Annotated in this window: 58 protein-coding genes and 5 tRNA genes (2 of these 63 cut by a window edge); 47 read left to right on the forward strand and 16 right to left on the reverse strand. The window is 40.9% G+C overall.

The window, feature by feature from the left end; translation table 11 throughout:
• The 3 genes from ABWV45_RS10345 to ABWV45_RS10355 form a co-directional block, all read right to left on the reverse strand.
• Positions 1–12 carry the 5' end (the start) of an SGNH/GDSL hydrolase family protein gene (locus ABWV45_RS10345; RefSeq protein WP_353351343.1) on the reverse strand. Its footprint begins 723 nt before the window's first position, so only the first 12 of its 735 coding nucleotides appear in the window; it begins with the start codon at positions 10–12; its stop codon lies beyond the left edge, outside the window.
• 138 nt (positions 13–150) lie between these two features.
• Positions 151–588 carry an HU family DNA-binding protein gene (locus tag ABWV45_RS10350; RefSeq protein WP_353351345.1) on the reverse strand — a complete coding sequence of 146 codons (438 nt, stop codon included), beginning with the start codon at positions 586–588 and terminating at the stop codon, positions 151–153.
• 95 nt (positions 589–683) lie between these two features.
• Entirely contained in the window at positions 684–1,790 is a 1,107-nt protein-coding gene (locus tag ABWV45_RS10355) for an HD domain-containing phosphohydrolase (protein ID WP_353351347.1), read from the reverse strand.
• A gap of 307 nt (positions 1,791–2,097) precedes the next feature.
• Between ABWV45_RS10355 and aspS the strand changes: the two genes are divergently transcribed.
• Positions 2,098–3,867, forward strand: a complete 1,770-nt coding sequence (gene aspS / locus ABWV45_RS10360) for an aspartate--tRNA ligase (RefSeq protein ID WP_353351349.1) — start codon at positions 2,098–2,100, stop codon at positions 3,865–3,867.
• 184 nt (positions 3,868–4,051) lie between these two features.
• Here aspS and ABWV45_RS10365 read toward each other — a convergent pair whose 3' ends face one another.
• Positions 4,052–4,585: a hypothetical protein gene (locus ABWV45_RS10365; protein WP_353351351.1), complete on the reverse strand. Its 534-nt coding sequence runs from the start codon at positions 4,583–4,585 to the stop codon at positions 4,052–4,054.
• Between the two features lie 125 nt (positions 4,586–4,710).
• Here ABWV45_RS10365 and ruvC point away from each other — a divergent pair, with 125 nt between their 5' ends.
• The 13 genes from ruvC to nadA all read left to right on the forward strand — a co-directional run bounded on the left by ruvC (position 4,711) and on the right by nadA (position 13,480).
• Complete coding sequence (ruvC, locus tag ABWV45_RS10370; RefSeq protein WP_353351353.1) at positions 4,711–5,238, forward strand: crossover junction endodeoxyribonuclease RuvC; 528 nt, start codon at positions 4,711–4,713, stop codon at positions 5,236–5,238.
• A gap of 83 nt (positions 5,239–5,321) precedes the next feature.
• Positions 5,322–5,933: a Holliday junction branch migration protein RuvA gene (gene ruvA / locus ABWV45_RS10375; protein ID WP_353351355.1), complete on the forward strand. Its 612-nt coding sequence runs from the start codon at positions 5,322–5,324 to the stop codon at positions 5,931–5,933.
• A 15-nt stretch (positions 5,934–5,948) separates the two neighbouring features.
• Positions 5,949–6,974 (forward strand): Holliday junction branch migration DNA helicase RuvB, encoded by a 1,026-nt coding sequence (gene ruvB, locus ABWV45_RS10380; protein WP_353351357.1) that lies wholly within the window; start codon positions 5,949–5,951, stop codon positions 6,972–6,974.
• Positions 6,967–7,374: a tol-pal system-associated acyl-CoA thioesterase gene (ybgC, locus tag ABWV45_RS10385; RefSeq protein WP_353351359.1), complete on the forward strand. Its 408-nt coding sequence runs from the start codon at positions 6,967–6,969 to the stop codon at positions 7,372–7,374. The genes ruvB and ybgC overlap by 8 nt, the downstream gene beginning before the upstream one ends.
• Before the next feature lie 11 nt (positions 7,375–7,385).
• Positions 7,386–8,117 (forward strand): protein TolQ, encoded by a 732-nt coding sequence (gene tolQ, locus ABWV45_RS10390; protein WP_353351360.1) that lies wholly within the window; start codon positions 7,386–7,388, stop codon positions 8,115–8,117.
• A gap of 2 nt (positions 8,118–8,119) precedes the next feature.
• The gene (gene tolR / locus ABWV45_RS10395) at positions 8,120–8,548 is read left to right on the forward strand and encodes a protein TolR (RefSeq protein ID WP_353351362.1); all 429 of its coding nucleotides are present in this window, start codon (positions 8,120–8,122) and stop codon (positions 8,546–8,548) included.
• The gene (gene tolA / locus ABWV45_RS10400) at positions 8,548–9,285 is read left to right on the forward strand and encodes a cell envelope integrity protein TolA (protein WP_353351364.1); all 738 of its coding nucleotides are present in this window, start codon (positions 8,548–8,550) and stop codon (positions 9,283–9,285) included. The genes tolR and tolA overlap by 1 nt, the downstream gene beginning before the upstream one ends.
• Entirely contained in the window at positions 9,282–10,571 is a 1,290-nt protein-coding gene (gene tolB / locus ABWV45_RS10405; RefSeq protein WP_353351366.1) for a Tol-Pal system beta propeller repeat protein TolB, read from the forward strand. The genes tolA and tolB overlap by 4 nt, the downstream gene beginning before the upstream one ends.
• A gap of 24 nt (positions 10,572–10,595) precedes the next feature.
• A complete protein-coding gene (pal, locus tag ABWV45_RS10410) occupies positions 10,596–11,138 on the forward strand; it encodes a peptidoglycan-associated lipoprotein Pal (protein ID WP_353351368.1) in 543 nt (180 codons plus the stop codon).
• Positions 11,138–11,872, forward strand: coding sequence for a tol-pal system protein YbgF (ybgF, locus tag ABWV45_RS10415; protein ID WP_353351370.1), 735 nt, complete (start codon positions 11,138–11,140; stop codon positions 11,870–11,872). Before pal ends, ybgF begins: the two co-directional genes overlap by 1 nt.
• 159 nt (positions 11,873–12,031) lie before the next feature.
• Positions 12,032–12,107: transfer RNA gene (locus ABWV45_RS10420), tRNA-Lys, on the forward strand.
• A 75-nt stretch (positions 12,108–12,182) separates the two neighbouring features.
• Positions 12,183–12,258 (forward strand) — tRNA-Lys (locus tag ABWV45_RS10425).
• A gap of 223 nt (positions 12,259–12,481) precedes the next feature.
• Positions 12,482–13,480, forward strand: a complete 999-nt coding sequence (gene nadA / locus ABWV45_RS10430; RefSeq protein ID WP_502914677.1) for a quinolinate synthase NadA — start codon at positions 12,482–12,484, stop codon at positions 13,478–13,480.
• A 20-nt stretch (positions 13,481–13,500) separates the two neighbouring features.
• Here the strand turns inward: nadA and ABWV45_RS10435 are convergent, their stop codons facing one another.
• Positions 13,501–14,928, reverse strand: coding sequence for a M48 family metalloprotease (locus tag ABWV45_RS10435; RefSeq protein ID WP_353351374.1), 1,428 nt, complete (start codon positions 14,926–14,928; stop codon positions 13,501–13,503).
• An 81-nt stretch (positions 14,929–15,009) separates the two neighbouring features.
• On the opposite strand from ABWV45_RS10435, the gene ABWV45_RS10440 reads away from it, so the two are divergent.
• From ABWV45_RS10440 to bamJ, 8 genes are all read left to right on the forward strand, one after another.
• The gene (locus tag ABWV45_RS10440) at positions 15,010–15,249 is read left to right on the forward strand and encodes a sulfurtransferase TusA family protein (protein WP_353351376.1); all 240 of its coding nucleotides are present in this window, start codon (positions 15,010–15,012) and stop codon (positions 15,247–15,249) included.
• 13 nt (positions 15,250–15,262) lie between these two features.
• Entirely contained in the window at positions 15,263–16,339 is a 1,077-nt protein-coding gene (locus ABWV45_RS10445; protein WP_353351378.1) for an AI-2E family transporter, read from the forward strand.
• 106 nt (positions 16,340–16,445) lie between these two features.
• The gene (gene dapA, locus ABWV45_RS10450; protein WP_353351380.1) at positions 16,446–17,321 is read left to right on the forward strand and encodes a 4-hydroxy-tetrahydrodipicolinate synthase; all 876 of its coding nucleotides are present in this window, start codon (positions 16,446–16,448) and stop codon (positions 17,319–17,321) included.
• Positions 17,322–17,346: 25 nt separating this feature from the next.
• Positions 17,347–17,991: an NlpB/DapX family lipoprotein gene (gene bamC, locus ABWV45_RS10455; RefSeq protein ID WP_353351382.1), complete on the forward strand. Its 645-nt coding sequence runs from the start codon at positions 17,347–17,349 to the stop codon at positions 17,989–17,991.
• A complete protein-coding gene (locus ABWV45_RS10460; protein WP_353351384.1) occupies positions 17,991–18,773 on the forward strand; it encodes an MBL fold metallo-hydrolase in 783 nt (260 codons plus the stop codon). Before bamC ends, ABWV45_RS10460 begins: the two co-directional genes overlap by 1 nt.
• A gap of 149 nt (positions 18,774–18,922) precedes the next feature.
• A complete protein-coding gene (locus ABWV45_RS10465) occupies positions 18,923–19,705 on the forward strand; it encodes a TIGR04219 family outer membrane beta-barrel protein (RefSeq protein WP_353351386.1) in 783 nt (260 codons plus the stop codon).
• 101 nt (positions 19,706–19,806) lie between these two features.
• Positions 19,807–20,013: a hypothetical protein gene (locus ABWV45_RS10470; RefSeq protein ID WP_353351388.1), complete on the forward strand. Its 207-nt coding sequence runs from the start codon at positions 19,807–19,809 to the stop codon at positions 20,011–20,013.
• 19 nt (positions 20,014–20,032) lie between these two features.
• Complete coding sequence (gene bamJ, locus ABWV45_RS10475; protein WP_353351390.1) at positions 20,033–20,713, forward strand: BamJ family beta-barrel-assembly machinery protein; 681 nt, start codon at positions 20,033–20,035, stop codon at positions 20,711–20,713.
• Positions 20,714–20,867: 154 nt separating this feature from the next.
• Here the strand turns inward: bamJ and ABWV45_RS10480 are convergent.
• The 4 genes from ABWV45_RS10480 to ABWV45_RS10495 all read right to left on the reverse strand — a co-directional run bounded on the left by ABWV45_RS10480 (position 20,868) and on the right by ABWV45_RS10495 (position 22,509).
• Positions 20,868–20,944 (reverse strand) — tRNA-Pro (locus tag ABWV45_RS10480).
• Between the two features lie 64 nt (positions 20,945–21,008).
• Positions 21,009–21,085, reverse strand: a tRNA-Pro gene (locus tag ABWV45_RS10485).
• Positions 21,086–21,089: 4 nt separating this feature from the next.
• Positions 21,090–21,165, reverse strand: a tRNA-Asn gene (locus ABWV45_RS10490).
• Between the two features lie 132 nt (positions 21,166–21,297).
• Positions 21,298–22,509 (reverse strand): cyclic di-GMP phosphodiesterase, encoded by a 1,212-nt coding sequence (locus ABWV45_RS10495; RefSeq protein WP_353351392.1) that lies wholly within the window; start codon positions 22,507–22,509, stop codon positions 21,298–21,300.
• 105 nt (positions 22,510–22,614) lie between these two features.
• Between ABWV45_RS10495 and ABWV45_RS10500 the strand changes: the two genes are divergently transcribed.
• The 6 genes from ABWV45_RS10500 to ABWV45_RS10525 all read left to right on the forward strand — a co-directional run bounded on the left by ABWV45_RS10500 (position 22,615) and on the right by ABWV45_RS10525 (position 29,166).
• Positions 22,615–23,448 carry a prephenate dehydratase domain-containing protein gene (locus tag ABWV45_RS10500; RefSeq protein ID WP_353351394.1) on the forward strand — a complete coding sequence of 278 codons (834 nt, stop codon included), beginning with the start codon at positions 22,615–22,617 and terminating at the stop codon, positions 23,446–23,448.
• Positions 23,449–23,469: 21 nt separating this feature from the next.
• Positions 23,470–24,789, forward strand: coding sequence for a deoxyguanosinetriphosphate triphosphohydrolase (locus ABWV45_RS10505; protein WP_353351396.1), 1,320 nt, complete (start codon positions 23,470–23,472; stop codon positions 24,787–24,789).
• Between the two features lie 95 nt (positions 24,790–24,884).
• Positions 24,885–25,676, forward strand: coding sequence for a signal peptidase I (gene lepB, locus ABWV45_RS10510; protein WP_353351398.1), 792 nt, complete (start codon positions 24,885–24,887; stop codon positions 25,674–25,676).
• A gap of 273 nt (positions 25,677–25,949) precedes the next feature.
• Complete coding sequence (locus ABWV45_RS10515) at positions 25,950–26,291, forward strand: glutathione S-transferase N-terminal domain-containing protein (protein WP_353351400.1); 342 nt, start codon at positions 25,950–25,952, stop codon at positions 26,289–26,291.
• A gap of 84 nt (positions 26,292–26,375) precedes the next feature.
• Positions 26,376–27,272, forward strand: a complete 897-nt coding sequence (locus tag ABWV45_RS10520) for an ABC transporter substrate binding protein (RefSeq protein WP_353351402.1) — start codon at positions 26,376–26,378, stop codon at positions 27,270–27,272.
• Positions 27,262–29,166 (forward strand): response regulator, encoded by a 1,905-nt coding sequence (locus ABWV45_RS10525; RefSeq protein ID WP_353351404.1) that lies wholly within the window; start codon positions 27,262–27,264, stop codon positions 29,164–29,166. Before ABWV45_RS10520 ends, ABWV45_RS10525 begins: the two co-directional genes overlap by 11 nt.
• On the opposite strand, the gene ABWV45_RS10530 is transcribed toward ABWV45_RS10525, so the two are convergent.
• The 5 genes from ABWV45_RS10530 to ABWV45_RS10550 all read right to left on the reverse strand — a co-directional run bounded on the left by ABWV45_RS10530 (position 29,156) and on the right by ABWV45_RS10550 (position 33,680).
• Positions 29,156–29,842: a nitroreductase gene (locus ABWV45_RS10530; RefSeq protein WP_353351406.1), complete on the reverse strand. Its 687-nt coding sequence runs from the start codon at positions 29,840–29,842 to the stop codon at positions 29,156–29,158. The genes ABWV45_RS10525 and ABWV45_RS10530 overlap by 11 nt on opposite strands.
• Positions 29,843–29,916: 74 nt before the next feature.
• Complete coding sequence (locus ABWV45_RS10535; protein ID WP_353351408.1) at positions 29,917–30,375, reverse strand: hypothetical protein; 459 nt, start codon at positions 30,373–30,375, stop codon at positions 29,917–29,919.
• Entirely contained in the window at positions 30,362–31,570 is a 1,209-nt protein-coding gene (locus ABWV45_RS10540; protein WP_353351410.1) for a transglycosylase SLT domain-containing protein, read from the reverse strand. The genes ABWV45_RS10535 and ABWV45_RS10540 overlap by 14 nt, the downstream gene beginning before the upstream one ends.
• 146 nt (positions 31,571–31,716) lie before the next feature.
• Positions 31,717–32,964: an ABC transporter substrate-binding protein gene (locus ABWV45_RS10545; protein WP_353351412.1), complete on the reverse strand. Its 1,248-nt coding sequence runs from the start codon at positions 32,962–32,964 to the stop codon at positions 31,717–31,719.
• A 122-nt stretch (positions 32,965–33,086) separates the two neighbouring features.
• Positions 33,087–33,680, reverse strand: coding sequence for a DUF416 family protein (locus tag ABWV45_RS10550; protein WP_353351414.1), 594 nt, complete (start codon positions 33,678–33,680; stop codon positions 33,087–33,089).
• A gap of 256 nt (positions 33,681–33,936) precedes the next feature.
• Here ABWV45_RS10550 and ABWV45_RS10555 point away from each other — a divergent pair, with 256 nt between their 5' ends.
• From ABWV45_RS10555 to ABWV45_RS10570, 4 genes are all read left to right on the forward strand, one after another.
• A complete protein-coding gene (locus ABWV45_RS10555) occupies positions 33,937–34,608 on the forward strand; it encodes a YEATS-associated helix-containing protein (protein ID WP_353351416.1) in 672 nt (223 codons plus the stop codon).
• A 49-nt stretch (positions 34,609–34,657) separates the two neighbouring features.
• Positions 34,658–37,333 carry a VWA domain-containing protein gene (locus ABWV45_RS10560; protein ID WP_353351418.1) on the forward strand — a complete coding sequence of 892 codons (2,676 nt, stop codon included), beginning with the start codon at positions 34,658–34,660 and terminating at the stop codon, positions 37,331–37,333.
• A 447-nt stretch (positions 37,334–37,780) separates the two neighbouring features.
• Complete coding sequence (locus ABWV45_RS10565) at positions 37,781–38,617, forward strand: AAA family ATPase (protein WP_353351420.1); 837 nt, start codon at positions 37,781–37,783, stop codon at positions 38,615–38,617.
• Between the two features lie 5 nt (positions 38,618–38,622).
• Positions 38,623–39,807 carry a vWA domain-containing protein gene (locus ABWV45_RS10570; RefSeq protein ID WP_353351422.1) on the forward strand — a complete coding sequence of 395 codons (1,185 nt, stop codon included), beginning with the start codon at positions 38,623–38,625 and terminating at the stop codon, positions 39,805–39,807.
• A gap of 375 nt (positions 39,808–40,182) precedes the next feature.
• Here the strand turns inward: ABWV45_RS10570 and ABWV45_RS10575 are convergent, their stop codons facing one another.
• On the reverse strand, positions 40,183–41,082 hold the full coding sequence (locus tag ABWV45_RS10575; protein WP_353351424.1) for an alpha/beta hydrolase: 900 nt from the start codon (positions 41,080–41,082) through the stop codon (positions 40,183–40,185).
• Positions 41,083–41,349: 267 nt separating this feature from the next.
• On the opposite strand from ABWV45_RS10575, the gene ABWV45_RS10580 reads away from it, so the two are divergent.
• The 9 genes from ABWV45_RS10580 (at position 41,350) to ABWV45_RS10620 (ending at position 52,985) form a co-directional block, all read left to right on the forward strand.
• Positions 41,350–43,032, forward strand: a complete 1,683-nt coding sequence (locus tag ABWV45_RS10580) for an AMP-binding protein (RefSeq protein ID WP_353351426.1) — start codon at positions 41,350–41,352, stop codon at positions 43,030–43,032.
• Between the two features lie 36 nt (positions 43,033–43,068).
• The gene (hrpA, locus tag ABWV45_RS10585) at positions 43,069–47,010 is read left to right on the forward strand and encodes an ATP-dependent RNA helicase HrpA (protein WP_353351428.1); all 3,942 of its coding nucleotides are present in this window, start codon (positions 43,069–43,071) and stop codon (positions 47,008–47,010) included.
• 183 nt (positions 47,011–47,193) lie between these two features.
• The gene (locus ABWV45_RS10590) at positions 47,194–48,315 is read left to right on the forward strand and encodes a beta-ketoacyl-ACP synthase III (protein WP_353351430.1); all 1,122 of its coding nucleotides are present in this window, start codon (positions 47,194–47,196) and stop codon (positions 48,313–48,315) included.
• A 146-nt stretch (positions 48,316–48,461) separates the two neighbouring features.
• Positions 48,462–48,782, forward strand: a complete 321-nt coding sequence (locus ABWV45_RS10595; RefSeq protein WP_353351432.1) for an HvfA family oxazolone/thioamide-modified RiPP metallophore — start codon at positions 48,462–48,464, stop codon at positions 48,780–48,782.
• A 17-nt stretch (positions 48,783–48,799) separates the two neighbouring features.
• Positions 48,800–49,612 (forward strand): HvfB family MNIO-type RiPP peptide maturase, encoded by an 813-nt coding sequence (locus ABWV45_RS10600; RefSeq protein ID WP_353351434.1) that lies wholly within the window; start codon positions 48,800–48,802, stop codon positions 49,610–49,612.
• Entirely contained in the window at positions 49,605–50,339 is a 735-nt protein-coding gene (locus ABWV45_RS10605) for an HvfC family RiPP maturation protein (RefSeq protein ID WP_353351436.1), read from the forward strand. Before ABWV45_RS10600 ends, ABWV45_RS10605 begins: the two co-directional genes overlap by 8 nt.
• A gap of 2 nt (positions 50,340–50,341) precedes the next feature.
• Positions 50,342–50,944, forward strand: a complete 603-nt coding sequence (locus tag ABWV45_RS10610) for an HvfX family Cu-binding RiPP maturation protein (RefSeq protein WP_353351438.1) — start codon at positions 50,342–50,344, stop codon at positions 50,942–50,944.
• Positions 50,945–51,238: 294 nt separating this feature from the next.
• Positions 51,239–52,129, forward strand: coding sequence for a porin (locus tag ABWV45_RS10615; protein WP_353351440.1), 891 nt, complete (start codon positions 51,239–51,241; stop codon positions 52,127–52,129).
• 130 nt (positions 52,130–52,259) lie between these two features.
• On the forward strand, positions 52,260–52,985 hold the full coding sequence (locus ABWV45_RS10620) for an MlaA family lipoprotein (RefSeq protein ID WP_353351441.1): 726 nt from the start codon (positions 52,260–52,262) through the stop codon (positions 52,983–52,985).
• A gap of 51 nt (positions 52,986–53,036) precedes the next feature.
• Here the strand turns inward: ABWV45_RS10620 and ABWV45_RS10625 are convergent, their stop codons facing one another.
• Entirely contained in the window at positions 53,037–53,333 is a 297-nt protein-coding gene (locus tag ABWV45_RS10625) for a PilZ domain-containing protein (RefSeq protein WP_353351443.1), read from the reverse strand.
• Positions 53,334–53,560: 227 nt separating this feature from the next.
• On the opposite strand from ABWV45_RS10625, the gene ABWV45_RS10630 reads away from it, so the two are divergent.
• The 6 genes in view from ABWV45_RS10630 to ABWV45_RS10655 are tightly spaced (at most 8 nt apart) and all read left to right on the forward strand, a layout consistent with a single transcriptional unit that may run on beyond the window.
• A complete protein-coding gene (locus ABWV45_RS10630; protein WP_353351445.1) occupies positions 53,561–54,742 on the forward strand; it encodes a response regulator in 1,182 nt (393 codons plus the stop codon).
• A gap of 2 nt (positions 54,743–54,744) precedes the next feature.
• Positions 54,745–55,227, forward strand: a complete 483-nt coding sequence (locus ABWV45_RS10635) for an STAS domain-containing protein (RefSeq protein ID WP_353351447.1) — start codon at positions 54,745–54,747, stop codon at positions 55,225–55,227.
• A gap of 8 nt (positions 55,228–55,235) precedes the next feature.
• Complete coding sequence (locus ABWV45_RS10640; RefSeq protein ID WP_353351449.1) at positions 55,236–56,273, forward strand: NAD(P)H-dependent glycerol-3-phosphate dehydrogenase; 1,038 nt, start codon at positions 55,236–55,238, stop codon at positions 56,271–56,273.
• A gap of 4 nt (positions 56,274–56,277) precedes the next feature.
• Positions 56,278–56,649: a DUF4389 domain-containing protein gene (locus ABWV45_RS10645; RefSeq protein ID WP_353351451.1), complete on the forward strand. Its 372-nt coding sequence runs from the start codon at positions 56,278–56,280 to the stop codon at positions 56,647–56,649.
• Positions 56,642–57,106: a phosphohistidine phosphatase SixA gene (sixA, locus tag ABWV45_RS10650; RefSeq protein ID WP_353351453.1), complete on the forward strand. Its 465-nt coding sequence runs from the start codon at positions 56,642–56,644 to the stop codon at positions 57,104–57,106. Before ABWV45_RS10645 ends, sixA begins: the two co-directional genes overlap by 8 nt.
• Positions 57,070–57,437, forward strand: the 5' portion of a protein-coding gene (locus ABWV45_RS10655) for a TraB/GumN family protein (RefSeq protein WP_353351455.1). 517 nt of this gene lie beyond the right edge of the window; 368 of the gene's 885 nt are visible here — the first part of the coding sequence; the start codon lies at positions 57,070–57,072; its stop codon lies beyond the right edge, outside the window. The genes sixA and ABWV45_RS10655 overlap by 37 nt, the downstream gene beginning before the upstream one ends.

The following is a 57,437-nucleotide window of genomic DNA, read 5'->3' on the forward strand; positions in this document are numbered from 1 at the left end:
CGATAATTTCATTGCGATACTTGTTTGGCTATTAAAAGCACTTATTTTTTATTAACTCTAGGTACATGATTGTGCATTAGATTAATAACCTTTAGGCATAAAAAAGCGGGTTAAGTGAAACACTTAACCCGCTTTTTAAAGATAGACGGATTACTCGGCCATTTCTTTTAGTTTTTTCAATGGACGAATTTTAACTGCGATTGAAGCAGGTTTCGCTTTGAAAGTAGTTTCTTCACCAGTAAATGGGTTGGTACCTTTACGGGCTTTCTTAGCTGGTTTTTTAACAGCTTGAATTTTTAGTAGACCAGGAAGAACGAACTCACCAACCGCACGTTTTTTAATGTGGCGCTCAATGATGTCTCCAAGACTGTCTAGTACAGACTGAACGTCTTTTTTGCTTAAATCAGCTGATTCAGCAATTTCGTTTAAAATCTGAGTTTTGTTATAACGTTCTGAAATGGCGGTAAGCTTTTTAGCTGGTGCTTTTTTAACTGGTGCTTTTTTAGTAGCTACCGTTTTTTTAGCGGTTGCTTTTTTTGCGGTTGCTTTTTTTGCGGTTGCTTTTTTTGCGGTTTTTTTAGCTGCCATCGCTATGCCCTTATTGTTTTTGTATTGTGCTTGGCAATATACAAATAAGTAGGAGAGTGTAGCAAGTAAAAAAGTCAAAAAAAGCTAAAAAAGGCCTATTTTTTAGCTTTTTTTATGTGAAGTCGTTTAACGGCTTGGTTAAAGTGCTCGACCCAGTTAGGGCAATATAAGGTTCCAACATGCTGATTTATTTCCATTATGGCGCGTACCATGGGTCTTTGTTGGCTGGGTTGATAGGTTCGTGTTTGGGTAATGGCTTCAAAAGTGTCCACAATGGCCAGTAATTTTGCGCCTTCACATATGTCAAATTCTTTTAAGCCTTCGGGGTAGCCACTGCCGTCTAATCGCTCATGGTGGTGTAATATTATCTCAGACGCTTCATGCCAAACCTCAAAACTACTAATGAGTCGATGCACTAGTTTTACGTGGCTTTTGATCCATTTCCAATCATTGTGACTAAGGGCGCTGGCTTTGTCAGCCATGCCTTTTGGGAAAAAAGCCATGGCTAGATCATGCAAATACAGTGCGGCTTGAAGTTGATGTGTATTGATAGGATTACCTGCCAGTTGATTCATATTCATAGCCAGCAAGAACATACGTTCGGTTCGTCCTGGGCCATATGGGCTGCGTTGATCAACCAAAAGGCTAAGCTGCAAGAAGAATGATACTTCTTCGTTGATTTCGTCTTCGGTAAAATAAAGTTTGTGTTGTGCTTCTTCAAGTTCTTCTAACGGAATGGTTTCTGGGGCGAGCTTTTCCAATATGAGAATTATTTGCTGATCGTATTCATTGCCTTTTAAAGAGGCAAGGGTACTAATGAGATGTGCCGTATCATCATAATTGGTGCTATCAAATTCATTTCCACCATTAATAAAGCTGTCTAACTCATTAAATGTGAGATCTAGACTTAATAGCAATACGTCACCCAGAGCGGGTGTTAATCGATTTTGGCTTTTTCTTAAGGTATCTAAAACATCTTCAATGGCTTGGAGTAAGCATAGGTATTGGCTAATACCCATAATGCCAAGGTCCCCTTTTACTGTGTGGACATCTCTAAATAGAAGGTTAATGGTATTGATGTCATCAGGCTTGCTTTCAAGGCTTAGAAGGTGATCGTTGCAACCTTGACGCTTTTCGACGAGCTCATCCTTGAGGTCGTTAATCAAATCAGGGTCAAAATTGTCGATATGAACGTTTGCCATGGAACCTCCTTACATAAATAAAGCATAGCAGGGTCACACAAGATGTCGGAATTTCGTGCAAAATGGGTATAATGCTCGCCTTTTGATAAATCAGGCTATATTAGGGCTCCTATTGCCTTATTATGAGAATGATCGGCTTTAGGTAAAGTAAGGCCACATTCACAGTGATAATCGGTGCATTATCACTGCATGAGAGCACTAAAATAGTTGGCCAAGTGCCACATTTAGATAGAAATTTTCAGCCAGAAGCTCGGCTTTTGCTGACACATAAATCGATACATTTAATTGCTATATTTGGGAATTCACTATGCGCAGCCATTACTGTGGTGAAATTACAGAAAAACTGGTTCAAGAAACCGTAACTTTTTGCGGCTGGGTTCACCGCCGTCGTGACCACGGTGGCGTTATCTTTTTAGATGTACGTGATCGTGAAGGTCTGGTTCAGGTGGTATTTGATCCAGATACGGTTGAAGCCTTCAATACAGCTGACAGCGTTCGTAGCGAATACGTTATTCAAGTTACAGGTTTGGTTCGTCCGCGTCCTGCTGGTAGTGAAAACGACAATATGACCACAGGTAAGATCGAGATCCTAGGTAAAGAGATCAACATCTTAAACAAGGCCAATACGCCTCCGTTCCCATTGGATGATTACAGCCCAGTGGGTGAAGATGTTCGTTTAAAATACCGTTACATGGACTTACGCCGTGACGAAATGCAGCACAACCTGCGCTTCCGTCATAAAGTGACCATGCAAATTCGTAACATCCTAGACCAGCAAGGCTTCTTGGATATCGAAACCCCTATTCTAACTCGTGCAACCCCTGAGGGTGCTCGTGATTACTTGGTACCTAGCCGTACTCACCAAGGTTCTTTCTTTGCATTGCCTCAATCACCACAGCTATTTAAACAGCTATTAATGGTGTCGGGTTTTGATCGTTATTACCAAATAGCGAAATGCTTCCGTGATGAAGATTTACGTGCTGACCGTCAGCCTGAGTTCACTCAAATTGATATGGAGGCTTCTTTCATCAATGAAGACGATATCATGGGTGCGGCTGAAAGCATGGCAAAAGCCATTTTTAAAGAGCAACTAGACATTGATCTAGGCGACTTCCCGCACATGCCTTACAGCGAAGCCATGAGCCGTTATGGTTCGGATAAGCCTGATCTGCGTATTCCTATGGAATTAGTCGATGTAGCTGAGTTCCTACAAGATATCGAATTTAAAGTGTTCGCAGGCCCAGCTAAAGACCCTAAAGGTCGCGTTGCGGCCCTTAAAGTGCCGGGCGGTGCAGAGCTTTCCCGTAAGCAGATTGATGAATACACTAAGTATGTAAGTATTTATGGTGCAAAAGGTCTGGCTTGGATCAAAGTCAACGAAATTGAAAAAGGCGTTGAAGGTTTACAATCGCCAATTATCAAATTCATTGGCGATGACAACACCATGAAGATCATGGAAAAAATCGAAGCTAAAAACGGCGACATTGTATTCTTCGGTGCAGATAAAGAAACCATCGTAAACGAAGCACTTGGTGCTTTACGTGTGAAACTAGGCCTTGACCTAAACATGCTAACCAAAGAGTGGGCACCTTTATGGGTGGTTGATTTCCCAATGTTTGAAGAAACCTCAGACGGCGGTCTAACCGCTATTCACCACCCATTCACAGCGCCGTCTTGCTCGCCAGAAGAACTAAAAGCTGACCCAGCTAATGCACTTTCTCGTGCTTATGACATGGTACTAAACGGTTGTGAACTGGGTGGCGGTTCAATCCGTATTCACGATCAAGAAATGCAAAAAGTGGTTTTTGAAATTCTAAAAATCTCTGAAGAAGAGCAACAAGAGAAGTTTGGCTTCTTGTTAGATGCTCTTCAATTTGGTGCGCCACCACATGGTGGTTTGGCATTCGGTTTAGACCGCCTAATCATGCTGATGACAGGCGCTGACAGTATTCGTGAAGTGATTGCTTTCCCGAAAACACAATCGGCTGCGTGTGTGATGACAGCAGCACCGGGTGAGGTGCCAGCTAAAAATCTGCGTGAAGTGGGGATTCAGGTTCGCGCTAAAGAAACCAAATAGTTTGAGGGAAAGCCCTGAGCGAAAACACTGACGGCGTTATCTTAACCTTTCAGATCAGTTACATAGGCCAGCTATGCGCCTTCTCTGAAAGAATAAGCTGCCTTGCCAGAATTTCCTTTAGAGCTTTTTGGAAGATTATTTGTTTATGAAAGAAGCCCACGGGCTTCTTTTTTTGTTTGGGTGCTTATATTTTTGCAGTGTTAAAAGTGCTGGCTGGCGGTTGCGCTAAAAACACATCCTGTTTGATTTCATCAACCAAAGCGGCATTAAGCGTTACTTCTTCATAAAGCCAGAAAATCTCATTGTTTTTTTCAACTCGATAGCGCCATTGATATTGCGCTTGAATCCAGCCATTTTTAAAACCACCTATTTTACTGATGTTTCCTTCTTCATCTTCATAGGCTAACTGAATGGAGTTTTGCTGGTTTGAAATAATAAACCGGTCTAATTTGGCGCTGCCATCTTCTAATAGGCTTTGTTTGATAGGGCGGCCAGCTTGATTACCAATTATGTGTTCTGCGGATGTTGGTTCTAATGGTTCAGTTGTGAAATCCAAAGTGTGTTGATCGAATACACAAGGTAATTCGAAAAGCCTGAATTCAGGCTTTGATTGGATTGGGTAAACATTCGTTGCATTGGCAATGGCTGTCTGAAACGCGTCATGGCGCTGACTTTTATCCCATTGCTTTAAAGTCAGCTGAAAAATCAATGTAGGCATGCGGTGATCATTGGCTTGTGTTAGATTTTTCTATTAGAGCACATCTGATCTATCTGATATATTCACCACTGTATATTTTTACACGTATACCTGTGTACTCACTTTGGTTTTTAAAAGAGTTATTCATGTCCATCATTTTAGGCATCGACCCAGGTTCTCGCTTGACCGGGTTTGGTGTGATAGAAGCCCAAGGTAGCAAGCTTCGGTACATCACATCTGGCTGTATCCGTATAGATACGTCGCAAGACTTGGCATATCGCTTAAAACAAATTTACACCTGTGTATCGCAAATTATTAATGAACAACACCCTGATGAATTTGCCATCGAGCAGGTGTTTATGGGGAAAAATGTGGATTCAGCGTTGAAGCTTGGTCAAGCCCGAGGCACAGCGATTGTGGCCGCCAGTATGCAAGATATTCCTGTATCTGAATATGCGGCTCGCGCTATTAAGCAGGCTGTGACGGGCACAGGTGCTGCGAATAAAGAACAAGTGCAACACATGGTTCAATTATTGCTCAGATTACCCGGCAAACCTCAGGCAGATGCGGCGGATGCCTTAGCCATTGCGATTACCCATGCTTACGCGAGCCAAAATTTAGTGGCACAAGCGGGGGCAAACCGACAAAAACGAGGGCGTTTAAAAGAGTTTTAACCCTTAGCCACTAGCCATTCTATGAAGGATTGGGTAACCTCTACTGATTATAAATACAGTACTCTAAGAATAAGCAGCTTTATATGATTGGTCGTATTAGTGGCATCCTCATTGAAAAACAATCTCCTGAATTACTGATTGATGTAAATGGCATTGGCTATGAAGTTTTAGCCCCAATGACCACCATTTATAAGCTGCCAGCCCTTGGTCAATCCGTTACCTTGCACACACAATTTGTGGTGCGTGAAGATGCACAATTATTGTACGGCTTTTCAGATAAACAGCAGCGAGCGTTGTTTCGAGCACTGATTAAAGTCTCTGGCGTGGGGCCCAAATTGGCGCTGGCCATATTATCAGGTATTGAAGCGATTAATTTTGTACGCTCAATCCATGATGGCGACACCGCCACTTTGGTGCGCATACCGGGTATTGGTAAAAAAACCGCTGAGCGTTTAGTGGTGGAAATGAAAGATCGCTTAAAAGAATGGCAAGTGGATTCAGACTTACCGTTGATGGCAGCGGCGAATCCGCAGCCTGCTGGCCAAGAAGTGTGGGTTCAAGAAGCAGAAGGAGCCTTGATTGCTCTGGGATATAAACCCACAGAAGCGGCTAAAGCTATATCGGCTATTAAAGACCCCGTCAGCAGTGCAGAAGATTTGATCCGTTTTGCCCTTAAAGGCATGTTGAAGCAGTAACCACGAGAACACAATATGATAGAAAGTGATCGCTTTATCAGTGCCGAAAACGAGCAACTTGTGCCACAGGAAGTACATCAAGACCGTGCTATACGCCCAAAGACCTTAGCTGATTATGAAGGCCAGCCTGTGGTGCGCGAGCAAATGGAAATCTTCATTGGAGCAGCGAAAGCACGAAAAGAAGCGTTGGATCATACTTTAATTTTTGGCCCACCCGGCTTGGGTAAAACCACATTGGCCAATATTATGGCCAATGAGTTAGGGGTAAATATTAAATCCACCTCTGGCCCTGTGTTAGAAAAAGCTGGCGATTTAGCGGCCATGCTCACCAATTTGGAAGAAGGGGATGTGCTCTTTATTGATGAAATTCATCGCTTGAGTGCATCTGTAGAAGAAGTGTTGTACCCCGCCATGGAAGATTATCAATTGGATATCATGGTAGGGGAAGGACCAGCTGCACGATCTATCAAAATTGATTTACCCCCGTTCACACTAATTGGTGCCACTACCCGTGCGGGTTTATTAACTTCGCCATTGCGTGATCGTTTCGGTATCGTTCAGCGCTTAGAATTTTATAATGTGCATGATTTGACAGGCATAGTGACACGCAGTGCATCTATGCTTGAGGTTGAAATTAAAGGAGGCGGGGCGAAAGAAGTAGCCATGCGCTCACGAGGGACCCCTCGAATTGCTAATCGGCTATTACGTCGCGTACGAGATTTTGCTGAAGTGAAAGGGGATGGCACCATTTCACAGCAAATGGCAGATTTAGCGTTGAATATGCTAAATGTAGACACCCATGGATTAGATCACATGGATAGACGTTTACTGTTGGCCATGATTGAAAAATTTGGTGGCGGTCCAGTAGGTGTGGATTCACTTGCCGCTGCAATCAGTGAAGAACGGGATACCATAGAAGATGTATTAGAGCCGTATTTAATCCAACAAGGTTTTATGATGCGCACACCAAGGGGTCGAGTTGTGACCGACCATGCTTATACGCATTTCGGTTTAACCCCAAAAGGAGAGGGTAGTGAGTAATCAATTTCAATGGCCTGTTCGTGTATATTATGAAGATACTGACGCAGGGGGAATTGTTTATCATGCGCGCTACCTGTATTTTCTCGAGCGTGCCAGAACCGAATGGTTAAGGGAGGCGGGGTTTAATCAATCCCTCTTGAAGCAACAAAATACTATTTTTGTTGTCCGAGACATGCAAATTAAGTGGCAACAGCCAGCCACATTGGATGAGTTACTAACCGTTATCACTACAGTGACGCAAGTTAAAAAAGCATCAATGGTAATGGCGCAAACCATTACTTGTGGTCACGAACAAAAAATGCAGGCAAGCGTAACTGTGGCGTGTGTGCATGGCGACACCAAAAAACCAATGGCCATGCCAGATGAGATTATAAAAGTCATCACAGACCGTGATGAGTAAGGAGCAACAACGTGAATGAGTCTATGACCTTATGGTCGTTAATTTCCAATGCTAGTTTTGTCGTGCAATTAGTCATGCTGGTGTTGCTGGCGGCTGTATTTGCCTCTTGGATGATTATTATCCAGCGCCAAAGGGTATTAAGTGCGGCTAAAAAAAGTGTGATTGAATTTGAAGATCGCTTTTGGTCAGGCATGGATTTGAGCCAGCTTTATAAAGAAATTAATCAAGAACCTCCTGCATTTGGTGTAGACAATATTTTTATCGCGGGTTTTCGTGAATTCAGTCGCTTACGCCAGCAAAGCAATGCAGATCCAGAAGCCGTAATGGAAGGGACACAACGTGCAATGCGTGTAGCAACAACTCGTGAATCAGAGTTACTCGAATTACATCTGCCGTTTTTAGCGACAGTTGGTTCAACTAGCCCATACGTTGGTCTATTTGGAACCGTTTGGGGTATCATGAATAGCTTTCGTGGTTTAGCTAATGTGCACCAAGCTACCTTAGCAACGGTTGCTCCAGGTATTGCTGAAGCATTGATTGCAACGGCTATTGGTTTATTTGCAGCCATTCCTGCGGTGATTTTTTATAACCGCTTTACCACCAAGGTGGATCAAGTTATCAGTAGTTATGAAACATTTGGTGAAGAATTCATCAGTATTTTGCATCGCCAAGTTTATAAGAAGAACAAAGTGGTCCCTGAGACCCCGGTTCCACCAGCGACTCAAGAAACAGTGAAAAAGTAATTATGGCTAAGCAAAAGCGTCGCCCAATCGCCGAAATGAATGTGGTGCCCTACATTGACGTCATGCTGGTCTTACTGGTTATCTTTATGATTACTGCGCCAGTCTTAACTCAAGGGGTAAAAGTAGACCTGCCTAAAGTGGCGAGTGAGCCGATTAAATCGAAAAAAAATGAAGAGCCTTTGATTGTTACCATCAAAGCCAATGGCCAATACATCATCGAGCGCGGCAAAGATGAAGATCAAGCGGTTAATCTAGAATTTGTGCATCAGTACGTGTCTAAAATCTTAGAGCAACAAACAGATACTGAAGTATTGGTACGGGGCGATCAAACCGTAGCCTATGGTAAAGTGATTGATTTAATGAGCACCTTGCAAGCGGCAGGGGCAAAAGGTGTTGGTCTAGTGACAGAAGCGCCGGAGCCTGGTAAGTAATGGCGTTGAATTTTTCTGACCCAACCAGCTTCAAAATTCCGGCGTTAGGTTCTGGCTTCATTATATTAGTGCTAATGGTATTACTAACCAATCAATGGATAGGTAAAGAGGATAGAGTGGTGAAAGCACCGCAGCATATCGCTGCGCGCATTGTGCAGGTTAATAAGCCAAAACCAAAAGTAGCGCCTGTTAGAAAAACGGTTACTAAATCACCACCTAAAAAGGTAAAACCAAAGCCGAAACCAAAACCCAAGCCAAAGCCAAAGCCAAAGCCGATACCTAAAAAAGTACACAAGCCCGCAACAGTTAAAGAACCAGCTAAACCAGTAGTACCTTTGCCGGGGCTAGATTTTATGGATGCCTTAGAGCAAGAAGAGGCTCAAACTGCTAAAGAGCAGGCTAAAAAACAAGAGCAAGCTGCGAAACAAGCGGAATATGAGCAGGAACAACAGGCTAGCTATATCAGTCAAATACAAGCGTTAATAGAGGCGTCTTGGCGATTACCTCCAAGTACTAAGCACAGTGACGAAGTCGTCTTGCGCATCTATCTGGTGCCTACAGGGGAAGTGACCGAAGTGGTTCTCCTTGAAAGTAGTGGTAATGATGCACTAGATCGCAGCGCAGAGCAGGCAGTATGGCGAGTCGGTGTATTACCTGTGCCAGAAGATCTGGTTTTGTTTGAGAAAAGTTTTCGCCAATTCATTTTCACCCTTAAACCGGAAAATGCCCGTTTATGATGATACGTATTATTTTTTTATTGAGCTTGTTTATTAGTGCGACCGTTAGGGCAGAACTCACCATTGAGATTACTCAAGGGATTGCCTCCTCTATTCCTATTGCCGTGGTGCCTTTTAAGGTGAATAGTTCACAAGCTATGCCTGATGGTATTGACGATATTATCCGATCGGATTTGGAGCGCTCAGGACACTTTGCTGTAATAGAGCCAAAAGATATGCTCAGCCACCCAGCGACAGAAGCTGATTTATATTTTCGTGATTGGCGTTTATTGAAACAAGATTACGTAGTAATAGGAACGATTAATCAATTAGCAGGTGGTCAGTTTCAAGTTAGATATCAATTATTTGATGTTTTTAATGAACGAGAGCTATTAACGCAAACATTAAAGGGCACAATGGCTCAAGTTCGAGATGTTTCGCACCGAATTGGTGATGCTATTTATGAACAGCTAACGGGGATTCGTGGTGCATTTGCTACGAAAATCGCTTACGTTACCACCAACTCTAATCGTACTCGGTTTAATTTATCCATTGCCGACAGTGACGGTGCGCGAGAACAAGTGATACTTACTTCAAAGTATTCAATCTTTTCACCCGCTTGGGCGCCAGATGGTAAGCGCATTGCATACGTTATGCTGGAGGATTCAGGTAGCCGTGTATATGTACAGGATATTGCATCAGGGAAAAAAGAGTTAATCAGTTCAAATAAAGGCTTAAATAGTGCGCCAGCGTTCTCACCGGATGGAAATAAGCTAGCGCTAACGTTATCCAAAGACGGCAATCCTGAAATTTATGTGGTGGATTTAAAAACCAGAAACTTAGAACGTATCACAACTCATTATGGGATTGATACGGAACCAAATTGGATGCCAGATGGTAAGCACATTATTTTTACCAGTGGACGAAGTGGTAAACCACAAATTTACCGTAAGAATTTGGAAACAGGTTATCTAGAGCGTTTAACCTATGAGGGTCATTATAATGCTCGAGCACGTCTTGCGCAGGATGGTCGTTTTCTTGTATTAGTACATCAATCAGAAAAAGGCGGTGACTTTCACATAGCTTCTTTGGATTTAACACGAGGATTACTTCAAATATTGAGTTCTGACACATATCTAGATGAGTCTCCTAGTGTTTCTCCAAATGGAGTTATGGTAATGTATGCGGCAAAGCATAAAAACAGAAGTATATTGGCTGCTGTATCAGTCGATGGCGATGTGAAGTTCTTAGTACCATCTAAAAGTGGTGAGGTAAGAGAACCCGCATGGGGCCCGTATCAGAATTAACATACATAAAATAAGGTAATAAAAATGCAATACATGGGATGGAATAAACTATTCACTGTGTCTCTTCTTTCTTTGGCAATTGCTGGTTGTGCAAGCAGCGGCGGTACTAATGATGAGTCTGCAACCACTACAAACACAGCGATAGAAGAGAGCCAAACTCAAGGTGTTCCTGCTTCTCCTGAAGTGGATGTGGTAACTGAAGAGCAAGCGGCTATGGCTGCGAACCCACTACTGGATCAAACTGTTGTGTATTTTGGTTTTGATCGTGCTGAAATTCGTCCAGAGTTTAAAGATATTCTTAATGCTCATGCTGAATACTTAGTATCTAATCCTCAAGCGCGTATCGTGCTTGAAGGACATTGTGATGAGCGTGGCACGGTTGAGTATAACTTAGCGTTAGGTGAGCGTCGTGCTGACACTGTTAAGCGCTACTTAGTGGTTCAAGGTGTAAATCCTATTCAATTAGAAAGCGTCAGCTTTGGTGAAGAGCGTCCTGCTATGATGGGCTCTGATGAATCATCTTGGGCGAAAAATCGTCGTACAGAAATTAACTATCAAGCTCGCTAATGTTTAAAAGAGCATGCATTAAATGGACACCCATTGCCGTAATGGCATTGGGTGTTAATTTTACCAGTGCTGAGACTTGGTCATCACTTGATGCAACCAAAACTCAATCGGTATCGTCTACTTCAAATGCATCTAACGGTAGAGGGTTGTCTCCTGCTGCCAGTCAAATGCTATTCTCTGACATTGAGATGCTAAAGCAAGAGATTCAAACATTACGTTCCACCATTGAAGAGCAAGGTTATGAGTTGAATAAACTCAAAACAGAGCAAAAAGAGCGTTATTTAGATTTAGATCGTCGAATGTCCCAGTTGGTTAAGCAAGGGGGCCAAAACCCAACTAGCGAGCCTCCTCGCTCAGGTGATGGCCAAGTTGCTTATGATGAGGCGTTTGGTTTGATGAAGTCTCGTAAGCTGCCTGAGGCAGCTGTGGCCTTCAAAAAATTCTTACAGAGTTATCCAAACAGCTCTCTTGTAGTTAACGGATATTACTGGCTTGGACAAATTTACTATAACCAAGGTGATTTGGATGAAGCCCGAAAAGCGTTCACAATAGTTGTGAATCAGTATCCTGAGCATCAAAAAAGCGCAGATTCTGCTTATAAGTTGGGTGTAGTATTGCATCGTTTGGGTGACACGGCCCAATCTAAGACGTTTTTACAGCAGGTAGTTAAGCAGTATCCTGACTCTGCATCAGCTCGCTTTGCATCAAAATATTTGAAAGACAATTTTAAATAGACTCATTAGCTTGGTTTATAAGCAAGCTAATATCTTCTGAATTTCTATAAATCTCATCATATTCCCTATTTTTTGCTAAATATATGAAAATAATGTGAAAAAGCTTTCCTAAGGGGTTGTTTTATCTCGGGAAAATAGTAATATTTGCGCCCGCTTTGGGGGTCGTTAGCTCAGTTGGTAGAGCAGTTGACTTTTAATCAATTGGTCGCTGGTTCGAATCCAGCACGACCCACCAAAACGAAGAATTTGCATATAAGTTATTGAAATTGTTGACAAAAAATATTTTCAGTATAGTATACGCACCGAGCTTGGGTCGTTAGCTCAGTTGGTAGAGCAGTTGACTTTTAATCAATTGGTCGCTGGTTCGAATCCAGCACGACCCACCATTATTTTAAAAGGCAGAGTGTATTCACTCTGCCTTTTTTATTTGTAGGTTCAAAACATATTGTTCGCTCAGTCAGTTGTGATACAAGATGATGCTTGTGTTAAAATGAACTTAGCTTACCTTTTACAGATGTTACTTCCATTATGACACAACCTATCATTGCTAATGATCAAAGCGTTAACGCTTGGATTCAAGATCATTTAGAGCATGGTGTTCAGCAAGATATGGGTGCTGAACAAATGTCTGCTCACGTACAAAAAATCAAACAATTACTAATAGAAAAAAACGCGGTGCTTGTAGCGCATTATTACACCGATCCTATTATTCAGGCGCTTGCTGATGAAACGGGTGGCTGCGTAGCTGATTCTCTTGAAATGGCTCGTTTTGGTCGTGACCATAGTGCGCAAACACTGGTTGTGGCTGGTGTTAAGTTTATGGGTGAAACGGCAAAAATTTTAAGCCCCGAAAAAACCATTTTAATGCCCACATTAGAAGCCACATGTTCTTTGGATATTGGCTGCCCAGTTGATGAATTCAGTGCTTTTTGTGATCAACACCCAGACCGTAAGGTAGTTGTGTATGCAAATACTTCGGTTGAAGTGAAGGCTCGTGCAGATTGGGTCGTGACTTCTAGTATTGCACTAGAAATCGTTGAAGACTTGATGGCTAATGGGGAGAAAATTATTTGGGGCCCAGATCAGCACTTGGGCAATTACATTCAACGTATGACTGGTGCGGATATGTTGATGTGGAATGGTGCTTGTATCGTTCATGAGGAATTCAAAGCAAAAGGCCTTTTGGACCTTAAAAAGGTTTACCCTGATGCGGCTATTCTAGTTCACCCTGAATCTCCTGAGCCCGTTGTAAAGCTAGCTGACGTAGTGGGCAGTACCTCGCAAATTATTAAAGCGGCGCAGACAATGGACAATGACACGTTTATCGTGGCAACAGATAAGGCTATCTTTTATAAAATGCAGCAAATGGCTCCAGGGAAGACGTTCATTGAAGCACCTACAGGTGGCACTGGGGCAACCTGTAAAAGTTGCGCTCACTGCCCTTGGATGGCGATGAATGGCTTAGATAACTTAGAGTCATGTTTAGAGCAGAACTTAAATGAAGTTCAGGTAGATGAAGGTATTGCGAAAAAAGCGATGATTTCATTAACGCGTATGTTGGATTTTGCTAAGCAAAACGGTGTGCAATCTCAAGGTCGTCGCTTCTAAAGATGCACACAACAAATGACCTAAAATGTTAGGTCATTTGTACTGGCTTCAATTTCTCTAGCTCGCTGTTCGATGCGCGCGGATAGTAAAAAATTCCCCTTAGATAAGTTCAGTGCAGTTTTTAGTTGCTGTAGTGCTTTTTCCTTTTGTCCGGTTAGGTGTAAAAACTCAGCTCGCGCTTGATATAACGCTACATCATTTCCCGCTTTGCCATGGGCCTCTGCCAATTGCTGCCAAATATACGGATCGGTTTTACGAATGAGTACGTGACTTTGCAGAACGTCTGCGGCGTCATGATAGCGAGCTAGGCTCATTAGCATGCTGGTGTAGGTCATAGTCAGGGGGTGATTGTTTGGGTTGAGTTTTAATTGTTCTTTTACATTCTTTAAGGCTTGATCTGTGTGGTTTAATCCAAAAAGAATTTGATCATTTAATGTTTGATAGCTGATTCTGTTTTTGTCTAAATCTAATAATCTTTGGCTGTGGGTGTAAGCTTGTTTGAATTTTTTTAAATCATATAAAATCAGAGCCAAACCATAGCGGGTTATTTGTTCTTGCTCTTCATTAAGTTGCGTATTTAGACGATTCAGGTAGAAAGCTAAATTATGACTTTGTTTGTTGTATTTAATTTGCAAGCGTGTGCGCATTAAATGGTAGTCGATATCCTCTGGTAATGGCTTGGTATCCAAAGCGTCTACTCGACCTGCAGCATCACTGATCCTGTTTTCCGTGACTGGGTGAGTGAGCAAGAATTCCGGAGGGCGTTCGCTGTATTTGTGGGCATCAAACATTTGTTTGAACATATCAGGCATGCCGTGTGGGTCGATCTTGGCCGAAATAAGCGTATGCATACCTAAACGATCGGCCTCCCTTTCCCAGTCTCGACTGTAACTAAGAGACCATTGAGTTGCAGCAGCTTGACTGGTCATTAACCCAGCAAACCCTGCTTCCGTGTTGTTGGTGGCTAAAAGCATGATGCTGCCAAGTAAGGTGGCTAAGGCTATGGGGGTTTGTTTGCGGTTTTCATCGATTTGTCTTGCAAAATGTCTTTGACTCAAATGAGCCAGTTCGTGCGCAAGTACTGCGGCAAATTGCGCTTCGTTTTTGGCATGTAGAAATAAACCTGCATTAATTCCAATAATGCCCCCAGGAACAGCGAATGCATTAAGTTGCTTGTTATCAAGCAGTAATATTTCAAATCGACGATCTTTAACTTGGCTGTGACTGGCAAGTTTGTAAATGAGGTTTTCTGTATATTCGGTTAGCTCTGCATAGTGAAGAGTGGAGGCTTGAGACCTTAAATTTCTTAGCCAAGCTCGTCCTAATGCGTGTTCTTGTTCAATTGAAATTAGGCCTGACGTGGCATCACCTAAACTGGGTAGGTCATTGCTGGCACTGTAACTTAATGTGCTCGTTAGAAAAATAAAACAAGCTAGAATAAATGGCATAGCTATCCTTATAGTTAATGGTCGCCAGTTAATTGCTTTTAGAATAATATTAGCTCGAATTTAATACTTTGGGCTCCTTAAATGGTAACACAGTCTTTCGATGTTCATTTAAACGCGACAGAATATCGATGTCCAATGCCTTTATTGAAAACCAAGCAGGCTTTAAGTTCCATGAACTTAGGTCAGGTTTTGAAGCTCACATGCACAGATTCAGGGTCATGGCGGGATATTCCTAGCTTTGTGGATTTAAGTCCTCATGAGTTGACGCATCGTGAACAACTGAATGATGAATTTATTTTTTTTATAAAAAAAGGAGAATAGGCAGCTTATGTCTATGATGCGCCTAATTAAGAGCTGGGTAGAGCAGTATTTCTCAGATGAAGAAGCACTCTTTTTATTGCTCTTGTTGATTGTTGGGTTTGTGATTGTCCTGACGCTTGGCAGTGTATTGGCTCCAGCCATAGCCAGTGTGATTGTGGCCTATTTACTACAAGGGCCAGTGCTGGCGTTAAAAAATCGTGGGATGGGTCATAATTTGGCCAGCATTTTGGTTTTTATTACCTTTGTCATCGTATGTTTGGCAATTCTGTTAATTATCGTGCCTGCGGTGTGGGCACAAGTGGCACAATTGTTTGCCGAATTGCCCAAGATGATTTCTAAAGGGCATGATTTATTAGTTATTTTACCTGAGCGTTACCCTCAATTATTTAGTGAGGATCAGATTCGTGCAGTTTCTAAAACGATTGGAGAGGAAATTGGCCGTATCGGGCAATTTGTTTTGTCTTTTTCTTTGTCAAATTTACCAAACTTAGTCGGCATTTTGATCTATTTAGTTTTGGTGCCTTTATTGGTTTTTTTCTTTCTGAAAGATGGCAACATGATGGTGAATTGGTGGGTTTCTTTGCTACCTAATAAGCGCGTGTTGGTTGGTAGGGTATGGCGTGAAATGGATGATCAATTTGCTAATTATATTCGTGGTAAAGTGGTTGAGATTATAGCTGTCGGCGTGGTGACTTATGTAGCATTTGCCATTATGGGTATTCGATATGCTGCGTTGTTAGCTATCTTAGTGGGGCTTTCAGTGGTGATTCCTTATATCGGTGCTGCTGTAGTAACCATTCCTGTGGTGTTGATTGCTTATTTTCAATGGGGTATTAGCTCTGATTTTTATTATTTGGTGGCGATTTATTTCATTATTCAGGCGTTAGATGGCAATGTATTGGTGCCTTTATTGTTTTCTGAGGCGGTAAATTTACATCCAGTGGTTATCATATTGGCTGTATTGTTATTTGGGGGGCTTTGGGGGCTTTGGGGCGTTTTCTTTGCGATCCCATTGGCCACAATATTTAAGGCGGTTATTACCGCGTGGCCTAGAGGGGTTCAAGCGGCCCAACAAACGTCAGAAGAGTAATTCTAAGGGCTTTAATTTCACGATAATTGTACTGGCGGGCCTTGCCACAAAGGGGCTTGGCCAGTACCATTGCGCTCTATTTTTATATCGTTCTCGGAGTAGGTACATGATCACCGGAAGCATCGTCGCTTTAGTGACACCAATGGAAACATCAGGGGCTGTGGATTGGGATGCCCTTAATAAATTGGTGGAGATGCACATCGAGAAAGGAACGGCCTCAATTGTGGCGGTGGGCACCTCTGGTGAATCTGCTACATTAGATACCGATGAGCACCTTGACGTTATTGCGCAAATTGTAAAATGGGTCGATGGTCGTATTCCAGTCATCGCAGGCACGGGTGCTAATTCAACCTCTGAAGCGATTCATTTAACCAAAGAAGCTCAGCGCCTAGGTGCAGATGCTGTCTTGTTGGTGACGCCATATTATAATAAGCCCACTCAAGAAGGTTTGTATCTACATCATAAAGCCATAGCAGAAGCGGCGAGTATTCCTCAAATTCTTTATAATGTTCCAGGTCGAACAGCTTGCGATATGTTGCCAGAAACTGTGGAGCGTTTAGCTAAGTTTGAAAATATAGTGGGCATTAAAGAAGCCACTGGTGATATTGACCGTGCAAAAGATGTTATTGCTCGTGTTGGCGACAAAATGGCAGTGTATTCCGGAGATGATGAAACCGCTTATCAGCTTATCTTAGCGGGTGGTAAGGGCAATATTTCAGTGACGGCAAACGTGGCACCAGCACAAATGGCGAAACTATGTGAGCTGGCACTTGCTGGTAAAGCGGATGAAGCCAAAGCCTTTAATGATGAATTAATGACTTTGCATGGTGCCATGTTTTTAGAGTCAAACCCTATTCCTGTGAAGTGGGCACTACATGAGATGGGGCTGATTGGTCCTACTATTCGTTTACCTTTGACTGAGCTGTCGACTCCCTTTAGGGAACCTTTACATAAAGCATTGAGTCAATGGAATCTCGTTTAAATAATTATAAAATTTGGAGTACCTAATGCGTTTAGGTGTATTACTAGTACTAGCGGCTGCAATGAGCGGCTGTAGCTGGCTTGTTTATGATCGTGATAACGATTACCTAAAAAGCGAAATTCAGCCTGTTATTGTTATTCCTGAAGAGGTGGCTGCTGTCAGCTTAACTCAACAGTTACCTATACCGGCTGCTGGAAAGCAGCAAAAACCGTTGCCTGAAGAATTCCAAGTACCTCGCCCTGCGGCGTTGGTGATTGAGGATGAGCCGAAAGAGGACGCAACAAGTCTTGCACAATTGAGTCAGGTTAAACTTGAATCAACGTTACTCAAAGACGGTAACGGAACGCCTATTTTACGTTTAAATGTTGAGTTTGCTCGTGCTTGGTCTGAACTGGGTGAAGCGTTGAAGAAAGCAGATTTCAATATTACCGATTTAAACCGCAGTATTGGCACTTATTACATAGAAATATCACAGCCGGGTAAAACTGAAGAAGTTGGGTTTTGGGCGGGTTTATTTGGAGCCGAGCCAGAAGCCGTTATACAACAGCTTCAAGTTAAGCTTAATCAAGCTCGTTCAGGTGTATATATTGCCATTCACGAAGATGCAAATAATCTAGCATCTGACGAGCAGGCGCAGTCAATTCTGGTTCGTATTCAAGAACAGCTATAGTGCAATTTTGTAGTGTTGGAAGTGGCAGTAAGGGAAACGGCACGTTAATTCAAAAAGGAAAAACCTGTATATTAATTGATAACGGGTTCACCTTAAAAGAATTCGAAAACCGTTTGGCGCAAAAAGGGCTTACACCCTTAAATCTTTCTGCCATTTTAATTACTCACGAACACAGCGACCATATAAAGGGCGTGGGCCCTTTGGCTCGTAAATATCGAATCCCTGTTTATTGTTCTCATGGTACAGCCCAACACGAAGGGTTGGGCTCTATTCCGTCTTTACAAATTTTTGATAGCCATTCGGATTTAACTATAGGTGAATTGAGCGTAACCCCTGTTGTTGTGCCTCATGATGCAAGGGAGCCCACTCAATTTGTGGTCTCTAGCGGCGAATTTAAAGTAGGTATTTTGACGGATCTTGGTAGCTTAACCCCGCATATTGTTGAGACCTATCAAGAGTGTCATGGTTTATTAATAGAGACGAATCATGATGTAGCTATGTTAAGAAAAGGCCCTTACCCACCTAAGTTAAAGGTAAGGGTAGAGGGTAATCTAGGCCACTTAAATAATGAGCAGGCCTATGATTTCTTAATGAGAATTAAGCAGACTCAATTGCAGTATGTCGTGGCAACTCATATCTCTGAGCAAAACAACCAGAAAGACTTAGCTATTCAAAGTATTGTACGGGCGCTTAATTGCGATCCAGAGTTTGTCATTATGGCCTCTCAAGAGGCTGGCTTTGAATGGTGTGAATTAACACATAAGTCACAAGTTGTTGCATAAAAAGCACACAGATAAGCGAAATTGTGCACAAATAACCATCCCTTGAGATGTGTTTTTGCAATAGTTGTGCTTAAATTTGGTCAAATCTGTCGATCGTGGTAGCGTTACCTTGATTGAATAAATATTTCGTTTTCATAAGGAAGATAACAATGAAAAAAATCCTTGCTGCTGCGGTAGTTGCCGCTGCTTTACCTCAAGCTGCTAGCGCTTTGCCACTAGTGGATTTTTATGCAGGTGGATATTACTGGGATCAAACGGTTTCCGGTGATGTAGGTGCTGGTAATAATACCGCTGATTTAGATGATGACTTGAAACTTAGTGGTGGAGGGCAGAATGTTTTGTATCTTGCGTTTGAGCATCCAATCCCTGTAATCCCTAATATCAAATTGAAGACAACTGATATGTCTACAGATGGCAATGGTACGCTAAATAGTAGCTTGAATATAGGCGGCGTCACTATCGCGGGTACACCAGCAGTAACTAGTGAATTAGATTTTAGCCATACAGATTACACGTTGTATTGGAGCTTACCTTTACCGATTGTTACTTTCGATTTTGGTTTGACTGCTCGTCAATTTGACGGCTCTATTTCTGTAGAAACAACGGATGGCTCTAATCAATCAGCAGCTGCGGATTTAGACGTGGTAGTGCCTATGGGTTACCTAAAAGCGGGTGTTGATATCCCATTAACCGGCTTGTCTTTTGGTGGTGATATGAATGTGATTTCTTATGGAGATACAGGTATCACTGATTACGACTTAAATATGACGTATGTTTTACCCCTTATTCCGTTGTTAGATGTGGGTATTACTGCTGGCTATCGTAGTTTTGATCTTGAGATTAACCCTGAAGACTTTGGCGGAAACTCAGACGACTTAACTGCGAAAGCGACAGTAGCTGGCCCTTACCTTGGTCTTAGCTTACATCTTTAATGCTTTATTCTTAGTCATAAAAGCCAGTTAAGCTGGCTTTTATTTTAAGAGTCTCTAATTACTGCTAGGATAAATATATCTTTGGTCTGTGAGTAGACAGCATGAAAATATTTTATCTAACTCTGTTGTGTGTTGGCTTGATGGCATGTAGCAGTGAGGCGGATCGATTAAGTGATAATGAGCTACGAGCAAAGATACAAGAATGTGATTATGCGGTTGGATTAACGGCCGTTGAGTTGCAAGTCTGTAATAATTACCATCGAGAATGTAAGCGACGCCTAAAAGAAGGTCGTTTTGTTTGTAACTAATATAATAAAAGAGTAAATAATGCGTAAATTACCTATGGTTGCCATGGTGTCAGCTGTTTTGTTGGCCGGTTGTGGTGAAAAGGAAGTGGTTCTTGAGTCTAATATAGACAAAATGAGCTACGGTATTGGTATGAGTATGGCGCGTAGCGTAACGGGCCAGCCTATTGATATTAATAAAGATGCTCTAGTTGCTGGCCTTCAAGATGCTTTAAATGAAAAAGAAGCACGATTAACAGAAGAAGTGATTCGTGAAGCCTTCACGACTGTTCGTGAAGAGCAGCAAGCTAAACAGCAGGAAGAAGCACAAGCAGCCGTTCAATTGGGCTCTGAGTACTTAGTAGAAACTGCTAAGAAAGAAGGCGTGAAATCTACTGAAAGTGGTCTTTTGTATGAAGTTATTCAAGCTGGAGAAGGTGATTCTCCCGCTGAAACAGATGTAGTTGAAGTTCACTACCAAGGTACTTTAATTGATGGCTCTGTATTTGATAGCTCTATTGAGCGTGGTACACCAGCTAAATTCCCTGTAAATCGTGTTATTAGTGGTTGGACAGAAGCGCTTCAATTAATGAAAGTAGGCGGTAAGTGGCGTTTACATATTCCAGCGGCGTTGGCTTATGGTGAGCAAAGCCCAAGCCCTAAAATTCCTGCTAACTCAACGTTAGTATTTGAAGTAGAGTTGTTGGCAATTGAAAAGTCTTAATTAATAGTTAAGGCTGCAAATTGAAACCCTAGCTTGCTAGGGTTTTTTTGTGCCCATAGAAAGCCTTATGTAGGGTATTCAAACTAATAGTAGAGGTATCTTTGATTGATATCTAATGAGGGTAATTCAGACAAACATAAAGGAAAACATAAGATGGTCGGAGCAGAGAGATTCGAACTCCCGACCCTCTGGTCCCAAACCAGATGCGCTACCAGGCTGCGCTATGCTCCGACAGATATATTTAACAAAATAGAAGTTGTTAGATATTTAAGAGATTTTACTAAGGAAAAAAAGATGGTCGGAGCAGAGAGATTCGAACTCCCGACCCTCTGGTCCCAAACCAGATGCGCTACCAGGCTGCGCTATGCTCCGAAAGTGGCTCCTCGAACTGGACTCGAACCAGTGACCAATAGATTAACAGTCTACTGCTCTACCAACTGAGCTATCGAGGAACTACAGTGCTGTCTCGGCGTTGCCTTGACTGCGGGGCGTATATTATTGGCGAATAGGTAAATCGTCAACCTTTTTTTTATATTTTTTTTAATTAAATACAATGACTTACAGGAGAGTATTGATTTTAGAGGCTATAACATGAAATCTTTCAGGTTAATGTCATAGTCATTAGGGTCTAAGACCTGCGTGATGCGCTCTTGGTTTGATTCAGAGCTTAAATTGCATATTTTTACTGTGCAGTAATGTTCTGTTTTTAAGTTATATATGAGTTTAATGAGAGGTTTTAAATTATCCCGATTCTCCTCAATAACGACTCCAGCCATGTTATTGCTTAATTTTACGAATGAGCCAACTGGATACACCCCAATTGCTTTAATGAAGCTATGAACATAACGGGTATCTAGGTGATGCCCGCACCAGTCAAGCATTCGCTTTAGGGCATTGGAAGGGGTCATGCCTTTATGATAAACCCTATCAGCAGTGATGGCGTCGTATATATCCACAACAGAGGCCATTCGAGCTTCTTGTGATATTTGCTCTCCGCTTAACCCTCTTGGGTAGCCTTGACCATCCATTCTTTCATGATGTTGCCCTGCAACATTAATTGATACCTTAGAAAATTTGGCGTTTCTTTTTAATATATCCTCGCTAAACGTGGCATGTTGTTTCATGGTAGCAAACTCTTCATCCGTAAGCTTGCCGGGTTTATGCAGTACAGTATCGGGAATGAGGATTTTACCAATATCGTGTAATAAGGCTCCTGTGACGCATTGATGCAGATAGACCCGTTCTAATTTTAGATGTTTTCCCAATATCGACATGAGCACAGCTACATTCACGCTGTGTTCCATCAGATAATTGTCTTTTTCTCGGATTCTAGAAAGGCAGGCGAGGGCATTTTGATTACGAACCACAGAATCCATGAAGTTATCGGCCATATCTTCAAAAGGGGAAATGTCCACCGCTTGTCCTGACTTGGCCGCTCCCATCGCATTATTAATTAAATCGAGTGCTTCATGGTGCAACTTAGAGGCTTTCTCTAATTCTTTATCTAAAGGCATGGATTTAATGTTGCGTTCTTGTTCTGGGGATTTTGCAATTTGTTTTATTTTACTATCGAGTTGCTTTTCAGACTCTTCAATGGGAGTGGCGTCTTTGCTATCTAGCCCTAGTTCTGTGTCGATATAGAGCTCTTTGACACCTCGTTTGATCAAGGCATTAATGGTTTTTTGATCCGGCACACGGCCCTCGCGCTCATGCTCGTGAAGGCTTAAGCCCTTTTGGCTGATGTTTTTTACGTACATCCCAGGCTTTAAATTTTGTGTTGAGATTTTTTTTAACATAGGATCAATAATTGAGGGTTCTTTTGAGTATAGTTGAGGGGATTTACTTATCGAATTTTGTTAAACCCATGTATATTAATTAAAAGCATAATTATTAGAGTTGTTATGAATAAAATGGCATTTCAGGGGCAGCTGGGGGCTTACAGTCACTTAGCATGTACTAAAGTCAATCCACAGGCTGAGGTTGTACCCTACGATACATTTGCACAAGCCATTCAAGCGGTAGAGCAAGACCAAGCAAAATGGGCCATGATTCCATTAGAAAACTCCAGCGCTGGTCGAGTGGAAGAGATTTATCGTCACCTTCCGAAAACCCATTTAAATATTGTGGCTGAGCATTTTCAGCCTGTGTCCCATTGTTGGATGGCACTTCCAACGGCAAAACCCACTTGGATTGCTTCTCACCCTCAAGCATTGGCTCAATGCCATGATCGCATACAAGGGCTACAACTTGAGTCTAAAGTAGAGTTTGATACCGCTGGTGCGGCAAAATTGTTGGCTCAAAGTCAAGATTTAACTGGAAGTGTTATTGCCTCTGAATTAGCAGCCAAGCTTTATGGGTTAAACATTCTGGAAAGCTCATTTGAAGACATTAGCGGTAATACAACCCGTTTTATCGTGCTGGAGAAATCAAACAAAGTTCCAGAAGCACAAGAGAATAAAACCTATATAACATCTGTGATTTTTACTGTGAAAAATATCCCAGCGGCTCTATATAAAGCCCTTGGTGGGTTTGCTACTAATGGCTTAAATCTGTTGAAGATTGAAAGCTATTTAGATAACCAAACATTACACAGTAGCCGGTTTCATATTGATATTGCCGAGCATATCGAAACACAAGCAATGAAGCGTGCGATTGATGAGCTAAAGTTTTACGCCTCTGAATACCGCTGGTTGGGGACATATGAAGCTCATGATTTCCGACAAAAAAGCGCCTAATTCTTCATATAAGGAGACATAATGGATTGGCAGACCTTACTGAGTAACAAGCGCTTTGGTGAGTTAGACCCTACTGAATTGAGTGAAAGCCGAACGCCGTTTCATAAGGATCATGATCGAGTGATTTTTTCGAGCAGCTTTCGTCGGCTTGAACGCAAAACCCAAGTGCATACGTTGAATGATAACGACCACATACACAGTCGTTTGACCCATAGTTTAGAGGTCAGCTGTGTGGGTCGCAGTTTAGGTGTGCAAGTGGGTGAGATGTTAGACAACAGCTTGCCAAACCATATTTCCCCTGCGGATTTAGGTGCTATCGTTCAGGCATCTTGTCTGGCGCATGATATTGGCAACCCACCATTTGGTCATACGGGTGAATTTGCTATCCGCCATTGGTTTCGTGACCCGGATAATGCAGGTTTTTTAACAGGGTTAACGGATGCACAAGTGCGAGACTTTCAAACTTTTGAAGGTAATGCGCAAGGTCTAAGGATATTGACGCAACTGGAGTATCATCGCTTTGATGGTGGAATGCGTTTAACTTATGCCACCTTGGGTAGTTTTTTGAAGTACCCTTGGCACAGTGGTTATCGAGACCCGCAAAAAGGGGAGAAATTTGGAGCCTATCAATCTGAAGTGCCGTTTTTAAATGAAATTGCAAAAGAGGTTGGATTAAAACCCTTAGCTCAGGATCGGTATTGCCGGCACCCCCTGGTTTACTTAATGGAAGCCGCTGATGACATTTGTTATGCCATCATTGACTTAGAAGATGGTGTAGAGATGCACCTATTGCAGTATGAAGAGGTGGAAGCCTTATTATTGGAATTAATAGGTAATGACGTTCCGTCTTCGTATTTTAAAACCAATTCGGAAGATCCTGCACGTAGGCGATTAGCCATTCTAAGAGGTAAAGCCATAGAAATTATGGTGAATGCTGTTGCACAAGTATTTGTTGAAAACGAACAAGCACTTTTAAACGGGGAGCTAGCAACGGATTTAATCTCTTTAAGTCCTGAAAAAGTATCAAACTGCATAACCACCGCTAAAAAACTTGCCCGTGAGAAGATATTTAAAGATTCAAAAAAAGCCTTGATTGAAATTGGTGCTTATACAACCTTGGGAAGCTTATTGGATGCATTTTTACGGGCTGTTGATGAGGTACTAGCAGGTGGGCAGGTCAGTTATAAGTCTCAACGCATATTGGAATTAATTGGTCGACATGCGCCGCAATCCGGTTGGGATAAATATCGCTCATATTTAAGGGTGGTGGATTATATCTCTGGCATGACAGATGACTATGCAGTGGAACTAGCCCAAGCCATTCGTGGTCTGAGGCTTTAATGTATAAATCGCGTATTTTTTGGTGAGATTCTGGCCCAGCTTGGTAGAATGGCCCAAATTTTTTGTAACCCTATTAGTCATAAACTGAGAGTTTAATGGATATTGATTTTCCCTTAGTGTTAGTGCTGGCCACCTTTATCACTGGTTTAGTGGCATTAGCTGATAAATTATATTTTGCCAAAAAACGTGAAGAACTTGTAGCTGAGCTTGAATCACAAGGTGCAAGCGAAGAACAGCATGAGCAGGCTATAAAAGAGCCTTGGCTGATTGAAAACAGCAAAGGCTTTTTCCCTGTACTGGCATTGGTATTAGTCTTAAGGTCTTTTTTAGTGGAGCCTTTCCAGATTCCATCAGGATCTATGGAGCCAACTTTAATTAAAGGTGATTTTATTTTAGTGAATAAATTTGCCTACGGTTTTCGTTTACCTGTCCTTGGTACTAAAGTCATTGAAGTGGATGACCCTCAAAGAGGGGATGTGATGGTATTTATTCCGCCACATGACCCAAGGTACTTTATTAAGCGTGTCATTGGCTTACCAGGGGATCATATTCGTTATATCAATAAAAAACTCTATATTAATGGAGAGCCAGTACCTACTGAGCTGGTTAGTGCCTCCCCACAAACAACCCCAAGACTAAAAACATTCACCGAAAATGATTACCCTATTCAGCAATATTTAGGCGCACCAAGTCGCGGTGATGGCGAGTGGGTGGTACCACAAGGGCATTATTTCATGTTAGGGGATAACCGGGATAATTCAGGTGACAGCCGTTTCTGGGGATTTGTACCGGATGAAAATATCGTAGGTAAAGCATTTGCGGTATGGATGCACTGGGAAGACTGGAGCGATATCCCAAGTTTTGGGCGTAATAAGTTTATTCATTAACTTTGACTATACTTGAAGTGCTTAATCAATTTTAAGGACTTCAAGTGATTAAAAAAACGCCATGTAGGCGCTGTATTGTTGCAAGATGGGTTGCCTTTTACTGTGTGAGTATCGTGTTAATACTAGGATTGGCTATAAATCGATTATTACTGGGTTAATTAGCCTGTTTATGCTGGTATTTTGAAAATCCGTGAGTAGAATAGCGCCAAACCTAGGAAGTTGGCTTAGTTCTTTATGTCATGGTACCGAAAATTTTTGGAATCTTGTACGTCAGTGTTGACGCCTCCCATTCAACGCAGTTCCAATGAACAAAAGAAAGTAGATCGTCAAGCTGGTTACTTAACCCTTTATGACTGCAATCAACGTCCGTTTAATAATAAGATTCAGCGTCATTTGAGACAGCTGAATGTTTCAGTAACGGTTAAAAATCTCAATCGTTGCCATACCTTCCAAAAAGAGCTACTTTCAGGTGGCGGTAGAGCTCAAGTGCCTTGCCTTCGAATAGATACCTCAAGCGGTAGCCGTTGGTTATATGAATCTGATGATATAATTCAATATTTAGATCGTAAATTCCTGCCTAAAGCACAATCTAAAGGATTAGAGCGAGCGCATTAATTAAGTGTTTGGCATAATACTAGACTAATCTTGAATGAAGTCAGTCTAAATATAGGAGTTGCAAGTCAGAGCATGGGACGCTCATTGAGAAATTTGCTTCGTGCCACCTTATTCAGTTTCTATTTACTGGGTGCTCTACCTGCTTGGAGCGTCACGGTAGGCTTGTTGGTGGATGCACAAAGTAAGCAAATCTCAACATTTCAGCAACAACTTGAAACCCTGCTAACAAACGACCAACTACTGCTAGTTACTCTTGATCAATTAGACGCTTCGAAGCTCAAAGATGTACAAAAATGGGTGACACTAGGCCCTAATGCACTAACAGCTCTCATGGCGCAAAAGGGAACAAACCAAGCGCCGGTTTTATCGTTATTTCTATCTAAAGCCAAACAAGAAGTACTCAGAAAACAATACCCTGTAGGGTTTACCGTATTAACAAATGCCCCCACAATTGAACGGCAATTAGCCCTTGTGAAAACCATGGTTCCAAATGCTAATCATATAGGTGTGTACCGATCTACTACCTATAAAATAGATGAAAAAAGCTATGACGAGATAGCAGCTACTTATGGTTTGAAGCTGCATTGGGCGAAACTTAAAGACCCGCTAGATTGGGACAGAAATGCGTTAAAAATACTGAACAATGTAGATTTAGTGCTAGGTATCGATGATGACGCTTTGTATAACACCACCACAATTCGCAGTATATTGATGCGGTTGTACCGTTCGGGCAAAGCCCTTATTGGGCCAGATAAAGGTTATGTAAGGGCCGGTGCGGTTGCCAGTGTCTATTCTGGCATCAGAGAAACATTAAAAGCGGTTGCTAATTGGATACACAATGGCACGGCAGGCAAGCAAACTCTAAATAACCCTTATTTTAATGTTAGTGTGAATGCACAGGTCGCTCGTTCATTAAATATTGTAGTTGATGATGAAGCCTCTTTAGCTAAACAAGTTAAGGAGCGTCTAAATGAAAAATAAGGGTTGGAGTCTTTATACTCGCACGTTAATTCTTGGTTTAGGCCCTGCATTGATTTTATCCATTGTGCTAAGTGGGTATTTCATTAATGTACGCATACAAGATGTGAAGCATGAACTTGATAACAAAGGTCAACTCATTGCCCTTCAATTAGCATCTACATCTGACTATTTTGTACTCACAGGTAATCAATCCATTATTTCGCCTCTTACACGGGTGTTACTAGAAGACAAAGACGTGGAATTTATCGAGATTGAAGACATAGCCGGAGGGGTATTATTCAGTCAAAGCGATGTTAAGTTTGATGCCAACCCCATTGGTGAGGACAAAGGTCTGTTGCGTTGGTATCAGGCTGACATTATTCAATATGATGTATTGGCAGACGATGACGAGTGGTTTACCCAAGAGAAAGAAGAAAAAGTTTTAGGTCAGGTTCGGGTTGGTCTATCGACTCATTTTGTCGAGCAGCGACAAAATGGAATTATTCTCAATGCATTTATTATTGCCGGTGTGGCCATGGGGCTATGTGGCCTGATCGCTTGGCTAAGTGGTGCTCGTTTGGTGACACCCATATCCAAATTATCCTCAATTGTTGAACGTATGGCCCAAGGGGACTACAGCGCAAGAACCACAGAGACCGCAAGCGGTGAGGTAAAACAATTACAGGAAGGGGTGAATACCCTAGCTAAAGAACTTGAAAGGTCAGAAGAGGTTCAGCAGCATTATGTCGATAGTTTAATTAAAGAACGCGAGGCCTCAGAGCAAGCCAACAAAGCCAAAAGCGAATTTTTAGCGGTGATGACTCACGAATTAAGAACGCCAATGAATGGCGTTCTTGGAATGTTGCAGTTAATGCAGTCCACTGATCTATCGAAAGAACAAGAAGAATACGTCGATATTGCCATGTCATCAGGTGATCATTTATTAGAATTAATAAACGATATTTTAGACTTTTCAAAAATTGAACAAGGCAATATAGAATTAGACCAGAAGTTTTTCGACCTATACGCCAGTTTAAATCGTGTCATTGATGAGTTTAAATCCATCGTGACGCAAAAAGATCTGCAATTCAAAGTTGATATTAGCGCAGTAAAAAACTTGCGTGTAAAAGGAGATGAAACTCGATTACATCAAGTTTTGGTTAATTTATTAGGTAACGCTGTTAAGTTTACCAATAGAGGGCACGTGGGTTTGGGAATTGGAAATGTTGAGAAAATTAACGACCAAATCAAATTTAGTCTTGTGGTTAGTGATTCTGGGAAGGGTATTAGCGAAGAAAATCTGCAACGTATATTTGATGCTTTTCAGCAAGAAGATGCTTCAATTTCAAGACAATATGGTGGCACAGGTTTAGGCCTTGCGATTTCAAAGCAGTTAGTTGAAAAAATGAATGGTGAGCTAATCGTACAAAGTGCTGCGGATCAAGGTTCGCGTTTTATTTGTCAATTTACGTGGGATTTGGATGTTTTAGAAAAAACTAACACCTTAGAACCTATAAAGGAGGTTGAATGCGAAACCTTTCAATCTCGAGTTTTATTAGTTGAAGATAATGTAGTAAATCAGAAAGTTGCACTTAAAATGTTAGCTGACTTCGGTTTAAATTGCGATCTAGCTGCTGATGGTGTGCAAGCTTTACACCTTACAAGACAAAACCAATACGATTTAATATTAATGGATCTTCAAATGCCTAATATGGACGGGTATCAGGCTACAAAAGCCATTCGTTCTGAAGAGGGGTTAAATAAAATAACCCCTATTGTGGCATTAACAGCTAACGCTTTGTATGACGTTAAAAACCAATGTCTACAAGCAGGTATGAATGACTTTCTGGCAAAACCCTATAAAAAAGCATTATTGCAGCATCTTTTAGTGCGCTGGCTAAAAGTTAGGCCTTAGGTCGCTGTGAGACAACCTCTTCAATGTTTGCTCTTTGAGTTCTTGTTTTATTGGCATCAATGGTTTTATCTTCATACCCAAAACTGATACCAAATAAAATACCGTCATCCTCTTTTAAATCAAAAAAATCACGGATAATATCAGGGTAATAAGCAACGCTGGCTTGCGCACAGCTGCCAATGCCATAAGCCGTCATTACAAGCATGAGGGTTTGAGCGTAGATTCCAATATCCACAGCAATCGCTTCGTTAAAAGACTTTTTCATGGTTATAAATAATACATGAGGTGCCCCAAAAAATTCATAATTGCGGGCGGTTGCTTTGGCTCTGCCAATTTTATCATGTCGTTCTATACCCATTGCCCCGTATAGAGCTTGAGCGCATTCTATTTGCCTTGTTCGCAGTATTCCTTCAAATTTTAAGTCGGTGGGGAAGTCCGCCTTCATAGACTGACCAGTGCTAAAAGCAGATAAAAGTTTAGTTCTGAGTTCATCGCAAGCGGAACCACTAGCAAGTAATACTTGCCAAGGCTGTACATTGCAATTAGATGGGCTTCGTTGAGCCAGTGTCAGAATCTCTTGTAATATAGAGGGTTCTATTTGATCTTTTTTAAACCCTCGTATTGATCGCCTATTTTGTATGGCCTCTACCAGTGACATTGACGGTAACTGTTGCATAAAACCCCTAATATTTTTATTTTTTACAGAATATCAGTGATGGTATAGATGAATCAATTGAGATATAAGCACATCTATCTTTCGTCTCGGGAAATAGAAAGCGGGTAACTTGGCATCCAAGCAACCGGCGTTACTTTAATGGTTACTTGCTCTTCGCTTAGTCCAAATTTTGGCAAGTTGTGCTGAAACTGAACATCCATTTTATGATCTTGTAAAACACCGGCTCTTTGAATTGAGGCAATAATTTTATTGGCGACTAATATATTAATCGTGAACGCTACCCATGCTTTTTCAAATGGACCTTGTTGCGTATTTTCTAATGAGAATTGACCTTTAAAAATAGGTGCAAACCCAGTTTCATCAATTACCTTATTTAATTGAGAAAGGGACAGCGTGATATTATGAATGTCACGGTAATGAAAACGTTTTTCAACATCAGATGCTGAGCCTGTGAAAAACTGATCCTCTTCTTGTTCGATACAACCAAACAAGAATGGGATTAAAACGAAAAATAGACTTTTACAGTTGACCATAAGTTTTTTGTAAGCTCAGTACTTTATTGACGTATTCACGGGTTTCAGCACTGGGCATCTGACGAATGAGTTTTCTTAAAACATCATTAGATGACATGCGGTTAATGGAACTAGTGGCTTTATTGATTTTGCTTTGTCCGGTTAGAGTGCGCATAACACTGCTTAACCCCGCATTATAAGCGGCTATGGCACAGTATAATCTTGTGTTGGAGTCACGAATGTTTTTAAGGTAGCGGTAATACAATATGTGAACATAAGCCGCTCCAATTTGAACGTTCTTTTTAGGGTTGTACAGATAGTTTGGTGAAAGTACTTGTTGTTTTTTAAATAACAGGTGAGTAGCGTCTTTACCTGCAGTATGAGGAACAATTTGCATTAACCCGAAAGCAGGGATTTGAGATCGAGCTAATGGATTAAACGAGCTTTCAGCATGAATTATGGCAAATACCAGTGATGGCGGTAGGTTATAAGATTTAGCGTATTCGTATATGAATGGTTTATAGCGCTTTGCTTTCATGCGAATACGCTTTTCAGGCAACGGGACTATATAAGTTGTGCGATTATTAAAAGCGAATGCAAGTTTGAGAGAAGCCACTGCAGGATAACGAATGTAGGCCGACTTTGTTAACTTTTTCGCCATACGCTCCACCGTTTTTATCGTAGGGCGTTCGTCTTGAAATAATTCTGAGAGTATTAAGTCTTTACCTAAAGAGCCGAGGTCTTGCGCATAACGAATACCTGAGAGTTGTTCCATTTTTGTGTTGATTGGATCTTTGCCTATGGCTGTATTTAAATCCATAGCTAATAAAGATCGAACCGTTTTGAACAAGTTGTCTTGCATAGTGCGGTAATCATAATTTTTACCCTTTCTAATGCTTGGCATGGTAATTTGAATTTCATTGGCCTTGAAATCAATGGCTTGTTTTTCTTGGTAGTTATCGCTGTAAAGGATTAACCTTGTTTTACTGCTGATTTCAGCGTCCGGCCAGTAGGTTCTCAACTTAGATCGATACTCGGTTAATGCCAGTTTGAAGTTTGCTTTCAACTCTTGTTCGGATAGTTTGGTATCCGACACAGATTCCTCGTTATCAGTCCCTTGTTGTTGATAGCCTTTTGGAATAACTTGCAATGCTTCACTACTGGCAATAGGAATTAGCAAGAAACTCATTAATAAAACTGGGATAATTAGAGTCATAATCTCACGCATTTAAAAGTCATACTATTAAGCTAGTTATGATGACGAATGGAAGCAAAAAAAAAGGCTGCTTGTAAGCAAATGATATAAGGAACAAACAACTCTTTGTGATTCGGTTTGCACTATTAACCACTAAAAAATTAAGGTTATTTTTCTAGCTTATATCTTATTAATAATGCCTGATAGGCTGGGCTCTTTAAGTACTTTTTCAAGTAACGATTAAAGTCACTCAAAACTTGCTCAGAGGCTGGATGTGCTTTAAGCATGCTAATGTGCAGTGGCTTGCTTTCTAGGGTGATAGTGGATACTTGCAAACCTTGTTTTAACGCGTCATTTTGCTCGATATAAAATTGCCCAACGGTTTTATCCAATAAAGCAAAATCCAGTGATTGATTGATTAGTTCTCTAAATAAAGTTGGGTAACTCGTAAAATATTGGCGGTTAGGGTACTGAGTAATGTGATGACTGTAGGCATAATCATCCATAATCCCTAGAGAACCTTTTAGAGCTAAGGTCTGTTTCAGGTTTTTGGTATTTAAATATTTTGAAGAGTGTGAAATAGCCACAATGGTGTTGGTAAAATATGGCTGGCTGAAGTTTAAGTATTTCTCTCGCTTTTTTGATTTCCATATGGCTAGGTTGACATCAAATTCACCTGATTTCATGCCCTCTATTACTCGTTTCCATGGTGCGAACACGGTTTTTACGTGATATCCAGCAGATTCTAAAACAGCCGATACCAGCTCCACACTTAGCCCCTGCCCTGGTAGTCCCCTTCCAATAAACGGAGGCCATTGCAAGCCAGCCAAGGTTAAATCCTTTATTTTTTCAGGGTACTCATTACAGACTTTAGCCAAAGTACGTTTAAGCCCTAACCGGTTAATTTTTTCGGCGTAATCATCTCTAAAGGTCTTTAGTAGGCTTAAATCTTCAAAGGCCGCATCATAAATTAACCAAGCTTGATCCACTTTGTTGAGTCGAAGGGTGATGAGTTTTGATTCATTATTTTTTGAGAGCTTTATATCATAGGCAAGTTTTGTACGGTTTTCGTTATACACTTCTGATTGAAATCCCCAAGTGTCTGGTTGCCATTGAATTAAGGCGAGCATTTGTAAATGACTAAATTGCCTAGGGAAGCAATCTAAAAATTGCTTCTTTTGTTTCATGCTTGAGCGTTTCCAGTGTTCACCCAGAATCAGCTGAGACATTCTAAGGTGGTCAATATGAGGGTTAATATAACGATCAATAAGTGCAATTAATTGGCTTTCCTTTTGATTATCGCTGGTTTGGATTTCCGTCATGAGAGATGTGATTGATTGTTTAATGGGATCAATCGGCTCAGCATGCGAGCTTAAGGCTAATAGCAATAACAGAAATATCCGAACTCCACTCATTGAGACCTTCGCTAATTAATTGGAATCATTAGCTTAAAGATAGCAGAGTGGAGTCAAGTCACTAGAATGAACAAAGATTTGAAGTTGAGGACCAAAGGAGCGCACTGCGCTCCTTGAAAGGGTTATTCGTCTAAACAGATGCCTAGCTGGCTAACACCTTGCCCCTTACTTAGTGGAATCATCTTTTTGATGATGTCAGCATGGCTGGTGTTTTGGCTTATCAACTGGTAAACCTCCTGTTCAAAATCGAATTGTCTCAGCCATAACTCACTTTTTTCGACTTCAATTCCTTGAATTTCAAGTACTTCCTTAAGTCGCGAGTGAACCATGGTTTGTATGTTTGTGGCATCTAATATGCTGTTATCAAGCACACTTTGCAGGCAACTTTGTAAGTTCACCATGGTGTCCATGGCTGGGTAGGCACCAAAGTTTTCAAAAACTTCTGGGTCAGGGATGAGCTCAGCCATGATTTCTAGCTGATTCTCCATATTTTTTAGGCTCGTCAATTGACCTCTTAAGTACTCCCAGACTTTATTGAGAATTTTTCTGCTTTGGTCAAATTGACTAGTTTGGTCTTCAATCTCACAAAATAATTGAAAATTAGGCATACTGCGTTCGCATAATGCGGTACAAAAAGATAGCTGTTGCCAGTGATTTAGCGCGTTTAAATCCATAGTAACTCCGACTCGAATCAGCCAAGTATACCTTAAACCCATGAAAACCTGCTTATCTATGTCTGTTCAAGAAGTTGAGAGATAAATAAATGGCGTATTTGGTCTTACCCGTATAAAGCCGTAATAAGTCATTGTTTTTTGCGCATTTGAAAAATCCGTCTAGTTTTATAAAAGGGATACAGATTTAGCAGTACTGTAATTAACACAGTAAATAAGGGTGATCCTAAGCATAGGTTTAATGAAATCAGGCTTAGACTGTTAAATCATTAGAGCTAGCTCTAATGGATGAGAGGTAGAAATGGCTAATCATATATTCATTTTGGCAACCGTGATGCTGTTAGCTGGCATTTTTGGTGGCCTCGTAAACTACTACATGTATGGCGATCACGATCCAGATGCCACCAGCTTACCTCGTTGTTTAGTGGTCGGCATAGGTGCTGCCTTTTTAGTACCTGTGATTTTAGATCTGGTAAACAGCGAACTTATTTTAGAGACCCAAGGTGACCCATCAAGGCTGCTTATTTTCACTGGCTTTTGTTTGATTTCAGCCATTGCCAGTCGATTCTTTATAACCAATATGTCAGATCGAATTTTAGATGCGGCTCGTCAAGCACGTGAGCAATCTGACAGTGTTCATCATGATTTACGCATCATCAAAAACGAATTATTGCCTCTTATTGATACTGAAACAGAGCAGGATTTAGAGCCAGATGAAGAACCCGTAATCATGGATTACAGCGAAGAACTGGATGTAACCAGTTCAAAAGCGCTGAAAATGTTATCAACTGGGCGGTATATTTTTCGTTCTTTAGCTGGATTGTGCCGTGAGTCTAACAACGATGAAGCTACCATGCTTCAAACACTAGGCGTGCTGGTTTCTCGAAGTTTAGCTGGCAAAGTGAGTGGTAAAAATGGTGTGCGCTGGCACATCACAGAGAAAGGTCGCCGCGTATTGGAGAGCCAAATGTAATTTGGTTTTTGATGAGTTTTCACGGACGAGTATTAGGAAATAACCGATAATGATTTACCCATTCAGACAGCCATTGATGATTGTCGGTTTATTTTTAACCTTATCGTATATTAATGTCGTTATTGCAAATACAGCTGGTTCAGCTTCTATTGACACCCAGATAGATGGGCTAACGCTACCTGAGTCAGCTCAAAGCACGATTATTCCAACCAATAAAGCCACTGATATCCGTGTTCTAGTTGATATATCAGGCTCAATGAAACAAAACGATCCTGAAAATTTAAGAATACCTGCTTTAAATCTCATCGTTGAAATGATTCCACAAGGTGCAAGAGCCGGAGTGTGGACGTTTGGGCAATGGGTCAACATGTTAATACCTCCTGCCACTGTTGATGATGCATGGCGAAAAAATGCTAAAAATAGCGCTCAAAAAATCAATTCTTATGGGTTAAGAACTAATATTGGCGAAGCCATGGAAAAGGCTACTTGGTTACTTGAAACGCAAGGGGACTACGAACAGCATGCCATATTATTAACCGATGGATTAGTAGATATAGCGGATGATTCAGACCCTCAGAAACAGAAAAAAAATGAGCAAGAACGCCAAAGAATCTCAACGGAAATATTAAAGCGTTATGAAGAGTTAGGTGTCAAAATTCACAGTATTGGTTTATCTAAAAATGCCGATAAAGTATTGCTAGACAAATTAGCACTGGCAACTGATGGCACCAGTGTTGTTGTTAGTTCTGCACAAGAACTGGTTAAAGCGTTTTTAAAAGCATTTGAAAAAGCAGCCCCAGAAGTGGCTGAGCAAGTACCTTTGTCGAGTGACAATACCTTTGAAATAGATAGCAGTGTCGAAGAGTTTACCGCCTTAGTATTTCGTAAAGCGGGCTCTAACCCGATGCAATTAAAAACACCGGATGGCAAGGTGATTAGTCAAATCAAAGGTGCCGAGAATGCCCGTTGGTTTGGAGAGGCGGTATATGATTTGGTAACCGTCACTAACCCGCAACCCGGAAAATGGGAAGTGGATGCAGAGCTTGACCCTGATAATCGAATAACAGTGGTTAGCGATTTGAAAATGGACATCGCCAATTTACCCAACGCATTGTTTCCGGGCCAACAAATCGACTTCGAAGTTTATCTTCATGAAAAAGGTAAGGTGATTACAAACCCAGACTTTCTTAAGTTAATGACAATAGAAATGACCATGACAGCCGAATCCGGTAGAAGCGGCACGAAAGTAATTAGCGATCCAAGTTCGCCACCAAATGATGGGCGCTACAAGGAAAGTATTTCAAGGTTATCACAAGAAGGTCAGTACGAATTAAAAATTGAAGTAGATGGCAAAACCTTTAAACGTATGCGCAAAGATTACATTCAAGTGCGACAACCTATTGGTTTTGAAATTAGAAAATCACAAACGGCTAAAAACCAAGCCTATGCCGTTCGAGTCATCCCTCAGGTAGCGGATATAGAAGTATCTAGAACACGGGTAATCGCAAAATTAAAAGGCCCAGATCAATCATCCATCATTCAAGCTATGCCATGGATAGAAGAAGGGGTTTGGGAAGCCATCATCGAGCCGTCTAAAGGTCCAGGTGAATATGAGATAGCCATTAACATCAAAGGAAAAATGGGAGAGGATCAGGAATTTAGAGTGAAACCTGACCCAATTAAACTCCAGTTTCCAATTTCAGACGATTTTACCCATAAGTATTTAACACAGCATAATGAGCAAGAAATAAAACCTGAATCGCCTGAAGAAGCTGATACACAACAAGATGCAGTTGTTGACGAGGCAGAACAAGAGGAAAAAGCCACTGAATCAATTGAACCTGAAGAACAACCGGCTGAGCCTGTCATGCCTGATTTAGCCAATAAAATTGATCAGCAACCAGAGTTAAATGCCCCTGAAATTGTTGCACCAAAAGGGGAGGAGGATGTATTAACAGATGAACAAAAAGCAGCGCTAGAGCCAATACCTTACTGGCTATATGCTGCAATACCCATCTCTATGTTGGTATTTGGTGTTGTTGGCTTTTTAATATATCGAAAATTAACCAGTAAGAAGCAAGCAGCAGCCGCACAACCAGAGCCAGAAACAAAAGAATCAACAGCGGATGTTAGTTTGAATGACGGCTTGGATGACGAAGACTTCGATGAAGACTTTGATCTAAGTGGCGATGATGACGAAGAAATGCCAATTGCCATTGGAGGAGATGATTTAGGTGATGACGATGGCACAAGTGAAGAGCCTGAGCCGCTTCCAGAGTTGGACGACTTAGATGATTCCGACATGGATGATTTAGAGCCTGCACCTATTGCGGAACCTGTAGCGGATGATATTCCAGACTTTGATGAAAATTTTGATATCGAAAATACAGATGTTAAAGAAAAGATTGAAAGCACAGATGATACGGCAAGTGCCATTGATGAATTAGACAGTGTATTAGATAACTTATCTGATGAAGACGAAGAAAACATACCACAATTAGACGAGGCTGTGGGTGATGAGTTTGATATTGGATCGGAGGCAGAGCCACTTGACCCAGCTGAGAATGATGTAGAGTCAAATGCCGAGGCAGATATTGATCTTCCAGTTAACGAAGACGAACAAGAGGGCGATAACGCAATAGATGAAGCACTCGCAAACTTAGAAAGTGAGTTAGATGATATTGATGTAGATGCCTTGATGGACGATGACAAAAAAGAAGAATAATCACAGATAAATTTATGCAAGTGGTCATTTAGGCGGTTAGTTGGGTTTAAAAACAAAGGCATCAAACTAGGTGGGCTACAATATTCAATTTACTACAGAATTAACGGAAACCTTTATAAAAGAAAAACCGACGATTTAGCATGAAGATATAGGGGGAGGCTTCATCTGCAAATAAGTTATCTTCAGTTAGGTTTTCTCGAATTGATACAACCTCTCTTACTTTAAAGCAGCTAACAGTAGACTAGAGCATCAGCCTCTAAATTCCTTTCCTGCCATTACCCTTTATTCATAAATTCATTGTTCAAGAGCCATTTTTTGACTAAAAAACAATCAAATAATGGCTTTATTGTCGATAGAAAGCCTATACCCGTACTAACTCATGGGTGAAAACTCGCCCTTACTGAGTTACCATGTTACGCACTTAAAACAGTAAAATTGAGTCAGAATATGAAGTTTACAGGTACTAAAGAATATGTTGCCACGGCTGAGCTACAAATGGCCGTTAATGCTGCCATTACCTTACAGCGTCCGCTATTAATCAAAGGTGAACCGGGTACAGGTAAAACCATGCTGGCTGAGCAGTTGGCAGAGGCACTTGGAACACCACTTATTCAATGGCATATAAAATCTACAACCAAAGCCCACCAAGGTTTATATGAATACGATGCTGTATCTCGTTTACGTGATTCTCAGCTAGGTAATGAGTCAGTAAAAGATATTTCTAACTACATTAAAAAAGGCAAGCTTTGGGAAGCCTTCAGTGGTGAAAAACCACCTATTTTATTGATCGATGAAATTGATAAAGCAGATATCGAATTCCCTAACGATTTATTATTAGAACTAGATAAAATGGAATTCTTCGTATACGAAACCCAAGAGCGTATCGTAGCGAAACATCGCCCAATTATTATTATCACTTCAAATAACGAAAAAGAGCTACCTGATGCGTTTTTACGTCGCTGCTTCTTCCACTATATTGATTTCCCAGATAAAGACACCATGCAAAAAATTGTGGATGTTCATTTCCCGGATATCAAAAAATCATTATTAGCTGAAGCCATGGACGTGTTTTTCGATTTACGTAAAGTGCCAGGTCTTAAAAAGAAACCGTCTACATCTGAATTGGTTGACTGGTTGAAACTGTTACTAGCAGATGACGTTGATCCTGAAGTATTGCGTAGTAAACAAACAGCCATACCACCTTTGTATGGTGCCATGGTTAAAAACGAGCAAGATGTTGAACTGCTACAAAAATTAGCATTCATGTCTCGTCGTAAAGGCTAAATATTATGTTAATTGATTATTTCCAAACCATGCGCGAGTATCGAGTGCCTTGCTCGATTCGTGAATACTTGGACCTCATCAATGCCATTAAGCATCATATCGCGTTTGCTGATCTTGATGATTTTTATCAAATAAGCCGAGTATGTTTGGTTAAAGATGAGCGTCACTTTGACAAATTTGATAAAGCATTTACCCATTACTTTAAAGGCATCGACCGTTTAGATGAAATCCTGACCAGTGCCAAAGGCATTCCGGAAGAATGGATGAAGTCTGAATTTGAGCGCATGTTTAGTAAAGAAGAAATGGAAGCCATTGAATCCCAAGGCGGGTTTGATGAGCTGATGAAGAAATTTCGTGAGCGCTTAGAAGAGCAAGAAAAACGTCATCGCGGTGGTAATAAAATGATTGGCACGGGTGGTACATCGCCATTCGGTGCTGATGGTTATAACCCTGAAGGTATGCGTGTTGATCAGGGTCGTAGTCGCCATAAAAAAGCGATTAAGGTTTGGGAACAACGTAATTATAAAAACTTAGATGATGATGTTGAACTTGGTATTCGTAATATCAAAGTGGCATTACGTCGATTGCGTAAATTTGCACGTCAGGGAGCTGCTGAAGAGTTGGACCTTGACGATACCATTTCATCAACAGCAAATAATGCAGGTTTTCTGGATATTAAGTTAGTACCAGAGCGCCATAATGCAGTGAAAGTTTTGTTGTTCTTTGATATTGGTGGCACCATGGATCCGTTTGTTCGTATTTGCGAAGAGTTATTTTCAGCTGCAAAAACCGAATTTAAACACATGGAGACCTTTTATTTTCATAATTGCTTGTATGAAAGTGTATGGAAAGATAATCGTCGTCGACAAAACGAACGCACACAAACTTGGGATATTTTGCGTAAATTCACTAAGGACTATAAAGTGATATTTATCGGTGATGGCATGATGGCACCATATGAAGTAACCCATGTAGGTGGCAGTGTTGAACACTGGAATGACGAGCCAGGTTCTGTTTGGTTGAAGCGAATGAAAGAACATTTTTCTAAGGTTGTGTGGTTAAATCCAGTGCCTGATAGCCAATGGGGTTGGAGTGGATCTTTAAATGCAATCAAAGATTTAATGGAAGATGATATGTACCCGTTAACTATTAATGGTTTAGAAGACGCTATGCGTGAACTAAGTCGATAAATCGGTACATTCATTTTATTTAAAAGGGAGCTTAGCTCCCTTTTTTTATGCCTAAAATATAATCCCCTTAAAAGACCGACTGCTAACGACCAATGAACTATATCTAATATTTGAGCCAAAATGGGTCTCGACGCTACTTTTTCAATTCAGGACTTTTATAATAAAAAAGGATCAAATCTTTACAGGTGAATACATGTACTTTTCTGTTTACCGCATTTAAGTTGTGCAGTTGAATAAGAAGAATTTAAATTCGATATTGATAATCTAAAGGAAGTGGAACGTAGATAATTTTTTGAGTGTTCAGTAGCGTTAGCTTTATAAAAAACAGGCATACTTTGGTATGCCTGCTAATTTAAGTTAAGAATTAAAAATGTTTTAATGTGAATCTATCCAGCTAATTAAATCTTTATAGACCTCATCTCGGTTAGTCTCATTAAGCATTTCATGGCGGCCACCTTCGTAGATTTTTAACGATACTTGGGTTTGCCCTGCTTCTTTATAAGCTTTTGATAATAAATACAAGCCTTTACCATTTGCTCCAACAGGGTCTTTATCACCACCAAAAATATAGATTGGTAGATCGTCTTGAATTTTTTTATAGCCCTCTTCAGCGTAAAGATTAATTAGGCCTGAAAATAAATCCAACCAAAGTTGAATCTTGCAGTCAAATCCACAGCGAGGATCATCAATGGTGATATCAACAATTGATTCATCGCGGGTAAGCCAATCAAATTCAGTGCGGATTGGTTTGAACGCATTATTGAATGCTTCAAATGATAAATATTGTAATAGTCGGCTTACTTTAAGGGGGGTTAAGCGAAATCGCTCAATTTTAGCGATAACATTACCGGATTTAAGTAAACTAGCTGGTTGAAAGTTCGTGCCAGAGAGTATCAGTCCAGCAACTCTTTCAGGTTGGGTACTCATGTACGACTGAGCAACGAATGAACCCATACTGTGGCCGAGTAAGAAATAGGGCTTATCATCCGTAATACTCTGACGGACAAAATCCACATCTTGTAATACTTTATTCCAACCATCTTTAGCACTAAATATGCCAAGCTCGTCTTCGCTAAGGTTGTTGCCATGCCCCCTATGATTGTGAGCCACAACGGCATATCCAGCCTCAACTAGGGCGCACGCAATTTCATTGTAGCGTTCAGCATGCTCGGCCATACCGTGTAAGATATGAATCCAAGCTTTAGCATCAGGCTTTGCCCAGACAAAAGTTTGGATGATATGTCCATCTTGGGCTGTTAAATTACGGTATTCCATAAATTTTCCTAGCTTTAGTAATGGCTACAAATGACCCTGTTATTTTATTTTAAGTGGTACATTTGTATTGATTAAGTGACTGAATTTATTCGTTTTTATTCAAATTATTGGGATTAATGTTATGGGAATATCAATACCATTAATAGCAGTTGTTTTAGGCTTTGCTGCCGATTATAAACCTGATAGTCTCAGTTGCACCTAAATTATTCTATATTTAAGTAAATAATAACCATAATAATAACTATCCTATTGAGTGATGGAGCCGGAATGAACGATACATTTTTCAGTGATCAATACCCAAAAGGGTTACCAGCAATGGTGAATATCGACAAGTATAAAAACGTTGTCGAAGTATTTAATAAAAGTGTAAAGAAATTTGCTGATCGCCCAGCTTTCACAGCTTTGGGTCAAACCCTCTCTTATGCTGATATTGATCGTTTATCTGCAGATTTTGCCGCGTATTTACAAAACAATACTGGCTTGCAAAAAGGTGATCGTATTGCTGTTCAGCTTCCTAACTTATTGCAATACCCCATTGTTGTGTTTGGCGCAATGCGTGCGGGATTGGTTGTAGTCAATACGAACCCACTATATACCGAACGTGAAATGGAGCACCAGTTTAACGATTCAGGTGCAAAAGCATTGGTTGTACTTGCACAAATGGCAGGTAAGGCATCCCGTGTTGTGCCTAAGACGCAAATTGAAACGGTTATCGTCACTCAAGCGGGGGATTTGTGTAGCCCAATTAAGCGTACACTTGTTAACTTTGTAATAAAAAATATACGTAAAGAAGTGGAGCCGTATATTATACCGGGCCATGTTAAATTATTAGATACACTAAAAGCGGGAGCTAAAAGTTCTTATAAACATGTGGATACAGAGCCAGAAGATATCTGTGTTCTTCAATACACGGGAGGGACAACAGGGGTAGCAAAAGGCGCCATGCTAACCAATCGCAATATCGTTGCTAACATGAGTCAAGCACATCCTCTATTTATGATGGGTCTAAACCCAGATGGTGGCACCGAATCTAAAATCGTAATTGCCCCATTACCGCTTTATCATATCTACGCCTTTACTGCTAACTGTATGGTGATTATGGAAACCGGTAATCACAACGTTTTAATTCCTAATCCTCGTGATCTGCCTGGATTTATTAAAGAGCTTAAAAAGTGGAAGTTTAATGGTTTTCTTGGCTTAAACACGTTATTTGTAGGTCTATGCAATAACCCTGATTTTCGTGCGTTAGATTTCTCAAATCTACAGCTGACCATTTCTGGTGGTATGGCGTTAACTAAGAGTGCAGCAGATACTTGGAAAGAAGTAACTGGTTGTGAAATCAATGAAGGCTATGGTATGACAGAGACATCACCAATTGCTTCTTTTAATCCCCCGGGGCATGCGCAATTAGGCACCATTGGCTTACCTGTTTCAAACACACTGTGTAAAGTAATTGATGAAGACGGTACCGACTTGCCATTAGGTGAGGCTGGAGAACTTTGTGTGAAAGGCCCGCAAGTCATGAAAGGTTATTGGCAGCGTCCTGAAGCAACTGCTGAAACCATTACAGAGGATGGCTGGCTAAAAACGGGCGATATGGCTGTGATTCTTGAAAACGGCTACATGAAAATTGTAGACCGTAAAAAAGACATGATCATAGTCTCTGGCTTCAATGTTTATCCAAATGAAATTGAAGAAGTGGTGTCTAGCCATCCTGATATCATTGAATGCGCGGCTGTAGGCATGCCAGATGAAATATCAGGTGAGCAAGTGAAGGTTTTTGCGGTTAAATCTAACTCGTCTGTCACCGAAAAGGATGTACGTGAATACTGCCGTGAGCGACTAACTGCGTATAAAGTGCCCAAAATGGTTGAGTTCCGTGATGAATTACCTAAGACCAATGTTGGTAAGATTTTACGACGTGAACTGCGTGATGAAGAAACTGCCTAGTTTCGTCTAAAACACGTATAATACTAGCGCCCTCAAATGAGGGCGTTTTGCATTTATAAAGTACGAGTTTTATCTGTGGTCAATGACATCGCACAACTAGAGCAACTAATTTCACAAAGCATGATTGCCCAGCGTTTTGGCTTTCATCGTCAATTGTCGCAAATCAAAAAGCGTCTTCATCAAAAACAACCGGTTGATCAATCGGTTGAAAAGCTCCAATCTCAAGTGATTAAAAGTTGTGAGAGAGCACAACAGCGTGGCCTGAATTTAAGTGCTATTGATTTTGATGACGCCTTACCTATTAGTCAAAAGCGTGATGAAATTGCAAAAGCGATCCAAGATAACCAAGTCGTAGTCATTGCTGGTGAAACCGGCTCGGGTAAAACGACCCAAATTCCTAAAATATGTTTGGAATTGGGTTTGGCCCAATACGGCACAATTGCCCATACTCAACCAAGGCGAATCGCGGCTCGCTCAGTGGCCCAGCGCATTGCACAAGAAGTGAAGGTTCCACTTGGTGAAGAAGTGGGGTATCAAATCCGCTTTAACGACCAAAGCTCTGATCAAACGTTAGTAAAGTTGATGACGGACGGTATTTTATTGGCCGAAACTCAAAATGATCGCTTTTTAAACAAATACCAAGTTATTATCATTGATGAGGCCCATGAGCGCAGTTTGAATATCGATTTTTTACTGGGGTATTTGAAGCAGCTTCTTCCAAAGCGCCCGGATTTGAAAGTCATCATAACGTCCGCAACCATTGATCTTGAGCGTTTTTCCAGTCATTTTGACGGTGCACCTGTGATTCAAGTATCGGGGCGAACGTTTCCTGTGGAAGTACGCTATCGACCACTTATTGATTTAGACAGTGACGGAGAAGAAAAGGAAGGGGATCTCTACCAAGGTATTATAGATGCGGTTGAAGAGTTAGCACTTGAAGACTCTAGGCGTGGACAAATTGGCGATGTATTAATCTTCTTAAGTGGTGAACGTGAAATTCGTGAAGCGGCGCTTGAGCTTAAAAAGGCCAATTTAAAGAACAGCGAAATTCTTCCATTGTATGCGCGCTTGAATAGCTCTGATCAAAACAAAATTTTCAATCCCACTGGCGGCTCGCGGCGTATTATTTTATCTACTAACGTGGCAGAAACATCACTGACCGTACCCGGTATTCGTTATGTGATTGACAGCGGTGTTGCAAGAATCAGTCGATACAGCTATCGCAGTAAAGTACAGCGTTTACCTATTGAGGCAATCTCTCAGGCCAGCGCAAATCAGCGAAAAGGGCGTTGTGGGCGAGTGAGTGAAGGTGTGTGTGTTCGTCTATTTAGTGAAGAGGATTTTAACGCACGACCAGAATTCTCAGATCCAGAAATACAACGTACAAATTTGGCAGCTGTTATATTACAAATGTTGTCCTTACGCTTAGGTGATGTCAGCGAATTTCCATTTGTAGATGCCCCTGATAACCGATTTATCAAAGACGGTTATAACTTACTCAAAGAATTAGGAGCGGTAAGTAAAGACAATCAGATCAATGCAGTGGGGCGAGCACTTTCTAAATTACCTGTAGACCCTCGAATTGCCCGCATGTTGTTTGAAGCCAATAAACGACAGGCTCTACAAGAAACTTTAATCATTGCTGCGGCTTTAAGTATACAAGATCCAAGAGAGCGACCGCCCGAAAAACAACAACAAGCGGATCAAAAGCACGCTGAATTTCGCCATGAAGAAAGTGACTTTTTAACCTTATTAAGCATTTGGAATAGCTTTGAAGAACAAAGACAGGCCCTATCCAATAATCAACTTCGCCAATTTTGTAAAAAACACTTTTTGAATTATATGCGTATGCGCGAATGGCGTGACGTGCATTATCAATTGCGTATTCAATGCAAAGATTTGAAATTTGAAGAAAACAAACAACCTGCCAGTTATCCAGCGATACATCAGGCCATTTTATCTGGTTTCTTAGGCTTTATTGGACAGAAAACGGATGAAGGTGATTATTTAGGTGCCCGAAACAGGCGTTTTATGCTTTTTCCAGGCAGTGGTATCTTCAAAAAACGTCCAAAATGGGTGGTCTCAGCGGAGATGGTTGAAACCTCTCGTTTATATGCGCGTATGAATGCACGTATAGACCCTGAATGGCTTGAGCCATTAGCAAAATCTTTAGTTAAGCGTAAATACTTAGAACCTTATTGGTCAATCAAGCGCGGACAAGTCATGGCCTATGAACAGGTCAGCTTATATGGATTAGTGATTATTCCAAAACGTAACGTGGGTTACGCTAAAGTTGATCCGCAAGTAAGCCATGAAATATTTATTCGAGAAGCGCTTGTTCAACAACAAATAAAAAGTAAAGCGTCATTCTTAGCTTATAACCAAGCACTTATTAAAGAAGTAGAAGAGCTTGAAGAAAAGAGCCGCCGTCGAGATATTGTGGTTGATGAAGAACGTTTGTTTCAGTTTTATTTAGAGAGGGTGCCCTCTGATATTAGTGATACTGCCAGCTTTGAGGCATGGTTGAAAAACCAACCAAAAGAGCTTCTGCAGCTTAAAAAGTCCTATTTGATGCAACACGGGGCTGAAAACGTAACAGAAGCTCAGTTTCCTGATCACTTTACCTACGGCAGTGTGGTTTATCCTTTAACTTATCGTTTTGAACCTAACCACTTAGAAGATGGTGTCAGTGTTTTGGTGCCGGTAACCATGTTGAAGCAATTGCCAATCAGTCGATTGCAATGGTTAGTACCGGGGATGTTAAAAGATAAAGTGATTGCTTTGTTAAAAGGGCTGAATAAAAGTATTCGTAAACAATTAGTCCCTGTACCAGATTTTGCGGATGGTTTTTTAGCTAAACATCATTCAAGTGACGAATCACTCAATGATGTACTGGCGCAATATATTTATCAGCAAAAACGCATAACTATTGAATTGCCAGACTGGAACCTTGATCAACTAGATGATCATTACAAAATGAATATCCAAGTTATCGGACAAGGTGGAAAGCGCATTACCCAAGGACGTGATTGGCATTCTTTAATTGATGAAGTTGGTGAACAGGCCGAACAAGTTAGCCAAGATACCTCTAATGATTTCGAGCGGCAGGGCATTACTTGTTGGGACTTAAACGGGTTGCCAAATGAATACGCCATTGAGCAATCAGGTATCCAAGTAACCCTGTTTCCAGCATTGATTGATGAGGGCGACAGCGTCAGCTTGAAGTTATTATCGCGCAAAGATGAAGCTAGTTATCAATCACGTTTAGGTGTCATAAAACTATTGCAGCTTGAATTGTCCGATCAAGTGAAATGGTTACATAAAGAGACGCAAAAACGTCTTGTACAAGAGATGATTTATTTTGGGCATATCGGTAATAAGGCTCAGTTATTAGAGGCAGTCGCTCATCGAGTGTTTGCCTTAGGGTTTCCAATGGAGTCTATTCCAACGGATGAAGCCCAGTATTTAGCCTTAAAAGAACAGGGGCGGGGCGAAATTGCTGATACCTTTGAGAAGACTATTCCATTAATTAAGCAATTGCTTCAGTCTTATCATCAATTAAATAAAAAAATGAAAAAGCAAAACCAGTTGGCTTTTGCCATGGCCGTTGGCGACATCAAAAAACAAATTAATAACTTGATGCCGTCGGGTTTTTTAGCTTATACACCATATGAGTGGTTGAAGCAGTACCCTAAATATCTAAATGCAATGATGTCTCGTTTAGATAAATTACAAGGGAATATCCAAAAAGACAGATTGATGCAATTGAAGATTAGCCCATGGCAAGAGCAATACGATGAATTGGTTACTCAGTTACCGGCTAATGTCGGTTGTTTCGCACCAGTGCAACAACTAAGGTGGATGATAGAAGAGTATAGAGTATCGTTATTTGCTCAAGAACTAGGAACCACAATACCAGTATCCGATAAGCGCTGGAAGGCACAGATGGTGCTGGCAAAAGCCAGTATTCAGCAATAATTCGGGCCTCAATGAGTTAAAACAGTGTGTTCATTGAGTGTAATATATTTAGGTGAATTCCTGTTCATATCATGGGTGGCATATCACACAGGTTTCGATTATAGTTTTGCGTTCTTGGCTAATATCAAACCAAGGGAAATGGGTTGTAGCAAAAGTTAACAGATCTTTTCGAAGGGGAACAAAGTGAAACAAGTTGTCATCAGTGGTACTGGTTTATATACCCCAGCACAATCTATTTCAAATGACGAATTAGTAGGTGCCTTTAATAGTTACGTAGAAACCTTCAATAAACAAAATGCTAGCGAAATAGAAGCTGGAACGGTAACTGAGCTTGTCCCTAGTAGTAGTGCGTTTATTGAAAAAGCATCAGGCATTAAAAGCCGCTATGTAACAAATAAAGAAGGTATCTTAGATACCGAGCGGATGAAGCCTTTCATCCCTGAGCGAACAAATGATGAAAACTCCATTCAATGCGAAATGGCGATTAAAGCGGCGAAACAAGCACTAGAGCAATCCGGGAAAACAGTAGACGACGTTGATGCAGTTATCATGGCATGTTCAAACTTGCAACGTGCTTATCCCGCTGTGGCAGTAGAAGTACAAACGGCATTGGGCATCAAAGGCTTTGCCTACGACATGAACGTAGCTTGCAGTAGTGCTACGTTTGGTATTCAAGCTGCTACTAATGCCATCCAAACCGGTTCTGCTAAATGTGTATTAATGGTTAACCCTGAGATTTGCACGGCCCACATGAATTTCTGTGATCGCGATAGCCATTTCATATTTGGAGATGCATGTACCGCTGTCATCATAGAAGACGCTGATTTGGCAACAAGCGAGCACCAATTCAAAGTACTGGGTACCAAGCTTCAAACCGTTTTTTCAAATAATATTCGTAATAATTTTGGCTTTTTAAATCGCTGTGATGACGATAGCGTTGGAACGCCAGATAAGTTATTTATTCAAAATGGTCGTAAAGTATTTAAAGAAGTTTGTCCAATGGTGGCTGAGCAAATCACCCATCACTTGGAAGAGTTATCGGTATCGACGGATGACTTATCTCGTATGTGGCTGCACCAAGCCAACTTGAACATGAATTCACTGATTTCTAAGCGTGTATTAGGCCGTGAAGCCACAGAGCAAGAAGCGCCAGTTATCTTGGATCGTTATGCCAACACCAGTTCAGCAGGTTCAATTATTGCTTATCATCTGCACAAAGAGGACTTAGTCGCTGGGCAAAAAGGGGTGATCTGTAGCTTTGGCGGCGGATACTCCATCGGCAGTGTGGTAATTGAGAAACAATAAAATTAGACCTGATTTGCCAAATTTAAAAAAGAGGCCGAGAGTCTCTTTTTTTTGTTTTGAAATGAACTATCTTGTTCCTTCCTGCTCAAACAGGCATGAAGATAGAGCCACTATTTTCAAAAACTAACTATATGAGGGATTAACCCATGGCAAAATCACATAGCAAACCTTTAGCAATGGCACTGGGTGCTACTTTAGCGGCTTCTATGGCAACGTCTGCATTAGCAGCTGAAAATCCATTTACGTCACAAACTCTTGAGTCTGGCTATAAAGTAATGGCTGAAGGCAAATGCGGTGAAGGTAAGTGTGGTGAAAGCAAAGCTGATAAAGAAGGCAAGTGCGGTGAAGGGAAATGTGGCGAAAGCAAAGCCGATAAAGAAGGTAAGTGCGGTGAAGGCAAGTGCGGTGAAAGCAAAACCGAAAAAGAAGGTAAGTGTGGCGAAGGCAAATGTGGCGCTAAGTCTTAAGATATAAGGAAGCGACCATGGAGATTTCAGGTTCTGGTTTAGGGTTACGTCGTGGCATGCTAGAAGAGATGTCGAAATTAACACCCGAGCAGGTGGATTTCTTTGAAATAGCACCAGAGAATTGGATGAATCTTGGTGGTCGCTTTGGTAAAGCGTTTAGATCATTAACTGAACGCTTTCCTTTTGCTTGTCATGGCTTATCGCTATCCATTGGAAGTTCTGATCCTTTAGATGTTGAGTTTGTAAAAGCAGTAAAAGCCTTTATGGATGAACATCAGATTCAAACGTATTCCGAGCATTTAAGTTATTGCTCACATAATGGTCATATGTATGACCTAATGCCCATCCCTTTTACACAAGATGCCATTGATCATGTGATATCTCGTATTAAAGTGGTTCAAGACATTCTTGAACGACCATTAATATTAGAAAACGTATCTACTTACGCTAAATTTGGTGACATGAGCGAGTTAGCGTTTACCCAAGAGGTAGTTCAGCATTCAGGCTGTAAGCTATTACTGGATGTGAACAACGTATATGTAAACAGCATTAATCACCAGTATGATCCTGTTGCATTTATATCCTCGCTACCTTCAACGGCAATAAATTATATTCACATTGCCGGTCATTTTGATGAGGCAGATGATTTAAAAGTGGATACCCATGGAGCACCAATAAAAGACGATGTTTGGTCGTTATTAAAGCTTGCATACGAGTGTCATGGTGTGAAGCCCACTTTGCTAGAACGGGACTTCAACTTTCCACCTATCTCTGAATTACTTGATGAGATCAATCAGGTCAAAGCCAAGCAAGAGGTGGTTTATGCCTGAGACTAATTATAAAGATACTCAGCAGGAATTCACCGATGCCATTCGGTCACCTGAACAAGGGTCCATAGACGGGATTGAAGAGCGCCGGTTAGCGGTTTATCGCGAGTTATTCATAAATAATGTTGAAAGTTTTATAACAGGTACTTTTCCTGTTTTAAAAGAGTGTCTTAATCAGAAAACGTGGTCAAACATGGTTCGACGTTTTTTTGTAGAGCATAAATGCACAAGCCCGTATTTTTTAGAAATCAGTGAAGAGTTTTTAGAGTTTCTTGGTGAAGATGAAGGCAATACTCTAGATTTACCTGATTATGCTTACTCCTTAGCTCATTGGGAATGGATGGAGTTATTTGCAGATGCCTACGTAGAGCAGAAGCCTTTCATTTTAACCCCCATAAATTTAGATCACGATTGCCTTACAACAGTTGAGTGTGCTTGGTTGCAAGCCTATGAATTTCCAGTTCATACAATAGGAGCCAATCAAACGGTGGAGCAAGCGCCGACATTCTTATTGGTGTATCGAGATCAATCTCAAGAAGTGAATTTCATTGAGCTTAACCCTTTAAGTTATTTATTGTTTCAAGCCCTGCAAAACAATCAATTAAATACGATTAAAGGCTTGGTGCATGATATAAGCCAAGCCAACGGCATACCTGCCGAGCAATTAATGACCGGTGCTATGGAAATCATAGGTCACTGGGCAGACTTACAACTCATTCAAAAAGTTTAATCATGAATATACCCGCACTTTTTTCTTTTATTGATAAAGCATCATCTCGTCTTACACATTTAGATTTCATCCCATTATTAGCATTAAGACTATATTTAGTCCCCGTATTTTGGGTGGCAGGTATGAATAAATTAAATGATATGGACTCCGTAATTAGCTGGTTTGGTAACAGTGAATGGGGTTTAGGTTTACCGTTTCCAGAATTACTAGCGTGGTTAGCTACCTTAACAGAATTGGGGGCCGCCATATTGCTTGTGGTTGGCTTGGCGGTGCGTTGGATCAGTATTCCTTTAATTATTACTATGCTGGTGGCTATTTTCGCAGTGCATTGGCCTAATGGTTGGCAAGCAGTGGCGGACCCGCAATCACCGTTTGCATCTCAGGACATTGAGGACGTGATAAATCGATTAGGTTTTGCCCGTGATATTTTAAAAGAACATGGTAATTATGCATGGTTGACTGAGCGTGGCAGCATTGTCATTAGTAACAATGGTATTGAATGGGCAACTACTTACCTAATTATGTGTTTAGTATTACTTACCAATGGCGGAGGGCGTTACTTGAGCTTGGATTATTACATTAAAAAAGCTTGTAATAAGCCCTAGATTATCAACTTTAAAGCACGTGTTTTTAGTTAATTTCTTGCAAAATGCGTGTTCCACTCCCCAAAAAGCCTTTATATCTTTGATTTAATGTCAAATTTAGGCAATTAAATGTGTGAAAAACGGTTTGATTGTCTATATTTTATTCAAAGGGAGAGATTGGCAGTTTATATCGTTTCCTTTACACAAAAAATTCATCAATCTGTCATATAAGTGAAAGAATGTAACATAACTGTCATAAAGTGTTTGTAACATAACTGTCACTTAATACAGTAAGAAAACAATAAGGTGATAACGATGAAAAAGCCCCTAATTGCTGCTGCGATCTCTATGGCCCTTGCCGCTAACGCTCAAGCAGAGACTCAGTTTTACGGTAAAATGAATGTTTCTTTTAACTATCTAGATACAGACCCGCAATTCAGTATAGGAAGTCATGCAAGCCGCTTAGGTGTTAAAGGTTCAGAAGACTTAGGAACTACAAAAGTCATTTATCAGGCTGAATATGAAACGGATATTGATGGTGATGGTACCGTTTTCAAGCAACGTGATTCATTTGTGGGTTTACAATATGCCGGTTTTGGTAGTATTAAAATGGGTATAATGGATACCCCGCTTAAAAAGTCTCAGGGTAAATTTGATTTATTTAACGATGTAGTGGATATCAAAAATGTATTAGGCGGTGAAAAACGCCTTGGTAATAGCCTTAATTACACCACTGAAAAATTTGGTGCACTACAAGCTTCTGTGTCATACGTTATGATGGAAGATAATACAGGCGTTGCTGATGATGGTATCTCTGCAAGCTTAACCTTTAAGCAAGATAATATTTATGCGGCAGTAGCGATGGATAGTAAGACAGAAGATGCTGATACTTCTACTATTCGCGGTACTGTTATAGTTAAATCAGGTGACTTAACATTCGGTGCGTTAGTTAATAATGTTGATGCCTCTGATACTACGGATGACGAGTTAGGTTTTGCTGTAAATGCAGCTATGAAAATGGGTTCAAATACTGCAAAAGTACAGTTTGTATCAGGTGATCAGCAAGCGGCGGGAGCAACTAATATCTCTGTGGGTGTGGATCATAAGATGGCAAAAACCACTAAAGCATATGTATATTTAAATCAGTTTGATTCTGATGCTAGTGATCAAATGGCCGTTACTTTTGGTTTAGAGCACAAATTCTAACCTTTAGTCTTTTAAAAATGCCTCTCACTGCAAAGTGGGGGGCTTTTTTTGTTTCTGGATATAAGCGCTTAGATTGAGTTTCACTGGGACTCTTGTTTTAATGTGGCTGCTAAATATTTCGGTAATATCTATGAATCGTCTATCATTTTACTTTTTACTCAGTTGCGCTTTATTTTTTGTAATCAATCCAGCTTCTGCTAATGAAGCTGACCCTTGGGAAAACTGGAACCGCAAAGTTTTCCAGTTTAACGAAACCGTGGATTACTACAGTGCCAAACCACTGGCACAAGCCTACCGAAATGTCACACCGCAAGTGGTAGACGACGCCATTACCAATGTATTTAGTAACCTTGGTGAACCGTTTGTTATGGTGAATAATCTAGCCCAAGGTAAGTTTATAGACGCGCTGTCGGATGCCGGTCGGTTTATTGTTAATAGTACCGTAGGTGTTTTAGGTATATTTGATGTGGCGCGTCACTTAGGAATGCCCAAGCATAATGAAGATATTGGGCAAACCCTTGCTTTTTGGGGGGTAGAATCAGGCCCATACATTGTATTGCCTGTTTTAGGGCCAAGCACCATCAGAGATGCCTCTGGTTTTGCCATTGAAATTGCGGCATTTGACATGATTGATCCACAATCTCAGTCACTAGAGAATACTGAGCTTTATTATTCGTCAGTGTTCATTGAATATTTAGATATCCGTGCGGACATCATTCCGGCTGAAGGGATTATCAGTGGGGATAAATACAGCTTCTTGCGTACTCTATACCTTCAGCGAAGAGAGTTTCTGATAAACGATGGTCAAGTTAAGGATGAGTTTGGTGAGTTTGATGAAGAATTTGACGACTTCTAGTAAGTGTAAAATTACTCGCCAAGTATAATCTCTTGGCGAGAGGCATATCCATTAGCCTAAAAGCTCAATGATTTCGGCGCCATAATAGAATGTGCTTGTTTCTTCCATAATGCGATTAATTCGAATTCTGGCATTTAGTGGCGCAAATTGATTTTGATACGAAGGCAAAAAAGCATTGGCTTCATCGCCAATGCTAAGCTGCTCTTTTGTTTCAATGCACATGCCTGTGCCACTTAAATCAACACATATACATTCAAATGTACGACTATCCATCGTTAGAGTCAGAGGTGACTCAACTCGCATGCGGATAAAGTCGCGTTTTTCGTCATAGGCATTGGCTAGGCTCATTATTTTTAGTCCTTAAAACTTACGCAATAGCTGACTAACAGTGTCAAACTTTGGTTGTTTTTACAATTGTATAATAAGTATGCAAAAGTTATGACAAGTCTCGCAATAATTACTGAGATCTAATCAAAAAACACATGCCTTTCTTGGTTCCTTGGTGTACCTTGTTAACAATGAGTTAGCCATGTAAGGTGGCTACAGCCCTAACAATAACAAGTCTGCAGGCATCCATGAGTGTGGTAAGTGGTCGAGTTTTAGTCATTGATGACGAAGCCATTGTCCGAGAAAGCATCGTTGCTTATTTAGAGGACAGTGGGTTTGATGTAATAGAGGCCGAAAATGGTCAAGAAGGCGTAGCTTGCTTTAATAGCCAGTTGCCGGATATCGTGCTTTGCGATCTTCGTATGCCAAGCATGGATGGCTTAGCCGTCTTAAAGAAAATCAATAAAACTAACCCAAATACTCCCTTTATTGTGGTGTCAGGTGCTGGTGTCATGGCCGACGTGGTGCAGGCTCTTCGCCTTGGTGCCAGTGATTATCTCATTAAACCTATTTTAGATATGGAAGTGCTTGAGCACAGTATTTTGCGCAACCTAAAATCCATGCGATTGGCTGAGCAAAACAGCGCTTATCGCCTCCAACTTGAAAATAATAATCGTGAATTAGAATCTCGACTGGAAGAGCTTCGCTTAGATCAGCAAGCAGGCCGAGAAGTACAAAAACGCATGCTGCCAGATAATCAGGCACAAATGAGCGGTATCGAATTTCACTATCACATTATCCCAAGCCTGTATTTGAGTGGAGATTTTGTCGACTACTTTCCAATTAGTGGTGACAAAATGGTTTTTTACGTGGCTGATGTAAGTGGCCACGGAGCATCATCGGCGTTCATAACCGTTTTATTAAAGAATTTAACAAATCGCTTGAGACGAAACCTAAAGCGTCAATCAACTGATGACTTGTTGACACCTCACAAAGTGATTCAGCGAGTTAATAAAGAACTAGTTGATGCTCAGTTAGGAAAGCACGTGAGCTTATTCTGGGGTATGATTGATTTGCCATCGTCTACACTTTCTTATAGTGTGGCAGGCCAATTTCCAATGCCCATTTTAAATAATGAAAATGGGGCTAATTATTTGGAGGGGCGGTCGCAGCCTGCTGGGCTTTTTGCCGCAGCTAAATACGATACTTACGAAGTAACATTAGGCCACACTTTTGAGTTAGTCGCTGTTTCTGACGGAATACTTGAAGTGATGCCACAAGAGCGTTTATCTGACAAAGAAGCATGCTTGCTCGACTGGGTGAGAAATGGTCAGTTAACCGTCGAAAACTTGGAATCCTTACTTAATATAGATACCAGTAATGAGATACCAGATGACATTACATTGCTAACCTTGTCCAGGACCGAATGACCATGAATACGGGAAAAATTCTCGTTGCTCAAAGCCAGGGTATATACATCATAAAGTTTGTCGGTGATGTGCGCTTGAATTTATGTGGCACACTTGATCAATACACCGATGAGATGTTTGAAAGTGAAAAATTCAAAACGGTGATTATCGATTTAACTGAAACCCAGTGTATTGATAGCACCTCCTTAGGCCAACTTGCAAAGATATCCATACTTTACAAAGAAAAATACGGCCAATTACCCACTATCATCTCTACTCAAGATGATATTAATCGAATCTTATTAAGCATGGGGTTTGATCAGGTATTTTACATCGTACATGAGCTGGTATCCCAAGTGGAATACCTCGATGAATTACCACTTAAATCCGTTGACGAAGACGAAATGAAAAAACGCGTGTTAGAAGCTCATAAATTACTTATGAATATGAACGATAATAACCGCGAAGCATTTCAGGATTTAGTGAACAGCCTAGAAGACAAATAAACTATCATATGACTGCTCAAACAGACACAGTGCAAAAAGCCACCGTACTTGGCGGTGGTAGCTTTGGTACTGCCATCGCCAATATTCTAGCTGAAAATGGCTTTCAAGTGGGTATGTGGATGCGCAATCCTCAAACCTTAAAAAATATAAACGAAGAACGCGAGAATAAACAATACTTACCTGGGTTAAAGCTTAATTCAGCAATTACAGCTACTGATGATATTCAAGCAGCCATTAGTGGAAGTGACGTGGTATTTTATGCGATTCCGAGTAAATCATTTCGTGAAATAGTTGAACGTACTACTGGTTTGATTGAAAAAGATCAAATTTTAATTAGCACCACAAAAGGGATTGAACCAGAAGGGTTTAATCTTATGAGTGATATTCTAAAAGGGGTCTTTCCTGTTAACCCTGTGGGTGTCATTAGTGGGCCAAATCTAGCCAAAGAAATTGCTCAAGGGCAATTGGCTGCCACGGTTATTGCTAGTAAAGATAAGAGAGTGCGTGACTTTATTCAGCAAAGTTTAAGCTGTAAATTTTTCCGTATCTACGTAAATGCAGATATGTATGGTGTAGAGCTAGGTGGCGCCCTTAAAAACATATATGCCATTATTACCGGAATGGCGGCGGCCCTAGGTTATGGTGAAAACACTAAAGCCATGTTAATTACTCGCAGCCTAGCTGAAATGAGTCGCTTTGCCGTTTCACAAGGGGCAAATCCTATGACATTTTTAGGATTGGCGGGAGTTGGCGATTTAGTCGCAACCTGTGTATCACCTTTGAGTCGAAATTACCGAATAGGCTATGCTATTGGTAAAGGCGAAAGCCTAGAAGAGGCCACGCAGGCCCTAGGTGAAGTAGCTGAAGGAATCAATACATTGCGTTACGTACGCAATCAAGCCAATGAACTAGGCATATACATGCCACTGGTTAATGCGCTTTATGCTGTGTTATTTGAAGGTGTTAGAGTTGAAGAAGTGGCTGTTGCGCTAATGACCGGCGATCACAATACAGACGTGGAATTTTCATTACCTCGAGGAGCCTAAGCAAATGGATAATCAATGGAAAGACAGTATTAAATCTGAGTCTTTTTGGCTGCGTAGCGTATTTATGGTGTTGTTTTTTGTAGTTTACCGCATCGTAGATATTTTGGTTTTATTAGTGGCCATTAGCCAGTGGTTATATGTGCTACTTAGCGGTGATGCTAATCAGGGGCTTAGGAAGTTTGCCAATGGTCTAAGCTTATATGTAGCGCAGATTATCAATTACCTAAGTTACAATACAGAAGAGAAACCCTACCCATTTAGTGATTGGCCAGAGAAAGTGGCTCCGGTTAAAACCTCTCGACGTAAAACCACGCGTAAAGTGGTGAAAAAAACCTCCGCTAAAGCAGAAAAGCCTGAAGACCAAGGTGATGCATAAACTTTGGATTATGCGCCATGGGCAAGCTAAATCCATGGCGCCTACTGATCAACAGCGGCCTTTGACCAATACTGGCCGCCAGCAAGCAAAAATCAATTTTCAGCATTTATCTCAACAGGCTTTTACCCATGTTTTTGTTAGCCCGTATTTGCGTGCTCAGCAAACGTTTGACGAATTGAAATCTCAAGGCCTTATTTATGGCAGTTGTAAAACAGTTGATTGGGTAACCCCTGATGTAGACACCCAGCCAGCCTTAGATGAACTATTAACTCTAAAAGGTGATGATTTAAATATATTAATTGTATGTCATCAAACCTTTGCTGGGCGATTAGCTACCCACTTATGTGATGGCCATACTCGTGGTAGGCATGTGGATACTGCTGCTATTGTTGCAATTGAAGCTGAGGTGTTTGCAAGCCAATGCGGAACATTTATCAATATTTTATCTTCCTATTAATTTCTGTTTATACAGGCATTTCTCTGGCAGATGTGGGGCCGGGTTTACTCTGGCGTATCCATAAGCCCCAACAACCACCTTCCTTTTTATTTGGCACCATTCACATAGACGATAAGCGTGTTAAAAAATTAAATGCTGAAGTCACGCAAAGATTTAGTGAAGCTAAAACCTTGTGTTTAGAAATTTTACCTGACCGTGAAATGCAAGTAGGTATAGGCCGCGCCATGCTATTGCCGGATGGACAGTTTTTAGATGAAATATTGGGAGAGTCATTATTTAATCGTTTAAGCCTATCATTGAATAAACTAGGTATTTCACCCTTGGAGGCTGC

It is taken from the genome of Oceaniserpentilla sp. 4NH20-0058, assembly GCF_040371755.1.
Classification (GTDB): Bacteria; Pseudomonadota; Gammaproteobacteria; order Pseudomonadales; family Oceanobacteraceae; genus Bermanella.

Excerpts from the sequence above, each read along its gene's own strand:
- ABWV45_RS10350 (WP_353351345.1), bottom strand. The coding sequence starts at position 588 with ATGGCAGCTAAAAAAACCGCAAAAAAAGCAACCGCAAAAAAAGCAACC.
- ABWV45_RS10355 (WP_353351347.1), bottom strand. The coding sequence starts at position 1,790 with ATGGCAAACGTTCATATCGACAATTTTGACCCTGATTTGATTAACGAC.
- aspS (WP_353351349.1), top strand. The coding sequence starts at position 2,098 with ATGCGCAGCCATTACTGTGGTGAAATTACAGAAAAACTGGTTCAAGAA.
- ABWV45_RS10365 (WP_353351351.1), bottom strand. The coding sequence starts at position 4,585 with ATGCCTACATTGATTTTTCAGCTGACTTTAAAGCAATGGGATAAAAGT.
- ruvC (WP_353351353.1), top strand. The coding sequence starts at position 4,711 with ATGTCCATCATTTTAGGCATCGACCCAGGTTCTCGCTTGACCGGGTTT.
- ruvA (WP_353351355.1), top strand. The coding sequence starts at position 5,322 with ATGATTGGTCGTATTAGTGGCATCCTCATTGAAAAACAATCTCCTGAA.
- ruvB (WP_353351357.1), top strand. The coding sequence starts at position 5,949 with ATGATAGAAAGTGATCGCTTTATCAGTGCCGAAAACGAGCAACTTGTG.
- tolR (WP_353351362.1), top strand. The coding sequence starts at position 8,120 with ATGGCTAAGCAAAAGCGTCGCCCAATCGCCGAAATGAATGTGGTGCCC.
- tolA (WP_353351364.1), top strand. The coding sequence starts at position 8,548 with ATGGCGTTGAATTTTTCTGACCCAACCAGCTTCAAAATTCCGGCGTTA.
- tolB (WP_353351366.1), top strand. The coding sequence starts at position 9,282 with ATGATGATACGTATTATTTTTTTATTGAGCTTGTTTATTAGTGCGACC.
- pal (WP_353351368.1), top strand. The coding sequence starts at position 10,596 with ATGCAATACATGGGATGGAATAAACTATTCACTGTGTCTCTTCTTTCT.
- ybgF (WP_353351370.1), top strand. The coding sequence starts at position 11,138 with ATGTTTAAAAGAGCATGCATTAAATGGACACCCATTGCCGTAATGGCA.
- nadA (WP_502914677.1), top strand. The coding sequence starts at position 12,482 with ATGGGTGCTGAACAAATGTCTGCTCACGTACAAAAAATCAAACAATTA.
- ABWV45_RS10435 (WP_353351374.1), bottom strand. The coding sequence starts at position 14,928 with ATGCCATTTATTCTAGCTTGTTTTATTTTTCTAACGAGCACATTAAGT.
- ABWV45_RS10440 (WP_353351376.1), top strand. The coding sequence starts at position 15,010 with ATGGTAACACAGTCTTTCGATGTTCATTTAAACGCGACAGAATATCGA.
- ABWV45_RS10445 (WP_353351378.1), top strand. The coding sequence starts at position 15,263 with ATGATGCGCCTAATTAAGAGCTGGGTAGAGCAGTATTTCTCAGATGAA.
- dapA (WP_353351380.1), top strand. The coding sequence starts at position 16,446 with ATGATCACCGGAAGCATCGTCGCTTTAGTGACACCAATGGAAACATCA.
- bamC (WP_353351382.1), top strand. The coding sequence starts at position 17,347 with ATGCGTTTAGGTGTATTACTAGTACTAGCGGCTGCAATGAGCGGCTGT.
- ABWV45_RS10465 (WP_353351386.1), top strand. The coding sequence starts at position 18,923 with ATGAAAAAAATCCTTGCTGCTGCGGTAGTTGCCGCTGCTTTACCTCAA.
- ABWV45_RS10470 (WP_353351388.1), top strand. The coding sequence starts at position 19,807 with ATGAAAATATTTTATCTAACTCTGTTGTGTGTTGGCTTGATGGCATGT.
- bamJ (WP_353351390.1), top strand. The coding sequence starts at position 20,033 with ATGCGTAAATTACCTATGGTTGCCATGGTGTCAGCTGTTTTGTTGGCC.
- ABWV45_RS10495 (WP_353351392.1), bottom strand. The coding sequence starts at position 22,509 with ATGTTAAAAAAAATCTCAACACAAAATTTAAAGCCTGGGATGTACGTA.
- ABWV45_RS10500 (WP_353351394.1), top strand. The coding sequence starts at position 22,615 with ATGAATAAAATGGCATTTCAGGGGCAGCTGGGGGCTTACAGTCACTTA.
- ABWV45_RS10505 (WP_353351396.1), top strand. The coding sequence starts at position 23,470 with ATGGATTGGCAGACCTTACTGAGTAACAAGCGCTTTGGTGAGTTAGAC.
- lepB (WP_353351398.1), top strand. The coding sequence starts at position 24,885 with ATGGATATTGATTTTCCCTTAGTGTTAGTGCTGGCCACCTTTATCACT.
- ABWV45_RS10525 (WP_353351404.1), top strand. The coding sequence starts at position 27,262 with ATGAAAAATAAGGGTTGGAGTCTTTATACTCGCACGTTAATTCTTGGT.
- ABWV45_RS10530 (WP_353351406.1), bottom strand. The coding sequence starts at position 29,842 with ATGCAACAGTTACCGTCAATGTCACTGGTAGAGGCCATACAAAATAGG.
- ABWV45_RS10535 (WP_353351408.1), bottom strand. The coding sequence starts at position 30,375 with ATGGTCAACTGTAAAAGTCTATTTTTCGTTTTAATCCCATTCTTGTTT.
- ABWV45_RS10540 (WP_353351410.1), bottom strand. The coding sequence starts at position 31,570 with ATGACTCTAATTATCCCAGTTTTATTAATGAGTTTCTTGCTAATTCCT.
- ABWV45_RS10545 (WP_353351412.1), bottom strand. The coding sequence starts at position 32,964 with ATGAGTGGAGTTCGGATATTTCTGTTATTGCTATTAGCCTTAAGCTCG.
- ABWV45_RS10550 (WP_353351414.1), bottom strand. The coding sequence starts at position 33,680 with ATGGGTTTAAGGTATACTTGGCTGATTCGAGTCGGAGTTACTATGGAT.
- ABWV45_RS10555 (WP_353351416.1), top strand. The coding sequence starts at position 33,937 with ATGGCTAATCATATATTCATTTTGGCAACCGTGATGCTGTTAGCTGGC.
- ABWV45_RS10560 (WP_353351418.1), top strand. The coding sequence starts at position 34,658 with ATGATTTACCCATTCAGACAGCCATTGATGATTGTCGGTTTATTTTTA.
- ABWV45_RS10565 (WP_353351420.1), top strand. The coding sequence starts at position 37,781 with ATGAAGTTTACAGGTACTAAAGAATATGTTGCCACGGCTGAGCTACAA.
- ABWV45_RS10570 (WP_353351422.1), top strand. The coding sequence starts at position 38,623 with ATGTTAATTGATTATTTCCAAACCATGCGCGAGTATCGAGTGCCTTGC.
- ABWV45_RS10575 (WP_353351424.1), bottom strand. The coding sequence starts at position 41,082 with ATGGAATACCGTAATTTAACAGCCCAAGATGGACATATCATCCAAACT.
- ABWV45_RS10580 (WP_353351426.1), top strand. The coding sequence starts at position 41,350 with ATGAACGATACATTTTTCAGTGATCAATACCCAAAAGGGTTACCAGCA.
- hrpA (WP_353351428.1), top strand. The coding sequence starts at position 43,069 with ATGAGGGCGTTTTGCATTTATAAAGTACGAGTTTTATCTGTGGTCAAT.
- ABWV45_RS10595 (WP_353351432.1), top strand. The coding sequence starts at position 48,462 with ATGGCAAAATCACATAGCAAACCTTTAGCAATGGCACTGGGTGCTACT.
- ABWV45_RS10600 (WP_353351434.1), top strand. The coding sequence starts at position 48,800 with ATGGAGATTTCAGGTTCTGGTTTAGGGTTACGTCGTGGCATGCTAGAA.
- ABWV45_RS10605 (WP_353351436.1), top strand. The coding sequence starts at position 49,605 with ATGCCTGAGACTAATTATAAAGATACTCAGCAGGAATTCACCGATGCC.
- ABWV45_RS10610 (WP_353351438.1), top strand. The coding sequence starts at position 50,342 with ATGAATATACCCGCACTTTTTTCTTTTATTGATAAAGCATCATCTCGT.
- ABWV45_RS10615 (WP_353351440.1), top strand. The coding sequence starts at position 51,239 with ATGAAAAAGCCCCTAATTGCTGCTGCGATCTCTATGGCCCTTGCCGCT.
- ABWV45_RS10620 (WP_353351441.1), top strand. The coding sequence starts at position 52,260 with ATGAATCGTCTATCATTTTACTTTTTACTCAGTTGCGCTTTATTTTTT.
- ABWV45_RS10625 (WP_353351443.1), bottom strand. The coding sequence starts at position 53,333 with ATGAGCCTAGCCAATGCCTATGACGAAAAACGCGACTTTATCCGCATG.
- ABWV45_RS10630 (WP_353351445.1), top strand. The coding sequence starts at position 53,561 with ATGAGTGTGGTAAGTGGTCGAGTTTTAGTCATTGATGACGAAGCCATT.
- ABWV45_RS10635 (WP_353351447.1), top strand. The coding sequence starts at position 54,745 with ATGAATACGGGAAAAATTCTCGTTGCTCAAAGCCAGGGTATATACATC.
- ABWV45_RS10640 (WP_353351449.1), top strand. The coding sequence starts at position 55,236 with ATGACTGCTCAAACAGACACAGTGCAAAAAGCCACCGTACTTGGCGGT.
- ABWV45_RS10645 (WP_353351451.1), top strand. The coding sequence starts at position 56,278 with ATGGATAATCAATGGAAAGACAGTATTAAATCTGAGTCTTTTTGGCTG.
- sixA (WP_353351453.1), top strand. The coding sequence starts at position 56,642 with ATGCATAAACTTTGGATTATGCGCCATGGGCAAGCTAAATCCATGGCG.